The organism is Streptosporangium sp. NPDC006013 (genome assembly GCF_040614275.1).
Taxonomy (GTDB): domain Bacteria; phylum Actinomycetota; class Actinomycetes; order Streptosporangiales; family Streptosporangiaceae; genus Streptosporangium.
This window is the reverse complement of the sequence record NZ_JBEXUE010000003.1, coordinates 1-56,901: the sequence shown is the minus strand read 5'-3', so window position 1 is coordinate 56,901 and position 56,901 is coordinate 1. Positions and strand designations below refer to the sequence as shown.

Annotated in this window: 49 protein-coding genes (1 of these 49 only partly in view); 20 read left to right on the top strand and 29 right to left on the bottom strand. The window is 70.2% G+C overall.

Going from position 1 to position 56,901, the window contains the following annotated elements; all coding sequences use genetic code 11:
- The 3 genes from ABZ260_RS01075 to ABZ260_RS01065 all read left to right on the top strand — a co-directional run.
- Positions 1-658: the 3' portion of an SDR family NAD(P)-dependent oxidoreductase gene (locus ABZ260_RS01075; RefSeq protein WP_355556235.1), read on the top strand. It extends 176 nt beyond the left edge of the window; the window shows 658 of its 834 coding nt (coding positions 177-834); its start codon lies beyond the left edge, outside the window; it ends in the stop codon at positions 656-658.
- A 57-nt stretch (positions 659-715) separates the two neighbouring features.
- A complete protein-coding gene (guaA, locus tag ABZ260_RS01070) occupies positions 716-2,266 on the top strand; it encodes a glutamine-hydrolyzing GMP synthase (RefSeq protein ID WP_355611156.1) in 1,551 nt (516 codons plus the stop codon).
- A 69-nt stretch (positions 2,267-2,335) separates the two neighbouring features.
- Complete coding sequence (locus ABZ260_RS01065; protein WP_355611153.1) at positions 2,336-3,676, top strand: acyltransferase; 1,341 nt, start codon at positions 2,336-2,338, stop codon at positions 3,674-3,676.
- Here ABZ260_RS01065 and ABZ260_RS01060 read toward each other — a convergent pair.
- Entirely contained in the window at positions 3,580-4,398 is an 819-nt protein-coding gene (locus ABZ260_RS01060; RefSeq protein ID WP_355611150.1) for a polysaccharide deacetylase family protein, read from the bottom strand. The two genes, ABZ260_RS01065 and ABZ260_RS01060, sit on opposite strands and share 97 nt — an antisense overlap.
- A 265-nt stretch (positions 4,399-4,663) precedes the next feature.
- Here ABZ260_RS01060 and ABZ260_RS01055 point away from each other — a divergent pair, with 265 nt between their 5' ends.
- Complete coding sequence (locus ABZ260_RS01055; protein WP_355611147.1) at positions 4,664-6,166, top strand: hypothetical protein; 1,503 nt, start codon at positions 4,664-4,666, stop codon at positions 6,164-6,166.
- A gap of 16 nt (positions 6,167-6,182) precedes the next feature.
- Here the strand turns inward: ABZ260_RS01055 and ABZ260_RS01050 are convergent, their stop codons facing one another.
- The 3 genes from ABZ260_RS01050 to ABZ260_RS01040 form a co-directional block, all read right to left on the bottom strand.
- Positions 6,183-7,310 carry a glycosyltransferase gene (locus tag ABZ260_RS01050; protein ID WP_355611144.1) on the bottom strand — a complete coding sequence of 376 codons (1,128 nt, stop codon included), beginning with the start codon at positions 7,308-7,310 and terminating at the stop codon, positions 6,183-6,185.
- Positions 7,307-10,159, bottom strand: coding sequence for a bifunctional glycosyltransferase family 2 protein/CDP-glycerol:glycerophosphate glycerophosphotransferase (locus tag ABZ260_RS01045; protein WP_355611141.1), 2,853 nt, complete (start codon positions 10,157-10,159; stop codon positions 7,307-7,309). Before ABZ260_RS01045 ends, ABZ260_RS01050 begins: the two co-directional genes overlap by 4 nt.
- A gap of 162 nt (positions 10,160-10,321) precedes the next feature.
- On the bottom strand, positions 10,322-11,800 hold the full coding sequence (locus ABZ260_RS01040) for an NAD(P)/FAD-dependent oxidoreductase (RefSeq protein WP_355611138.1): 1,479 nt from the start codon (positions 11,798-11,800) through the stop codon (positions 10,322-10,324).
- 438 nt (positions 11,801-12,238) lie between these two features.
- Here ABZ260_RS01040 and ABZ260_RS01035 point away from each other — a divergent pair, with 438 nt between their 5' ends.
- The 4 genes from ABZ260_RS01035 (at position 12,239) to ABZ260_RS01020 (ending at position 18,900) form a co-directional block, all read left to right on the top strand.
- Positions 12,239-15,649: a bifunctional glycosyltransferase family 2 protein/CDP-glycerol:glycerophosphate glycerophosphotransferase gene (locus tag ABZ260_RS01035; protein WP_355611135.1), complete on the top strand. Its 3,411-nt coding sequence runs from the start codon at positions 12,239-12,241 to the stop codon at positions 15,647-15,649.
- A 228-nt stretch (positions 15,650-15,877) separates the two neighbouring features.
- The gene (locus ABZ260_RS01030) at positions 15,878-16,819 is read left to right on the top strand and encodes a CDP-alcohol phosphatidyltransferase family protein (protein ID WP_355611132.1); all 942 of its coding nucleotides are present in this window, start codon (positions 15,878-15,880) and stop codon (positions 16,817-16,819) included.
- Positions 16,820-16,844: 25 nt separating this feature from the next.
- The gene (locus tag ABZ260_RS01025; protein WP_355611129.1) at positions 16,845-17,855 is read left to right on the top strand and encodes a sulfotransferase; all 1,011 of its coding nucleotides are present in this window, start codon (positions 16,845-16,847) and stop codon (positions 17,853-17,855) included.
- 1 nt (position 17,856) lies between these two features.
- Complete coding sequence (locus ABZ260_RS01020; RefSeq protein WP_355611126.1) at positions 17,857-18,900, top strand: sulfotransferase; 1,044 nt, start codon at positions 17,857-17,859, stop codon at positions 18,898-18,900.
- Here ABZ260_RS01020 and ABZ260_RS01015 read toward each other — a convergent pair.
- The 5 genes from ABZ260_RS01015 to ABZ260_RS00995 form a co-directional block, all read right to left on the bottom strand.
- Positions 18,890-20,047: a glycosyltransferase gene (locus tag ABZ260_RS01015; RefSeq protein ID WP_355611123.1), complete on the bottom strand. Its 1,158-nt coding sequence runs from the start codon at positions 20,045-20,047 to the stop codon at positions 18,890-18,892. The genes ABZ260_RS01020 and ABZ260_RS01015 overlap by 11 nt on opposite strands.
- Positions 20,044-22,866, bottom strand: coding sequence for a CDP-glycerol glycerophosphotransferase family protein (locus tag ABZ260_RS01010; RefSeq protein ID WP_355611120.1), 2,823 nt, complete (start codon positions 22,864-22,866; stop codon positions 20,044-20,046). The genes ABZ260_RS01015 and ABZ260_RS01010 overlap by 4 nt, the downstream gene beginning before the upstream one ends.
- A gap of 177 nt (positions 22,867-23,043) precedes the next feature.
- A complete protein-coding gene (locus tag ABZ260_RS01005) occupies positions 23,044-23,874 on the bottom strand; it encodes a superoxide dismutase (protein WP_355611118.1) in 831 nt (276 codons plus the stop codon).
- 376 nt (positions 23,875-24,250) lie between these two features.
- A complete protein-coding gene (locus ABZ260_RS01000; RefSeq protein WP_355611115.1) occupies positions 24,251-25,138 on the bottom strand; it encodes an SDR family oxidoreductase in 888 nt (295 codons plus the stop codon).
- 2 nt (positions 25,139-25,140) lie between these two features.
- Complete coding sequence (locus ABZ260_RS00995) at positions 25,141-26,394, bottom strand: MFS transporter (RefSeq protein ID WP_355611112.1); 1,254 nt, start codon at positions 26,392-26,394, stop codon at positions 25,141-25,143.
- Between the two features lie 80 nt (positions 26,395-26,474).
- Here ABZ260_RS00995 and ABZ260_RS00990 point away from each other — a divergent pair, with 80 nt between their 5' ends.
- The gene (locus ABZ260_RS00990) at positions 26,475-27,374 is read left to right on the top strand and encodes a LysR substrate-binding domain-containing protein (protein ID WP_355611109.1); all 900 of its coding nucleotides are present in this window, start codon (positions 26,475-26,477) and stop codon (positions 27,372-27,374) included.
- 276 nt (positions 27,375-27,650) lie between these two features.
- On the opposite strand, the gene ABZ260_RS00985 is transcribed toward ABZ260_RS00990, so the two are convergent.
- From ABZ260_RS00985 to ABZ260_RS00965, 5 genes are all read right to left on the bottom strand, one after another.
- A complete protein-coding gene (locus ABZ260_RS00985; protein ID WP_355611106.1) occupies positions 27,651-27,938 on the bottom strand; it encodes a hypothetical protein in 288 nt (95 codons plus the stop codon).
- A 112-nt stretch (positions 27,939-28,050) separates the two neighbouring features.
- Positions 28,051-28,512 carry a type II 3-dehydroquinate dehydratase gene (gene aroQ, locus ABZ260_RS00980; RefSeq protein ID WP_355611103.1) on the bottom strand — a complete coding sequence of 154 codons (462 nt, stop codon included), beginning with the start codon at positions 28,510-28,512 and terminating at the stop codon, positions 28,051-28,053.
- A 99-nt stretch (positions 28,513-28,611) separates the two neighbouring features.
- Positions 28,612-29,373, bottom strand: coding sequence for a hypothetical protein (locus ABZ260_RS00975; protein WP_355611100.1), 762 nt, complete (start codon positions 29,371-29,373; stop codon positions 28,612-28,614).
- The gene (locus ABZ260_RS00970) at positions 29,370-29,738 is read right to left on the bottom strand and encodes a PadR family transcriptional regulator (protein ID WP_350911528.1); all 369 of its coding nucleotides are present in this window, start codon (positions 29,736-29,738) and stop codon (positions 29,370-29,372) included. The genes ABZ260_RS00975 and ABZ260_RS00970 overlap by 4 nt, the downstream gene beginning before the upstream one ends.
- A gap of 14 nt (positions 29,739-29,752) precedes the next feature.
- The gene (locus ABZ260_RS00965) at positions 29,753-30,472 is read right to left on the bottom strand and encodes a type II CAAX endopeptidase family protein (RefSeq protein WP_355611095.1); all 720 of its coding nucleotides are present in this window, start codon (positions 30,470-30,472) and stop codon (positions 29,753-29,755) included.
- A 252-nt stretch (positions 30,473-30,724) separates the two neighbouring features.
- Between ABZ260_RS00965 and ABZ260_RS00960 the strand changes: the two genes are divergently transcribed.
- The 3 genes from ABZ260_RS00960 to ABZ260_RS00950 all read left to right on the top strand — a co-directional run bounded on the left by ABZ260_RS00960 (position 30,725) and on the right by ABZ260_RS00950 (position 35,066).
- Positions 30,725-31,579 (top strand): LLM class flavin-dependent oxidoreductase, encoded by an 855-nt coding sequence (locus tag ABZ260_RS00960; protein ID WP_355611092.1) that lies wholly within the window; start codon positions 30,725-30,727, stop codon positions 31,577-31,579.
- Between the two features lie 164 nt (positions 31,580-31,743).
- On the top strand, positions 31,744-34,197 hold the full coding sequence (locus ABZ260_RS00955) for an FdhF/YdeP family oxidoreductase (protein ID WP_355611089.1): 2,454 nt from the start codon (positions 31,744-31,746) through the stop codon (positions 34,195-34,197).
- A 257-nt stretch (positions 34,198-34,454) separates the two neighbouring features.
- Complete coding sequence (locus ABZ260_RS00950; RefSeq protein WP_355611086.1) at positions 34,455-35,066, top strand: hypothetical protein; 612 nt, start codon at positions 34,455-34,457, stop codon at positions 35,064-35,066.
- Between the two features lie 92 nt (positions 35,067-35,158).
- Here ABZ260_RS00950 and ABZ260_RS00945 read toward each other — a convergent pair whose 3' ends face one another.
- The 3 genes from ABZ260_RS00945 to ABZ260_RS00935 are packed head-to-tail and all read right to left on the bottom strand — an operon-like array spanning position 35,159 to position 36,026.
- Positions 35,159-35,284 carry a DUF397 domain-containing protein gene (locus ABZ260_RS00945; protein WP_355611192.1) on the bottom strand — a complete coding sequence of 42 codons (126 nt, stop codon included), beginning with the start codon at positions 35,282-35,284 and terminating at the stop codon, positions 35,159-35,161.
- A gap of 38 nt (positions 35,285-35,322) precedes the next feature.
- Entirely contained in the window at positions 35,323-35,658 is a 336-nt protein-coding gene (locus tag ABZ260_RS00940) for a helix-turn-helix transcriptional regulator (protein ID WP_355611083.1), read from the bottom strand.
- Positions 35,655-36,026 carry a type II toxin-antitoxin system RelE/ParE family toxin gene (locus ABZ260_RS00935; RefSeq protein WP_355611080.1) on the bottom strand — a complete coding sequence of 124 codons (372 nt, stop codon included), beginning with the start codon at positions 36,024-36,026 and terminating at the stop codon, positions 35,655-35,657. The genes ABZ260_RS00940 and ABZ260_RS00935 overlap by 4 nt, the downstream gene beginning before the upstream one ends.
- Before the next feature lie 226 nt (positions 36,027-36,252).
- Here ABZ260_RS00935 and ABZ260_RS00930 point away from each other — a divergent pair, with 226 nt between their 5' ends.
- Together ABZ260_RS00930 and ABZ260_RS00925 are read left to right on the top strand one after the other, a co-directional pair.
- Entirely contained in the window at positions 36,253-36,789 is a 537-nt protein-coding gene (locus ABZ260_RS00930; RefSeq protein ID WP_355611077.1) for an RNA polymerase sigma factor, read from the top strand.
- Entirely contained in the window at positions 36,789-37,910 is a 1,122-nt protein-coding gene (locus ABZ260_RS00925) for a hypothetical protein (protein ID WP_355611074.1), read from the top strand. Before ABZ260_RS00930 ends, ABZ260_RS00925 begins: the two co-directional genes overlap by 1 nt.
- A gap of 87 nt (positions 37,911-37,997) precedes the next feature.
- Here the strand turns inward: ABZ260_RS00925 and ABZ260_RS00920 are convergent, their stop codons facing one another.
- The 10 genes from ABZ260_RS00920 to ABZ260_RS00875 form a co-directional block, all read right to left on the bottom strand.
- Positions 37,998-38,864, bottom strand: coding sequence for an SRPBCC family protein (locus ABZ260_RS00920; RefSeq protein ID WP_355611071.1), 867 nt, complete (start codon positions 38,862-38,864; stop codon positions 37,998-38,000).
- A gap of 293 nt (positions 38,865-39,157) precedes the next feature.
- Complete coding sequence (locus ABZ260_RS00915) at positions 39,158-40,039, bottom strand: xanthine dehydrogenase family protein subunit M (RefSeq protein ID WP_355611068.1); 882 nt, start codon at positions 40,037-40,039, stop codon at positions 39,158-39,160.
- Positions 40,036-42,450: a xanthine dehydrogenase family protein molybdopterin-binding subunit gene (locus ABZ260_RS00910; protein ID WP_355611065.1), complete on the bottom strand. Its 2,415-nt coding sequence runs from the start codon at positions 42,448-42,450 to the stop codon at positions 40,036-40,038. Before ABZ260_RS00910 ends, ABZ260_RS00915 begins: the two co-directional genes overlap by 4 nt.
- Positions 42,447-42,947, bottom strand: coding sequence for a (2Fe-2S)-binding protein (locus ABZ260_RS00905; RefSeq protein WP_355611062.1), 501 nt, complete (start codon positions 42,945-42,947; stop codon positions 42,447-42,449). Before ABZ260_RS00905 ends, ABZ260_RS00910 begins: the two co-directional genes overlap by 4 nt.
- Positions 42,948-43,039: 92 nt before the next feature.
- Positions 43,040-43,462 (bottom strand): nuclear transport factor 2 family protein, encoded by a 423-nt coding sequence (locus tag ABZ260_RS00900; protein ID WP_350911559.1) that lies wholly within the window; start codon positions 43,460-43,462, stop codon positions 43,040-43,042.
- Between the two features lie 152 nt (positions 43,463-43,614).
- The gene (locus ABZ260_RS00895) at positions 43,615-44,526 is read right to left on the bottom strand and encodes a pyridoxamine 5'-phosphate oxidase family protein (RefSeq protein ID WP_355611059.1); all 912 of its coding nucleotides are present in this window, start codon (positions 44,524-44,526) and stop codon (positions 43,615-43,617) included.
- A gap of 6 nt (positions 44,527-44,532) precedes the next feature.
- Positions 44,533-44,976 (bottom strand): VOC family protein, encoded by a 444-nt coding sequence (locus ABZ260_RS00890; RefSeq protein ID WP_355556316.1) that lies wholly within the window; start codon positions 44,974-44,976, stop codon positions 44,533-44,535.
- Positions 44,977-45,287: 311 nt separating this feature from the next.
- Entirely contained in the window at positions 45,288-45,863 is a 576-nt protein-coding gene (locus ABZ260_RS00885; protein WP_355611056.1) for an ABATE domain-containing protein, read from the bottom strand.
- A gap of 60 nt (positions 45,864-45,923) precedes the next feature.
- Positions 45,924-46,142: a hypothetical protein gene (locus tag ABZ260_RS00880; RefSeq protein ID WP_350911566.1), complete on the bottom strand. Its 219-nt coding sequence runs from the start codon at positions 46,140-46,142 to the stop codon at positions 45,924-45,926.
- Complete coding sequence (locus tag ABZ260_RS00875) at positions 46,132-47,838, bottom strand: PspC domain-containing protein (protein WP_355611052.1); 1,707 nt, start codon at positions 47,836-47,838, stop codon at positions 46,132-46,134. Before ABZ260_RS00875 ends, ABZ260_RS00880 begins: the two co-directional genes overlap by 11 nt.
- Before the next feature lie 142 nt (positions 47,839-47,980).
- Here ABZ260_RS00875 and ABZ260_RS00870 point away from each other — a divergent pair, with 142 nt between their 5' ends.
- The 5 genes from ABZ260_RS00870 to ABZ260_RS00850 all read left to right on the top strand — a co-directional run bounded on the left by ABZ260_RS00870 (position 47,981) and on the right by ABZ260_RS00850 (position 52,795).
- Positions 47,981-49,195, top strand: coding sequence for a PspC domain-containing protein (locus ABZ260_RS00870; RefSeq protein WP_355611048.1), 1,215 nt, complete (start codon positions 47,981-47,983; stop codon positions 49,193-49,195).
- An 85-nt stretch (positions 49,196-49,280) separates the two neighbouring features.
- Positions 49,281-49,919, top strand: a complete 639-nt coding sequence (locus ABZ260_RS00865; RefSeq protein ID WP_350911572.1) for a response regulator transcription factor — start codon at positions 49,281-49,283, stop codon at positions 49,917-49,919.
- A 63-nt stretch (positions 49,920-49,982) separates the two neighbouring features.
- A complete protein-coding gene (locus ABZ260_RS00860; protein ID WP_355611045.1) occupies positions 49,983-51,452 on the top strand; it encodes a glutamate--cysteine ligase in 1,470 nt (489 codons plus the stop codon).
- A 167-nt stretch (positions 51,453-51,619) separates the two neighbouring features.
- Positions 51,620-51,889, top strand: a complete 270-nt coding sequence (locus tag ABZ260_RS00855) for a WhiB family transcriptional regulator (RefSeq protein WP_355611189.1) — start codon at positions 51,620-51,622, stop codon at positions 51,887-51,889.
- 114 nt (positions 51,890-52,003) lie between these two features.
- Entirely contained in the window at positions 52,004-52,795 is a 792-nt protein-coding gene (locus ABZ260_RS00850; protein ID WP_355611042.1) for a CPBP family intramembrane glutamic endopeptidase, read from the top strand.
- Between the two features lie 7 nt (positions 52,796-52,802).
- On the opposite strand, the gene ABZ260_RS00845 is transcribed toward ABZ260_RS00850, so the two are convergent.
- Complete coding sequence (locus ABZ260_RS00845; RefSeq protein ID WP_355611039.1) at positions 52,803-53,600, bottom strand: ABC transporter permease; 798 nt, start codon at positions 53,598-53,600, stop codon at positions 52,803-52,805.
- A gap of 32 nt (positions 53,601-53,632) precedes the next feature.
- Entirely contained in the window at positions 53,633-54,352 is a 720-nt protein-coding gene (locus ABZ260_RS00840) for a PIG-L deacetylase family protein (RefSeq protein ID WP_355611036.1), read from the bottom strand.
- Positions 54,353-54,475: 123 nt separating this feature from the next.
- Here ABZ260_RS00840 and pcrA point away from each other — a divergent pair, with 123 nt between their 5' ends.
- Positions 54,476-56,731, top strand: coding sequence for a DNA helicase PcrA (pcrA, locus tag ABZ260_RS00835; RefSeq protein WP_355611186.1), 2,256 nt, complete (start codon positions 54,476-54,478; stop codon positions 56,729-56,731).
- Positions 56,732-56,901: the final 170 nt, after the last annotated feature.

Here is a 56,901-nt window from a genome sequence, read left to right as displayed (position 1 = left end):
CACCGACGTCTCCGACCAGGCGGCCGTGCAGCACCTCGCCGACCGGACCTTCGGCGAGCTGGGCGCGGTTCACGTACTGTGCAACAACGCGGGGGTCTTCCAGGGTGGCCAGATGTGGACCAGGGAGCCCGAGGACTTCGCCTGGCTGCTCGGGGTGAACCTCTGGGGTGTGCTCCACGGCATCCGGTCCTTCGTCCCCCGTATGATCGCCCAGGACACCGAGGGCCACATCCTCAACACCGTGTCGGTCTCGGGGCTGTTCGCCGCGCCGTTCTCCGGCGCCTACTCGGTCTCGAAGTACGCCGCGTTCGCCGCCTCGCAGTCCCTCGCCCAGGACCTTGCGATGGCCGGCTCCAAACTCCGGGTGACCGCGCTCTGTCCGGGCGGGGTACGGACCGGCATCAACCGCTCGGAACGGGTCAGGCCGGAGAATCTCGCGGTCGCCAGGCCCACCGAGGACGAGGTGGCCTCCGTCAGGATCATCGACGGCCTGGTGGAACGGGGCATCGACCCCGAACAGGTGGCGCTCGCCGCGGTGGCGGCCATCCGCGAGGAGCGTTTCCTGGTCTTCACCCATCCCGGCTATGCGGCGGGCCTGCGCGAGCAGACCGAGGCCCTGCTCGCGGGGACGCTGCCCCCGTTTCCCATCTACGAGTAGCGCGCTGACGGGCGCCGATAGACTGGCAGCACCGCTCTGTTCCTTTTGGGGGTCTTGGTGTCTGAGTTCGACACGGTCCTGGTCGTCGATTTCGGCGCGCAGTACGCGCAGCTGATCGCGCGAAGGGTGCGTGAATGCCACGTCTACTCCGAGGTCGTCCCGTCGACGATGCCGGTGGAGGAGATGATGGCCAAGAAGCCCAAGGCCATCATCCTGTCCGGCGGTCCCTCGTCGGTGTACGCCGAGGGCGCCCCGGCCGCGCCCGGGGGCCTGTTCGACACCGGTGTGCCGACCTTCGGCATCTGCTATGGCTTCCAGGTCATGGCCCAGGAGCTGGGCGGAGAGGTGGCCAGGACCGGCACCGCCGAGTACGGCGGCACCCACCTGGAGGTGAGCGACCAGGGCGTGCTCTTCGCGGGGCTGCCCGCGAAGCAGTCGGTCTGGATGTCCCACGGGGACAGCGTCTCCGCCGCCCCCGAGGGCTTCACGGTCACCGCCGCGACCGCCGAGACGCCCGTCGCCGCCTTCGAGAACCCCGAACTGGGCCTGTACGGCGTCCAGTTCCACCCCGAGGTCCTGCACTCCGAGCACGGCCAGGCGGTGCTGAAGCACTTCCTGGACGCCGCGGGCTGCCGCCCCTCCTGGACGATGCTCAACATCGTCGAGGACGCGGTCGAGGCGATCCGCGCCCAGATCGGCCCCGAGGGCCGCGCCATCTGCGGGCTTTCCGGCGGCGTCGACTCCGCGGTGGCCGCCGCCATGGTCCAGCGGGCCATCGGTGACCGCCTGACCTGCGTCTTCGTCGACCACGGGCTGCTGCGCAAGGGCGAGGCCGAGCAGGTCGAGCGCGACTTCGTGGCCGTCACCGGGGTCAAGCTCCGGGTGGCCGACGCCCAGGAGCGCTTCCTGAAGGCGCTCGAAGGGGTCACCGACCCCGAGGAGAAGCGCAAGATCATCGGGCGCGAGTTCATCAGGGTCTTCGAGGACGAGCAGCGCGCCATCATCGCCGACGGCCCCGTCGACTTCCTCGTCCAGGGCACTCTCTACCCCGACGTGGTCGAGTCGGGCGGCGGCACCGGCACCGCCAACATCAAGTCCCACCACAACGTCGGAGGTCTCCCCGACGATCTTCAGTTCTCGCTGGTGGAGCCGCTCCGCGCGCTGTTCAAGGACGAGGTCCGCCGGGCCGGCGAGGAGCTGGGCCTGCCCGCCGCCATGGTCTGGCGCCAGCCGTTCCCCGGCCCGGGGCTGGGCATCCGCATCGTCGGAGCGGTCAGCCGCGAGCGCCTGGAGATCCTCCGCGAGGCGGACGCCATCGCCCGCGAGGAGCTCTCCCGCGCAGGTCTCGACCGGGAGATCTGGCAGTGCCCGGTCGTGCTGCTCGCCGACGTCCGCTCGGTGGGCGTCCAGGGCGACGGCCGTACCTACGGCCACCCGATCGTGCTGCGCCCGGTCTCCAGCGAGGACGCCATGACCGCCGACTGGTCCCGCGTCCCCTACGACGTGCTCGCCCGCATCTCCACCCGCATCACCAACGAGGTCCGCGAGGTCAACAGGGTGGTGCTGGACGTGACCAGCAAGCCCCCGGGCACCATCGAGTGGGAGTAGGCGCCCGGCGGGGGACGGTTGCCGCCGATGGCGGGGTTTCCCGGGGGGCCGAGGGGTAGGTTGGGGCGGGTGTCCTCTCCAATGATCGGCGCGAGCTCCGCCAAGACCCCCGTTCCCCGCCTGGCGTGGCTCGACGCGCTGCGTGGGATCGGCGCGGTCGCCGTGTTGCTGGAGCACATGCTGCCCTGGTTCATGCCCGCCCTGCGGCCGTACTGGTTCAACCTCGGGATGTACGGCGTCCTGGTGTTCTTCCTGGTCAGCGGGTACATCATCCCGGTTTCGCTGGAGCGGCGCGGTGATGTGCGGGCCTTCTGGATCAGCCGCGTGTTCCGGCTCTACCCGATCTACCTGCTGGTCGCGGTGGGAGTCCTGGTCATGGCGATCTGGATGCCCGTCCGCGAGCAGGTGCCCAGGGACCTGGCCTCGGTGTCCGCGCACGCCACGATGCTGCTGGACGTGGTGCACCTGGGCGGCCTGGCCGACACCATGTGGACGCTCTCGTACGAGATGGTCTTCTACCTGATCGTCACCGCGCTGTTCGTCGGCGGGGTGCACCGCGCGAGCGGTGCCTTCGCCATCGGCTTCGGGGCGGTCGCGGTCGTGGCGGGGCTGGTGTTGACGGGGCCGCCGCTGAAGGGCTCCGGGCCCGCGTACGTGTCCGGCGTGCTGTTCTTCGCGGGCCTGGCCTGCCTGATCGCCGGGCGGTTCACGAAGATCGCCGCATATGTCCTCGGCGCGATGGCCGTGGTGCTGCTGATCTTCTCCGGTTTCGTCCCGTGGCTGGGGGCGGCGATTCTCGCGGTGATGTTCGCCGGGACCGCGATCCGCCGCTGGGAGCACGGGGAGGGAGCCCTCTGGCCGGTGGCGGCCGCGACGGTGCTCGTGGCGCTGGCCCCGGTCTGGTCGGAGCAGGCCGGCTGGTGGTGGGTGCAGCCGGGGCCGTGGTTCGTCACCATGGCGCTGGCCGGGGTGTCGTTCGCGGGCGCGATGGCCCTGCGCGAGCGCCGGCTGCCCAGGTTCCTCGTCTGGCTGGGGCTGGTCAGCTACTCGGTCTACCTGCTGCATCACCCGCTGCTGCGGATCGCGCACGCCGTTGTCGGGGACGTGCGGGCCGCGGGGCCGGTGGTGCAGCTCTCCCTGTCCGCGGCGTTCGTGCTGGTGGTGCTCGGCCTGAGCCTGCTCACCCACCGCTACGTGGAGCTTCCCATGCAGCGGCTGGGCAGGCGGCTGGCTCGGCGGCGGTCCGCGGACGAGATCACCGAGAGGACGCCCTCAGCTGAGATGGCCAAGAGGGCGTCCTCGGGTGAGGCGGCTCAGCTGCCGTCCGCGGGTGACTCCGCCCAGTCGCCCGGGTCGCCGGTGGGCGACTCGGAGGTCAGGTCCTCGTTCTTCTCGGAACCGACGGGGTAGACCTCTCCGGCCTTTGTGGCCTTGGCGCCGCGCAGCGAGGAGACCGCCACCACGTGGTAGCCCTGCTTCTGCAGCGCGGTCAGCAGCTTCGGCATCACCTTGACCGTCTGCTCGACCCAGTCGTGCATGAGGATGACCCCGTCACGCTTGGCGTTCTTGAGCACCTCGTCGTAGATGGCCTTCTCGTTCTTGGTCGCCCAGTCGCGGGAGCCGCCGTTCCACAGGACGATCGGCATGCCCATCTCGGTGGCGATCGCCGTGACCCGCTGGTCGAACTCGCCGTAGGGCGGCCGGATCGTCGTCGGGTACTTCCCGGTGGACTTCTTGACGATGTCCTGGGTCTTGGTCAGCTCCTCGCGGATCTTGTCCTCGGACAGCTCCCGCAGGTGCGGGTGGCTGTAGCTGTGGTTGCCGATGTCGTGGCCCTCGGCGACCATCCGCTTGGCGAACGCGGGGCGGGACTTCACGTACTGACCCTCAAGGAAGAACGTCGCCTTGGAGTTGTACTTCTTGAAGGTGTCGAGCAGCTTGTCGGCGTACTTGCCGGGGCCGTCGTCGAAGGTCAGCGCGATGCACTTGACCTTCGCGCAGTCCACCGGCACGGGCTTGGGGGCGGGCTTGGCCTTGTCCGCCGACTTGGCCGTTGTTCTGGGTTGTTCCGCACTCCACGCGGCGGTCGGGGTGGCGATCATGGCCAGCGCACAGGATGTGGCCAGCAACATTCGGACAGGAGACTTCATGAGGGGATCTCCGGGTCAAATCGACGTCGGTCGAGTGGGCATCCTATCGAGGTGCCTGATGCCTCCCGGGGCTGAAGCGTCACAATGTCCTGTGAAAGCCCATCTGCCCCGGTGACCGCGCCGCAGTGCGCGCCCTACCGCAAACTTGACGTTTCCCCAGGTCATAGCTGTGTATAGCGGCGTGGGCGCGCCCCGCTGCTGCCCGATGATGGGCAACGGCCCCCTGCCGGAAAACGCTGGGGAGAGCATGACGATCGCTACGGTGGGGCCGCCATCGGTCGAGAGGGAGCGGGGCGATGTTCGCGACACCCGCGACCGGCGGTTCACGCTCGCCTGCTACGCGACCGGCCAGCTCGTGCTGCTCGGCTGGTGGCTCGCCTTCCACCCCGGGCTGATGAGCCCGGACTCCGTCACCTACGTCGCGCACGTCACGACGGGCCCCTGGGTGGCCGGCCAGTCGGTCGCCTACGACGCCCTGCTCGGCCTCTCGCTGAGGGTGACCGGCGACCTGTCCCCGGTCACCCTCGCGCAGACGGCGGCGATGGCCGCCGCGCTGGCCCACCTCGCGGGCGCGCTCAGGTCGCTGGGCGTGCGCGGGCGCGGGCTGCTCGTGGTGCTGGGATGCGCGGTGCTGTCACCGCCGCTCGGCGCCTTCACGGTGACGATGTGGAAGGACGTGCCGTTCACGGTGTGCGCGGTGCTGGCCGCGGGCACCGCCGTACGGCTCGCGACCGGGCCCGCCGCGGTACGGCGCGCGGCCGGGAGCGGGACGCGGGGCACGCTCAGGAACAGGGTGCTCAAGGGCGGGTGGACCTGGGATCCGCGGCTGGCCGCCCTCGGTGCCGAACTCGCCGGGCTGGGGTTGTTCCGGAACAACGGCTTCCTCGTCGCGCTGATCGCCGCGATCCTGCTGCTCCCGTTGCTGCCCGCGGCCCGCCGCCCGCTGGCGACGGTGGCCGCGGCGGCGGTGGCGGCGCCGCTGCTGTTGCTGGGCGCCGGCTACCCGGCGATGGGCATCGCGCCGCCGTCCCGCTCGTTCGCCTACCAGACGGTGTTCGGCGATCTCGCCGTGGCGTACGGGGAGCGCCCCCGGCTCTTCGACCGCGAGCAGCGGGCGCTCCTCGCCACGATCGCCCCGCTGCACGCCTGGCGGCGGGGTGCGACCTGCCAGACCATGGCGCGCGTCTTCTTCGACCCCGCCTTCAGCCACTCGCGGGCCGAGCAGCGGATCTCCGACGTGCTGGAACTCTGGCGCGGGCTGCTGGTCCGCGCGCCCGGTGTGATGCTGAGCGCCCGGATCTGCCGTGCCGCGCTCGCCTGGCAGGTCGGTTCGACCTCGGGCGAGCCCGGCGGCGAGCTCTATCGCTTCTCGCTGCGCGATCCCCGGCTCCCCGACGGCTGGGCGGGCACCCCGGCGGCCTCGGCGATGCGGCAGCGGCCGTTCTCCGCCGGTCTGCGGGCCGCCGGGCTGTCCGCGCTGGACGCGAGCACGGTCAGGCAGCTTGAGTGGCTGCTCTGGCGGGCGCCCTTCTGGTGCTACCTCGGCTACGCGGCGGCCGCGCTCGCGTGGCGGCGGACCGGGAGCGGGGCGGCGCTCGCGGGGGCGGCCGTGGTCGCGGGGCAGCAGCTCGCCGTGATCCTCACCAACACCGCGCCGGACTTCCGGTTCATGGTGGCGCCGATCTTCGTCGGTATCCTGTTCGTGCCGCTGCTGCTGCGGGAGGTACGAACCCTGCCGCCCCGGCGATGAGCGAGGAGCGCCCGCGTCAGCGGTCGATCTCGTCGAACAGCGCCTCCCAGCGGTCCAGGACGCGGGGCAGCCGGTAGGCCCTCATCCGTTCCCTGCCCCTGGCCCCCATCCGCCGGCGCAACCCGGCGTCGGACATGAGGCGCTCCAGGGCGGCGGCGAAGCTCCCCGCGTTCCCCGGTTCGGCCAGCACGCCGTTGTCACCGTCCGAGACCAGGGTCCTGACCCCGGCCGAGGCGTCACAGGCCACGGCGGGCAGCCCGCAGGCCGCGCCCTCGGCGAGGACCAGCCCCCATCCCTCGAAGTCGCTGCTCAGGGTGACGATGGAGGCGTCGAGGTACTCGGCCTCGACGTTCTCGACCTGCCCGCGGAAGACGATCCGGCCGCCGAGTCCGGTCTCGGCGGCCTGCGCCTCCAGCGCCGCCCTGAGCGGCCCGTCGCCGATGATGTGCAGCTCCCACGGCTCGGCGACGGCGGGGGCCGCGGCGGCGAAGGCGTCGATCAGCAGGTCGATCCGCTTCACCCTGACCAGCCGTCCCGCCGAGACGATCCGCGGGTTGCGCAGCGCGGCGGCCTGCTCGGGAAAGACGCTGACCGGGTTCAGCATGGTCCCGCAGTTGGCGAGCCGGTGGTTGGTGAAGGACGTGGCGTAGTCGTCGCAGAGAAAGAGCGCCTTGTCGAGGGGCGCGTAGTGCTTCTTGATCAACCGAAGGTTCGGGGAGTCCACGGCCTCGGCGTACGACTGGTGGTACTGGCCGATCTTGGCGATGTGCGGCATGGGCAGGTCGGCGATCCAGTGGGCGGCCCAGGGCGAGGCGATGACCAGGTAGCCACCGTCGATCCGGTCCGTCAGCCGGAGCAGCCGCTGCCTGGCGGTGGCGATCTCCTCCGGGGTCCGCCGCGCCTTCGCCCTGCGCCACGGGAGCGAGCGGGGGGCGGCCTCGGGGGCGGGTGTGTCGTACAGCGTGGCGTGCCGGTAGACCGGGTCGGCGAAGTAGGTCTGCGGCTGCCTGGAGGGGTTGATGCTGACCAGGGTCACCCGGTGCCCGCGGGTGGCGAGGCCCTGGGCCAGGGTGTGGATGACCCGCTGGGAACCGCCCATCGAGTCGCCGTCGGTGCTGAGGAAGATGACGTTTCGCGCTCTCATCGCACGACCTCCGGGAAGAAGGCGTCCACGACCTTGCCGCTCGCCTGCCCGTCGTCGAGGCCGCACCAGCGGTCGCGGAACTCCGCGTAGCGCCGCCCGTACCGCTCGGTGATCTCACCGAGCTCCTCCAGCGCGGCGGCGAGCTCGCCCGGGTCGCGCAGCAGCGGCCCGGGGGCGACCTCGGCCAGGTCGAAGCAGACCCCCCGCTGGGCGGAGGCGTAGCGCTCGTGGTCGTCGACGTAGTAGAGGATCGGCCGGCCGAGGCAGGCATAGTCGAACATGATCGAGGAGTAGTCCGTCACCAGCACGTCGGAGGCCAGCATCAGGTCGTTGACCTCGGGATACGCCGAGGCGTCCCGGGCCAGCCAGCCGAGCGGGTCGGGCACCGTGAAGCGGTCGTAGGGGTGGGCGCGGACGAGGACCACCCAGTCCGGGCGGAGCGTGGCGGCGAGGGCCGGCAGGTCGATCCGGAGTGATTCGCCGCTGAAACGCCCGTTGTCGCGGTACGTGGGCGCGTAGAGGACCACCCGTTTTCCGGCCGGGATCTCGAAGAACTCCCTGACCCGCCGCGCCCGCTCGCGCTGCGCCGGTTCGGCGTGCCGCACCAGCACGTCGGTACGCGGGTAGCCGGCGTGCAACAGCTCGCCCTTGAAGCCGCTGGCCTCGGCGAAGTCCCGGCGGAAGTCGCGGCCCGGGGTGAGCAGCATGTCCCAGCGCGCCACCGCCTCGGTGTACTTCCTGGCCAGGGCGGGCTGCGTCCGGTGGCGGGGCTCGTCCAGCCCCATCTTCTTGAACACCTGGCCGTGCCAGGTCTGCAGGTAGCGGGTGCCCTTGCGCTTGCGGTAGCAGTAGGGGAGGTTGTGGCTGTCCACCCAGTAGCCGGCGCGCGCCAGGGTCCAGGCGTAGCGGAAGGTGTCGCGCTGGACGAGGTCGACGTCCTCGGGAAAGCGCTCGGGGACGCCCGCGTGGGACCAGACCGCGCGCAGGCCGCCCGCGCGCCGCTGCAGCTCCTCGTAGACGTAGCGCGGGTTGCCGGTGTAGCCGCTCCCCTCGGCGGACTCGAAGAGCACCAGGCGGCGGTTGACCGGCACCGTCGCGCTGACCAGCCGGTAGAGGCGACCCAGGTTGCGGGGGGTGGCCAGGTCGGACAGCAGGTGCCGGCAGAGCTCCGCCATGCTCGGCAGGCGTCGCGCGGGCACGTGGCCGAGCCTGCGCGCCACGAGCCGGAACGGGATGTCGGCGGACGCCTCCAGGACCAGGCGGCCCGTGCCCACCGTGCCCACGGAGGTGAACGACAGGCCGGGGGACGCCAGCAAGGGCCTGGCGTTGCGGCGCTCACCCTCGTGGAGCGAGATCGTGACCGCCTGCGGCCTGACGGCGTTGTCCGGCCAGTCCAGCTCGGGCAGGGAGATCGACACCGTCGCCTCCAGGATGCCCGTCCCCTCGGGGATCTGGGTGTCCTCCGCCTCCTCCGGGTCCCACTGCCCTTCCAGCCCGCGCCGCTCCCGCGCGCCCTCCGGCGGCTCGGTCACGACGGGTGCCGGCTCGAAGGGGATCGAGGCGATCGTCTTCTTCCTGCCGCCGATGTGCAGCCAGGCGGTCAGCGAGCGGCCGTCGAGCACCCGGCCGGGGTCGTAGGTCCGCAGGCGCAACCGGACCTCGTCCCTCGACGCCTGCAGGTCGACGAGCTCGTGCCGGAGCAGCGCGCCGGCCAGTGGTTGCTCCGCCAGGTGCAGCTCGGTGACGTCCAGCTCGCTCCTGCCCTGCTCGCTCAGCGGGAGCGTCGCCCCCCAGAACACCCGCCCGCCTTCCGCGGTGACCGCCCGGGGCGGCACCGAGTGCCTGGCCCCCAGCTCGGCGGCGGCGAGCGCCGCCTCGGCGCCGCGCCGCTCGCGGACGAGCTGGAGGCAGACCCGCTCGGCCCGGCTCAGCCGCTCGATCGCCGCGGGTTCGAGCGTGTCCACGTACGGGATGACGAGGTCGGCGAACTCGGCGATCCACGCCGGGTCACGCTGGGGCAGGTCGCCCAGGTAGAGGCGGAGGTCGTGGGAGAGGAAGCGGAAGTCCTTGTCCTCCTTGAGATCGAGGGAATGGGTGGCGGCCAGCACGCGGTCGCTCAGCACGGCGGCCGTGACGCGCTGGCGCACGTTCTCCAGCTCGTGCCGCCGCGACGAGATCGACCTGGTCGCGGGCGTGGCGGCGAGCAGCCAGCGGTAGACGGGCCACGGTACGACGGCGAACAGCTTGCTGCGGCAGAACAGCTCCGTCGACCAGACGATGTCCTCGTGGTGGATGTCCTCGTGGAACCGGATGCCGGTGCCGTCCAGGAAGGTCCGCCGGTACAGCTTGTTGGTGGCCAGGCAGTTGAAGAGGAGTTCGGGTTCGGCGCGGATGTCGTCCACGATCCGGCGCTCCGCGAACAGCCGGGGGTACCAGAGGGTGACGGCGCCACTCGCCTCGTCGACGCGTTCCACGGTGCCCATGACGAAGTCGGCACCGGTCGCCTCCGCCTCCAGCAGCAGGCTCTTGCAGGCGTGCCTGGGCAGCTCGTCGTCACTGTCGAGGAACATCAGGAAGGGTGCGCGGGCGGCGTCCATGCCCGCGTTGCGGGGGGCGCCGCAGCCGCCGCTGTTGGCGGGCAGCCGCACGTAGCGGACCCGGCCGTCCTCCTCGGCGAGCGCCTTGGCCACCGCGGGGGTGTCGTCGCCCGAGCAGTCGTCCACGACGATCACTTCGAGGTTCTTGAGCGTCTGGCCGAGTACGGAGCGCACGGCCCGGGGTAACCGGGGTGCGTCGTTGTAGGTGATGACGATCACGCTGACGTCCGGGACCGTGTAACGCTGTGTCATGATGCGCAACTCCAGGGCGGCTGGGAGGAGAGCCTTGACCCGCAACGGCTCGTGCCCGATGGGCAGCGGCCAGGCAAGGCGTCATGGGATTGCCGGTTTCGGTGTTCCGCCGGTGTCTGTCGGCGTCCGTCGGTGACGGGTGGTGGATGAGCGGCCGTCAGGTCAGGGAGCCGTCGGGCCGAGGAGGACGGGGGCGTCGCGGCCGGTGCCCCTCGCGATCCGGTGGCCCGCGCGCTCCTCGTGGTACTCCGCGTCGACGTTGACCTCCCAGACGTCGTGCCTGGCGCCGTCGACGAGGTTCTCCACGGTCAGCATCGCGGTGAGCATGGAGTGGTCCTGGTTGTTGTACCGGTGCATGCCGTTGCGGCCGACCGGGTGGATCCGCGGCCACTCCACGTCGAGATACTTCCTGAGCACCTCCACGTTGTGGACGTAGTCGGCGTCGTAGACCGGGTAGGCCTTCGGCATCCGCACCACGTAGCCCCGCTGGACCTCACCGGGGGTGACCAGGCCCAGGTGCTCCAGCTCCCGGGTGCCGAACGCGACGAGGTCGTCGTCGGGCATCCGCCACAGGTCGTCGCCCTCGTTGACGAAGTACTCCAGGCCGAGGCAGGTCCGTCCGGCCCGGACCAGGTACGGCGACCAGGAACCGTAGTTCTGCACCCGGCCGAGCCGCACCTCGGGGGAGTGGATGTAGATCCAGTTGTCGGGGAAGGAGAACCGCTCGGGGACGACCAGCGCGACGGTGAGGAAGTCGCGGTACCTCAGCCCCGCGGCCGCCTCGGCGACGATGTCCGGCACGTCGGGTCCGAACGCGTGGATCAGGGTGCTGAGCGGCATCGAGGAGATGAGGTTGTCGCAGTACACCTCGCGGGTGGTGCCCTCGCCCTCGCCCGTGCGGACGGTGAGGGCCAGCCGGCCCCGGTGGCGGCGGACGCGCTCGACCCGGGTGCCGAGGCGCACCGTGGAACCCAGCTCGCGGACCCGGTCGGCGCAGGCCTCCCACATCATGCCCGGCCCCAGCTTGGGGTAGCGGAACTCCTCGATGAGGCTGGTGACCTCCTTGCTGTTCCTTCCGGGCAGCAGCGCGCCGGCGATCGCCCTGCCCAGGGAGAGGTTCCTGATCCGCTGCGCGGCCCAGTCGGCCTGGATGCTCTCCGCGGGGACGCCCCACACCTTCTCGGTGTAGGTCTTGAAGAAGATCCCGTAGAGCCGGCTGCCGAACCTGGCCGTGACCCAGCCCTCGAAGGTGGACTGGTCCGCGGGCGGCCTGATCCGGGCCCAGGCGTAGGAGCCGACACATCGTGCGGATTCGAGGACACCGAGATTGCGCAGGGCGTTGGAGGCCCTGAGCGGGTAGTCGTAGAAACGGCCCCCGTAGTGGATGCGGCTCATCCTCGGGCGGAGCAGGAAGTCCTCCTCGTCGAGGATCTCGTTCCAGAAGTCCGTCACCCGCGACACCTTCGTGAAGAAGCGGTGTCCGCCGATGTCGAAGCGCCAGCCGTCGCGTTCCTCGGTCCGGCTGATCCCGCCGACCACCCGGTCGGCTTCGAAGACCTCGCACGGGTGTCCTCGCCGGGCCAGCTCGTAGGCCGCGGTGAGCCCGGCGGGCCCCGCTCCCACGACGACTGTTGAGTCCATGCGCTTCCCCCCGCGAATGCCGTTTCCTGCGATCTCGCCCGTCTCGGTCACCCGATCGTGGCGGACGGTCCGGGGGGACCGAAGGGTCATTACGACTTACTAGGACGTGTGCATTCCCAGCCTTGACCAGGACATGGTGAAGGCGTTGCCGCACCGCGGGCCGGAGGCGGGGCCGGCCGGGGTGCGAGAGATGGTCAAGTCTCGGTCTGCTCAGTCCATCGCGGTCATATTTTGGGCGCGCCCCATCGGCCGCGAAGCCATGCTGCTGACGTGACGTCCACCTCGCGCGCATGGCCGCCGGGTCTTCCGCCGAGCCCCGCCACGCGCCCGGGACGTCCTCCACGATGAGTGGATCTTCACCTGCGTGGCGTGTCCGGTGTTCGCGCGGACGGACCGGACTGTGAGCTTTCGACTACCGGAGGACCGATCGTGGCCCCAGTGAGCATCATCGTGCCCATCTACGACGTGGAGCCGTACCTTGAGGCGTGTCTGGAGTCGTTGGTCGCGCAGACCTGGAGTGACATCGAGGTCGTCATGGTGGACGACGGTTCTCCCGACTCCAGCGCGGAGATCGCCGAGGCGTTCGCCGCGCGCGACGCGCGGTTCCGGCTGATCCGGCAGGAGAACGCGGGCCTGGGCACCGCGCGCAACACCGGCATAAGGCACGCCACCGGCGAGTTCCTCGCTTTTGTCGACAGTGACGACATGCTCCCGCTGACGGCGATCGAGACGATGGCGTGCAGCCTTCAGGAGAGCGGTTCCGATTTCGCCACCGGCAACGTGCTGCGTTTCAGCGGGCAGGGGGTGCGCCAGTCGGCGATGCACAAGACGATCTTCGCCAACTCCGCCCGGCGAACCCACGTGACCCGTGACGAGATCCTGCTCAAGGACCGGCTGGTCACGAACAAGCTCTGGCGCCGCTCCTTCTGGGACGAGCACGGGCTGAACTTCCCCGAGGGGGTGCTCTGGGAGGACATCGCGGTCTCCCTGCCCGCCCACTTCCTGGCCGGGGCGGTGGATGTGCTCTCCACCCCGGTCTACCTGTGGCGGGAGCGGGAGGGGGAGAGCGTCTCGATCACCCAGAACCGGGGGCACGTCAAGGGGATCGAGGACCGGTTCGCCGCCGTCAACTCCGTGCGCCGCTTCCTGACCGACACCGGCAGGGCCGAGCACCTGCCCGCGTGGGACCGGATGGTCCTCGACAGCGACCTGCCGAACTTCCTGCAGGTGCTCGACCAGGCGGGCGAGGAGTTCCAGCAGCGCTTCCTCGACCTGGCCTGTGCCTACCTCGACCAGGCGGGGCCGAAGGTCCTCTCGCGCATCCCCGCGCAGCGCCGGGCGAAGTGGGCGCTGGTACGACAGCGCCGGATGGACGACCTGGTCCAGCTGCTGGAGTGGGACAGGACGGTCAAGCCGACGGTCCGGGTCGGCGGCGGCGGCATCCGCGGGTACCACCTCAACAGTCCGGTACCCGTCGAGCGGTCCGCCATCCGGATGCGCGAGGAGCTTGACCTGCGGCAGCGGGTGGACGGCCTGGCCTGGAAGGACGACAGGCTGATCGTCGAGGGCAGGGTCTCGCTGCGCTACCTGCGTCCCCGCCGGCGGATCCAGCAGCACGTCTTCGCCTGGCTGGTCCCCGAGGGGGCCGGGCGCAGGATCCGGCTCCCGGTCACGGTCAAACGTGGGCTGTCGCTGGTGGACACGGGCCCGCGCAGGCGCAAGGACTGGTGCGGGTTCCGGCTGGCCGTCGACCCGGCCGGGCTTCCCGCGGGCTCGTCCTGGCATGTCGACCTGTGCGTACTGTCCCGGGGCCTGCTGCGGAGAGGCCGGCTGGCCCAGCCGAGTCCGGCCGCGCGGCGGCTGGAGCTCACCGATGACGAGTCGGGGAGCGTGGCGTGGACGGAGTGGACGCCGGCCGAGGAGTTCAGGCTCAGGGTGGAGCGGCCCGGTGGCCGGGTCACCGGTCACCGGGTGGCCGAGGGCAGGCTGCGGGTCACCGGCCGGTGCGGCGACGACCACGGCGCCGCACCGGTGCTGCGGCTGACCCGGCCACAGGGCGGCCGCGACCGGCGCTACCCGATGGCCACCTCGGACGGCACCTTCGAAGCGGTGATCGACCTCGACGAGGTGCTGTCCGAGCGCTGGCCCGACCTGGACCCGGCGAGCCTGGAGATGAGCGCGCTCAACCCCGGGGCCGAGTGGCACTTCGAGGTCGTCCCGGAGCAGGGCGACGCCCGGCCGCTGATCGTCGAGCGTGACGTGGAGCGCGGCCTGCACCGGCTCCGCGGCCGGGACGTGGTGCTCGACAGGTCGCGGACGGGCGGGCTGGTGCTGCGCGAGCAGCGGCCGACGTTCTACGTGGAGCGGGTGGAGTGGACCGAGCGGGGACACCTGGCGCTGACCGGGGCCGCGATGCGCCCCATCGACGGCCAGGCGTGGCTGGTCCTCACCTCGCGTAACCGGTTCAACGAGCGGCTCTTCCCGATCGTCGGCGGCAGCGTCACGGTGACGCCCGAGGGGACCGCCACGCTCGGCGGGTGGCTACCGCTGCCGGCGGGCACGCACGGTTTCGCGATCCGTACCGACGCGGGCGACATGCGGGTGGAGTTCCGGCTGTCCGCGCCGCTGGAGCACGTCTCCGCCACCCGTACGTTCACCTTCGACACCGACCTGACCTCCGAGGCCGTCTTCACGGTGAGTGACGACCTGCGCGCCTCGGGCAGGCCGAAGCAGCAGCGACTGCTGCGCGAGGACTTCTATCCGGCCAAGTGCCAGGAGGCGCTGCGGCCCGCCGTCCTTTTCGACAGCTACGCCGGCAGGCAGTTCTCCGACAGCCCGAAGGCGATCTACGAGGAGCTGGTGCGGCGGGGCGCCGACCTGGAGTTCATGTGGGTGGTCAGGGACGGGCAGGTGGAGCTGCCCGAGGGGGTGGCGCCGATCCGGCGGTACGGGCGGGAGTTCTACGACGCGCTGGCCCGCTGCCGGTACATCGTCACCAACAGCCACCTGCCCTCCTGGTTCGAGCGCAGGCCGGACCAGACGGTGCTGCAGACCTGGCGCGGCACCCCGCTGAAGCGCATCGGCTTCGACATCGAGAAGGTGCTGTTCGCCAGGCCCGACCATCACGAGCGGCTGGCCAGGACCGTCGCCAGGTGGAGCCATCTGATCTCGCCGAGCCCCTGGTGCACCTCGGTCCTGGACAGCGCCCTGCGGTTCGAGGGGGAGATCCTGGAGATCGGCTCTCCCCGAGCCGACCTGCTCCGCCGCGACGGAGCCGCGGAGATCCGGGAGCGGCTCGGCCTGCCCGAGGGCAGGAAGGTGATTCTGTACGCCCCGACGTGGCGTGACGACAAGTTCTACAGCAGGGGGCGCTACCGGCTCGACCTGCGTCTGGACCTGCAGCGGATGTCCGAGGAACTCGGTGACGACCATGTGCTCATGATCCGTAAGCACCCGAGCGTCACCGACAGGGTGCCCCGGATCGGCAGGGACTTCGTCCTCGATGTCTCGATATATCCGGATATCCAGGAGCTTTACCTGGTCGCGGACATGCTGATCACGGACTACTCGTCGGCGATGTTCGACTTCGCGGTGACCGGCAAGCCGATGCTGTTCTACACCTATGACCTGGAGCGCTACCGCGACGAGGTGCGCGGCTTCAACTTCGACTTCGAGGCCGAGGCCCCGGGCCCGCTGCTGCGCACGACCGAGGAGGTGGTGGAAGCCGTACGGGACGTCGACGAGGTGCGCACCAAGTACCTGAGGCTGTACGACGCCTTCACCGCCAGGTTCTGCCCGCTGGAGGACGGCGGCGCGGCGGCGCGGGCGGTGGACCGGATCTTCCGGTAGCCGCGCCCGCCTCGCGAGAACGGCGGGCCCGGAGCGAAGGCGACTGATGGGCCCGGAGCGAAGGCGGCCGGTGGTTCCGGAGAAAGGCCGGGGAACCCCTCCCCGGCCTTTCATGTCTCCAAAGCAGCCGATCACTGTGGCGCGGGTCGGTCAAGAAGTGGCATGGAGATCTTCTAGTAGTTACAGAGCGTAGATGACAGGAGACGTGGCGTGGCCATGCTGGGACGCATGAGGGCCTATTCGTTGGACGACGTCCACGCGACCCGGAAACGAAAAGACTCCTGGTGGACCGTTTTCCTGGTTGACCCGGTGGCGTGCAGGCTCACCCTGCTCGTCGCCAACCACACGTCCATCACCCCCAACGGGCTCACTCGCTTCTCCCTGATCCTCGGGATGTGCTCGGCGATCTGCTTCGCGGCCGGACGGTTGGTGCCGGGGGCACTGCTGTTCTACCTGAGCTTCATGGTCGACTGCATGGACGGGAAGATCGCCCGGCTCAAGGGGACGGGCACCGCGTTCGGACTCTGGCTCGACTACGTGGGCGACCGGATCAGGGTGGTCTGCTGCGCTGCGGGACTGGCGTCCGGGCAGTACGCGGTGACGGGGGACATCGCCTACATCCTGCTCGGCGCGGGGGTGGCGGTGCTCGACCTGTTCCGTTACGTGAACGCGCCGCAGATGAAGCGCGTGCGCGAGGTGGTCAAGGAGAACCGGCTCGGCCGCCTGGCGGCCGTCGAGTCCGTGGTGGCCACGGGACACGTCAGGCCCGCGGAGGCCGTGGCGGCCGCCGGACACGCCGGGCACGTCAGGCCCGTCGAGGTCGTCATGCCCCGCGAGGCCATCACGCCCCGCGAGCCGATGCGGGTCGTCCCCTTCGAGGGCCGGCGGCCGGGGCCGCGGGGCGGCAAGCGACAGAAGCTGCCCCGCAGGTTCGGCCGCCTGCTGGCCCGCCACCGGGTGCGGAGCCATCTGCTCAGCGGCATCGAGTTCCACGCCGCGGTGTTCGTGGTCGCCCCGCTGGTCGGGAGGGTCGCCCTGGTGCCCCTCGCGGTCGCCTCCGGGGCGCTGCTTCTGCTGAACGAGGTCTTCCTGATCTATCGAATGTGGCTCTTCTCCCGGGTGGTGCCCGCCGCGCCGCTGGTGGAGAAGGTGCCGCGCGTATCTGTTTGACCAAGCTTTACGGGGGTTCGTTGTCATGCAGTCCGACCGCCCGATCTTCGTGATCGGTTGTCCACGTTCAGGCACCACCATGTTGCAGCTGATGCTGCACTCGCATCCACGTATCGCGGTGCCTCCGGAGACACGGTTCGTGGTGCCCGGCTACTACCGCAGGTTCTCCTTCGGGGACCTGCGCGAGGAACGGAACCGGCGCAGGGTCGGCCGGTGGATCGTGAGCGACAAGGACACCAAGTTCAAGGAGCTCAAGCTCGACGGGGACAGGCTGATCGACGACATCGTCGCGGGGCCGCCGACGCTGGGCTCGGCGATGGGCATCACCTTCCGCTCGTACGCCGAGCAGTACGGCAAGAGCCGCTGGGGTGACAAGCGGCCCAGCTACTACCACCACGTGGACCTGTTGACCAGGCTCTTCCCCGACGCCCAGTTCGTGCACCTGATCAGGGACGGCCGCGACTGCGTGGCGTCGCTGAAGGAGATGCCCTGGTACACCAAGGACGTCTTCCACGCGGTGGTCAACTGGAGTGAGGCGATCGACTACGGCCGCCACCACGCCAGGAAGCTCCCCGCCGACAGCTACTACGAGCTGCGCTACGAGGACCTGACCGCCTACCCGGAGACCGAGCTGAGCAAGCTCTGCGAGTTCCTCGGCGAGGACTACGACCCGGCGATGTCCGAGCCATACCACGTCGCCAGGGTGGCGATCCCGCAGCACAAGGTCTGGCACAGCAACACCCACGGCGATGTCACGACCGCCAGGGCGGGTTCGTGGAAGGCCAGGCTGGAGCCCTGGGAGATCTCGGTCTGCGAGACGGTCCTGGCCGAGCGGCTGACCGCCAACGGCTACGAGCTGAGCGGTGCGCCCAAGGCGGGCAAGGCCCACATCCAGGCGTGCGAGAAGGCCGCTGCCAAACGACGCTGGGCGCGCAGGCGCAAGGAGTTCCGCGACCGCGTCAACCGGTTCCGCGAGCCGAGCCCGGTGGCCGCGAGGCTCACCAGCCGGCAGCTCGGCGAGCTGGCGAAGGTCTGACGTGAAGCCCGACCGCCCGATCTTCATCCTGGGCTGTCCCCGTTCGGGGACGACGATGCTGCAGCTGATGCTGCACGCCCACCCGCGCGTCGCCATCCCGCCGGAGACCCGGTTCATGGTCTCCACCTACCAGCGGCGGCTCCAGTTCGGCGACCTCAACGACACGAAGCACCGGCGCGAACTGGCCGAGTGGGTGGTCGACCGGCGCCAGACGCGCTTCCACGAGCTGAACCTGGACCGCGACGAGGTGCTCGGACAGATCGTCGACGGGCCGCCGACGCTCGGCTCCGCGCTGGGCATCGTGCTGCGCGCCTACGCGACCAGGCACGGCAAGGCGCGCTGGGGTGACAAGCGGCCCTCGTACTTCCAGTACACCGACGTGCTGCTCCGGCTCTTTCCCGACGCCCAGTTCGTGCACCTGGTCAGGGACGGCCGCGACTGCGTGGCGTCGCTGAAGGAGATGCCCTGGTACAACGGGAGCGTCTACAGCGCGGTCTCCGCCTGGGCCGAGGCGATCGACTTCGCCAGGCACGGCGCGCCGAGGCTTCCCGAGGGCAGCTACCACGAGCTGCGCTACGAGGACCTGACCGTCGAGCCGGAGGCTCACCTGCGCAGGCTGTGCGAGTTCCTCGGCGAGGACTTCCATCCGGCCATGTGCGACCCGGCCGCGGTGGCCGGCATCGCCGTACCCGTCAGAAAGACCTGGCACGCGCGCACCTACGGCGAGGTGACCACCGCGCGGACCGGCTCCTGGCGCGAGCGGCTCGACCCCGGCGAGGTCTCGCTCTGCGAGAGCGTGCTCGGCGACCGCCTGGAGACCTACGGGTACGAGCTCAGCGGGGCGCCGAGGATCGAGACCTCTCGGCTGGTCTCCTACGAGCGGACCGCGGCCAAGCGGAAGCTGGCCCGGGTCAAGCGGGTCACCTTCGACCGGCTGATGCGGCTCCGCGAGCCGAACCCGCTGGGGGCGCGGCTCACCTCCGCCCAGATCGTGCTGGCGGGAGTGCCGATGCCACGCAACGAGCCGGTGGCGGTCACCGGGTGACCTGCTCGAACAGGGCCTCCCACCGATCCAGCACGCGATCGGGCCGGAACGCCTCGACGTGAGCGCGGGCGGCGGCTCCCAACCGCCGCCGCTCCTCGGCCGAGGCCATCAGCTCGGCCAGCGCGGCGGCGAGCGCGGCCACGTCGGCCGGGGGCACCAGCACCCCGGTCTCCCCGTCCAGTACGAGTGACCTGAGCCCCCCCGACACGTCGAACGCCACCGAGGGCACCCCGTAGGACGCCGCCTCGCCGATCACCAGCGGCAGCCCCTCGTGCTCGCTGGCCAGCGCCAGCACCGACCCGCCCAGATACTCCTCGCCCATCAGGGGCGCGGGCACCGTGCCACGGAAGACCACCCGGTCGCTCACCTCGCATTCCGCGGCGTGCGAGGTGAGCCGCTGCCGCTCGGTCCCCTCACCGATCAGGTGCAGCTCCCAGCCCTCGCCCGCCTCGCGACGGGCCTCGGCGAGGTCCGCCCGCAACTCGGGCTCGCCGGGGGCGGAACGGCCACAGGCCTGGGCGAAGGCCGAGATCAGCCGGTCGAATCGCTTCACGCCCTCCAGCCTGCCGATCCCGAGCACCCGGCGGGCGGTCAGCTCGGCGGTCCCCGACGGCCAGGCGAACAGCGGGTTCGGGATGGACCAGGTGTTGGGCAGCAGCGCGTGCTCGGCGAAGAGCCACGCGTCCTGCTCGCTGAGGAAGACCGCCTTCTCCAGGGTGCCGTAGTGGTCGCGGACCGAGTCGAGGTGCCAGGAGCCCCGCGCGTGCTCGTACGACCCGTGGTACTGCCCGATCGGCAGCAGCCGCTCGGGCAGCAGGGCCCTGATCCGGGCGACCACGCTGGGCGAGGAGAGTACGGCGAACCCCGGCCCCACCTCGCGCAGCAGCCTGCCGAGCTCCCGGTGCTCACGGCGCCGGCCCAGCGGTGACAGCCTGCTCACCGGAGTGCGGTGGATCACGTGGCTGGTGTAACGCGGCCGCTCCACGTAGCGGAACGGGCTCCTGGCGCGGTGCAGTCCGATCACGTGCACCTCGCGGCCCCGTTCGGCGAGCCCCTGAGCCACGGTGTGGGTGACCCGCTGGACGCCGCCCAGGGTGTCGGCGTCCACGCAGGCGAACACGACCGCCCCCGCGCGCCCGCCGCTCACCCTGACCACCTGGGCAGTTGGACCGGCCGCCGCACCCCCGGCAGATGCCCCAGCCCGCCAGGGGGGCGCCGCTCCCGCCCGCCGGGCGCCCGGGGAGCCTGCGCGGGCACCTGGACCGAGGGGAGGTCGAAGAAGGCGTCCACCACCTTCGCCGAGGCGTGGCCCTTCTCCTCCGCGCACCACATCCTGCGGAACGCGATGTACCTGGCGGCGAAGGAGACGGTCACGCCGTCGAGGTCGCGCAGCGCCTCGATCAGCTCCTCGGTGGTGGTCAGGCAGGGGCCGGGAGCGATCGCGGGCAGGTCGTGGTAGACCCCGCGTTCCACCCTGCGGTACTCGTCCCAGTCGTCGATCAGGAACAGCATCGGCCGCCCGGTGATCGCGTAGTCGCACATCAGCGACGAGTAGTCGGTCAGCAGCGCGTCCGAGAGCAGTATCAGGTCGTTGACCTCGGGGTACGACCCGGCCTCGCGGACGAAGTGGCGCAGCTGCTCGGGCACCTCGAACCGCTCGACCGGGTGGGTGCGCAGGACCACCGTCCAGTCGCCGGCCAGGGCCTCGGCCATCGCGGACAGGTCGGCCCTGACCGAATCGCCGGACCCCTTGGCCCGGTCGCGGTAGGTGGGGGCGTACAGCAGCACCCTGGACCAGTGTGGGATCTCCAGCCGCTCCCTCGCCCGCCTGGCCGCCTCCCGGTCACCGTGCACGAGCACGTCGCAGCGGGGCGAGCCGTGGCGCAGCAGCCGCCCCCGGTAGCCGTTGGAGGGCACGAACACCCGCTCGAACTCGGCGCTGGGCGAGACCAGCGCGTCCCAGCGCTCCACCGCGGCCCGCCAGGTCGCCCTCGGCCCGTCGAAGTCGGCGCGCAGGTCGGGCGCGTCGAAGCCGACCGACTTGATGCCCTGGCCGTGCCAGGTCTGCAGGTAGCGCGTGCGCGGCGGCTTGGGATAGGCCAGCGGCATGCCGTGACTGTCGACCCAGTAGCCCGCCCTGGCCATGGTCCAGATGTGCCGCCAGCTCATCCGCCGTACCAGCCTGGCGTCGGGAGGAAAGCCGTGCGCGGTCCCGGCCGCCGACCAGACCACCCGCAACGGCGTGCCCCGCCGCCTGAGCTCCTCGTAGATGTAGCGCGGGTTCCCGGTGTATCCGGCGCCGACGTCGGACTCGAACAGGGCCAGATCCCGGCGGGGCGGCAGTACGGAGATCAGCCCTTTGTAGACGCGGAGCTTCACCTCGGGGCCGTCCATCCTGCGCAGCAGCTTCAGGCCGACCCGCCCCACCCGGGCCAGCTGCCTGAGCGCTCCCCGGCGGCGCCAGCGCAACCGCAGGAACGCGGCGATCCCCTCCGCGCCGACGGTGACCTCGTGCCACGGGACGACGACGACGAACGGCGGACTGGACGAATCGACCAGCAACTGGTCGGAGGTGATCCTCCCGTCGGGGTTGACGATCTCGACCACCGGCTCGTGGCGGCCGTCGCAGCCCAGGCGGCCGGGGCTGAGCGCGGCGAGGTCGATCGTCGCCTCGCTCAGCAGACCGCCGTCGTCCCGCTCGCGCGGCGCCAGCCGTATCCGGTGCCTCCCGGCGCGCAGGAACGCGGTCCAGCCGGGGGTGGCGGCGAGCACCCCGAACGGGTCGTAGGTCCTGATCACCAGCCTGAGCACGGTGCCCTCGCCGGTGACGACCGCCTCGTGGCGCAACCTGGAGGCGCTGTAGGGCAGCTCGGCCATCCGAAGCGAGGTGATCTCCCGCATCTCGTCGGGGACCGTGCCCCAGTAGGTGAGCCCCTCCTCGCGCAGGGCGACCCGCGGCGGTGCCTTCGGCCCGTTCAGCGAAGCGGCGGCCACCAGGAGCTCGTCAGGCCGGTCGGCGAGGATGAAACTACAGCAGACCCTGATGAGCGGGTCGATCGTCTCGAACACCACCGGGTCGAGCTCGGACAGGTAGGGGCGGATCACCGAGACGAACTCCTCGACCCACGCGAGGTCCCGGGCGGGCAGCGGGTTGAGGTAGACCCGCAGGTCCTGGCGGAGGAACCGGCGCTGCCGCTCGTGCACCAGGTCACCGAGGCCGTTGTCGCGCAGGATGTCGTCGCTCAGCCGGGCCGCCCTGATCCTGGAGCGGACGTTGGACATGTCGGTCAGGCTCAGCGAGATCGACAGTCGCGCGTCGCTCTCCGCCGAGGCCCGGTGCCAGAGGTAGACCACCCACGGAACCACGGCGAACCGCCGCGCCGCGCAGTACAGGGCGGTGCTGAAGACGTGGTCCTCGTAGTGCATGTCCTCGGGGAACGGCAACCGCCGCAGCAACTCGGCCCGGTAGAGCTTGTTGGTGCTGAAGGAGTCGAGGAACATCTCCGGCTCCTCGGTGATCCCCTCGACGGTCCTGCGTCTGGCGAACAGGGCCGGGTAGTAGCGCGCGGTCTTCCCGCTCTTCTCGTACAGCCGGGCGATCTGCCCGGTGACGAAGTCTGCACCGGTCCGCTCGATCTCCAGCAGCATGCTCTTGCAGGCGTGCCGGGTCAGCTCGTCGTCGCTGTCCAGGAACATCACGTACGGCGCCCGCGCCGCCGCCACGCCCCTGTTCCGCGGGGTCCCGCACCCCCCGCTGTTGACCGCCCCGCACAGGTAGCGCACCCGCGCGTCCTTCCGCTGCAGCTCCCGGGCGACCTGCTCCGTCTCGTCGGTGCTCGCGTCGTCGGCGATGATCACCTCGACGTTGCGCAACGACTGCCGGAGCACCGACCGCACGGCCCTGGGCAGCCGCGCGGCATCGTTGTAGGTAATCACCACAACACTGCACTCCGGGACATTGATCACGCTCTGAGGTATTCCCGGGAAAATTGGGCAGTTGTCCTACTTGTGCACTGATGACGCTGTTTTTGGTGTTGTGTGAAAGTTTGACAACAGGGCGTCTCCCGCTCCGGCGGCTTCTCACGGGCGTCCGCTAGGCGGGTACGCGCCCGGGTGGAGATCGAGATGATTGCCCCACGTCAGTCAGGGGCGAGGGATGGCTACGGCGGTGTACGGGGTGGTGGAGGTCGGGCTGGTGTCGAAGCGGGCGTTGGGGAGGTACAGCCGGGACCCGAAGGCTGCCACGGTCGCCGGTACGTCGAACCGGCGATCACTCACCCGCCGCACGACGTGGCCGTCGGTCCCCGCCGCGTTCAGCCGCAGGACGGCCACGGCGTTGAGCCGGTTCTGCACCACGTACAACGTTCGGCCGCGCAGCAACAGGCCGTCGCCTTCCCGCAATGACTCGCCGTGCAGGTCCACCCGGCGGGTCGCACCGGACCAGTCGACGCGGAACAGCCCGCCGGTGTTCGACTGCACGACCAACAGGCCCCGGCCGTCCGGAGTCGGCGTGATCCCGTTGGCGTTGAAGCCGTCGCCGTACACCAGGTCCCCGGTGAGCGGGATCCGCTGCGCGGCGGTGGGCAGCCGTCCGTCGCGCAGCGGCAGCTTGTAGAGCACCGGGTTGGTGGAGTCGGTGAACCACGCGGCGCCCTTGGTGAGGATGACGTCGTTGACGAACGCCGGACCGTTGGCCAGCCGGTAGGTGGCCAACACCCGGCCGGTGCGGGAGTCGACGACACGCGCGTCGCCGCCCGTGCCGCCCGCCACGAACAGCCGTCCGCGCTCGTCGATCTTCATTCCGAGGGACGGTGTGCCGGGCCCGCGGCTGATGATCGCCCCGCGTCCGGTACGCAGGTCGGCGCGGTAGATGGAACCGTCGGCCATGGAGCCGATGAAGGCGAACGGGCCGGAGCCGATGGCGATGCCCTCGGGCTGGAAGCCGTCGGGCAACGAGATCGAGGTCGGAGACATCCCAGCCCGCCGGTCCGATGATGCTCCGGCGGAACCGCCTATGGTGATGGCCAGTGTGAGTGCGGCGAGAATCGCACCGAGGCCCCTGATTGATCGCATCATCTGATGCCCTCCTAGTTCTGTGCAGGCCCTATCGAGTGCCATTGCTTCTTGGTGGGGTTGCGGCCGCGGCGGCGGCGTGAAGAAGCTCGTTGAATCTGACTCCGGCTTCTGGACGGCCACCGCTACACGACAGGTCAGTACGCGATGGCGAATCTGGTCTGATGGTGTCGGGGCCGATCGGCCTCATCCAGCCGGGCCACCGCGGTTCCTCGATGGAGATCGCGGAGTGATCCGCGGCGTCAACAACAACCCCGCGCCCGACCAGCGGGTCGCTTCAGTTGTCCTCAGGCGAGGTGAACGCTGCGGCGTGGTCGCGGGCGAAGTCGGCGATGTCGCGCGGGGGGTGGCCGAGAACCGTGGCCACCGTATCGGTGGTGAAGTCGCCCCAGCCTGAGACATACGCCTGCGCGTACTCCTCCAGCATGTCGACGATCCATCGCGGAACGCCGTAGCCGAGCAGCGTCTTGCGCTTGGCGTCGTCGCTGACCGGCAGGTAGGCGATCGGCCTGCCGAGGAGAGCGCGACTCAACGCACCCGCCACCTCGTCGAACGTCAGCGAGCGCGGGCCGGTGAGGGTGTACGTCTCGCCGTGGTGACGGTCGGGGCCATCAAGGAGCACGCGGGCGGCGCACTCGGCGATGTCGCGTACGTCGATCATGCCGACCCGGGCCGAGGCCATGTTCAGCGAGAACGTGCCGGTGGCGGTGATATCGCCCGTCTCGTTCAGCAGGTTCTGCATGAACCAGTGCGGGCGCAGGATCGTCCAGTGCATGCCGCACCGTTCGATCTCCTGGTCGGACAGCGCGTGCAGCCTGCCACTGCGGTTCGGCGCGTCGTGCGCCGCGCCGACCACGGACAGGCGCACGATGCGCTCCACCCCGGCCTGGCGTGCGGCCCACACAGCGTTCATGCTGTTCTCCGAAGCGCGCGGGCTGTTCGGGGTGAGCAGCCACAGGTCGTGCACGCCCTCGAAGGCGGGCGGCAGCGACCGGGCGTCATCGAGGTCACCGACGAAGACCTCGGCCCCCCGCTCCCGCAGGCCGTGCGCCCTGGACTCATCGCGGACGAGAGCGCGAAGGCCGACATCGGCCCCTTCCAGCGCGTTCATCAGTGCGGTGGACACGGTTCCGGTTGCTCCGGTGATCAACACGGTGCGTGACACGTTCACTTTCCCTTGGTAGAGCCGGCTGGTGCCGGGTGAGCCGCGGGCCGCGGGGGTTTCCCGGCAGCCCGGCCGGTGGTGATGCGCTCCAGGGCCCAGAGCACGACGGTGCCTGCCGAGAGGGCGGCGCCCAGGACGCACACGCCGCTCCAGCCGCCGTACACCCAGACCACCGAGGTCAACGCGGAGCCCACCGCGCCGCCGACGAAGAAAGAGGTCATGAACGCGGAGTTGATCCGGTTGCGGGCCTCCGGCCGGAGCGCGTAGATGACGTTCTGGCTGCTGTTGAGCACCGCCTGGTGTGCCAGATCCAGCACGATCACGCCGGCGAGCAGCCACACCAGGGAGTGCGCCCCGGCGGCGATCGCCAGCCAGGACACCGCCAGCAGAACCGTCCCCGCGCCGGTCACGACCTGGACGAGTCCGCGGTCGGCCAGCCGCCCGGCCACCGTGGCGGTCAGCGCACCCGCGACGCCGACCAGACCGAAGAGGCCGATGGCGGACTCCGTCCACTCGTACGGCGACCCCACCAGCAGGAAGGTCAGCGCCGTCCACAGCACGCTGAACGAGGCCAGGCTCAGGGCGCCGATGCCCGCCCGCCACCGCAGCAGCGGTTCGTACCGGAACATCGTCACCGTCGAGCGCAGCAGTTTCGGGTAGGACAGGCGCCCGCCGTCGCCGCCGAGCCGGGGCAGGAAGACCCGCAGCAACACGGCCGTCAGCGCCATCAGGACCGCGTTCACCCAGTAGACCGTCCGCCAGCCGCCCAGCTCCGACAGCGTTCCGGACGCGGTGCGCGCCAGCAACAGGCCGAGCATCAACCCGGTCATCACAGTGCCGACCACCCGGCCACGCTCGGCCGGGGCCGCCAGCGTCGCCGCGAACGGCACCACGACCTGCGCTCCGACCGAGGTCAGCCCGGTCAGGGCCGTGCTGACCAGGAGCACCGTGCCATCGGCCGCGGTGGCCGACACCAGCAGGAACACTGCGGTCGTCGCGTAGAGCGCCACGGCGAGCCGCCGCCGCTCCATCAGGTCGCCGAGCGGCACCAGCAGGATCAGCCCCAGCGCGTACCCGGCCTGCGCGGCCGTCACCGTCAGCGCCGCCAGCGAGGGTCCGAGGCCCAGTTCCCGGCCGATCAGGTCGAGCAGCGGCTGCGCGAAGTAGTTGCCCGCGACCGCCAGCCCGGTCGCCACCGACATGAGCAGGAGCAACCAGTGCGACAGGCCGCCATCACGAGGAGGTGTCGTCGTCATGTACCCCAGCCTCGGGGACGAGCGATCAATGAGTCCAATGCATGCTTGTCATCGCATCAATCGTGAACCACGATTGATGCATGGAGCTTCAGCAGATGCGCTACGTCGTCGCCGTCGCAGAGACGAGCAACTTCACCCGCGCCGCCGAGCAGTGCCTGGTCGTCCAGTCCGCGCTTAGCCATCAGATCGCGCGGCTGGAGCGTGAGCTGGGCGCCAAGCTGTTCGACCGCACCAGCCGCCGCGTCCGGTTGACCCCGGCGGGCGAGGCGTTCCTCCCCGCCGCCCGCCAGGCTCTCGACGCCGCCGAGCGGGCCCGGGCCGAGGCGGCGGCCGCCGCAGGCGAGATCCGCGGCCGGCTCGCCATCGGCGCCATCCCCACCGTCACGGCGGTCGACCTGCCGGTCGCGCTGCGACGATTCCACCTGCGCCACCAGGAGGTGCGGATCAGCCTCCGCTCCGGCGCGAGCGAGGAGTTCGTCGAACGGGTGCGGCAGGGCACGCTGGACATCGCTTTCCTGGGGCTTCCCCCGGGCGTCCGGCCCAAGGGTGTCCGCGGCCGCGAGCTGGCACGCGGCGACCTCGTCGCCGTGGTCGCGCCCGGCCACCCGCTGGCCGGCGAGGAGCGGGTGAAGCTGCGCAGGCTGGCGGACGAACAGTTCGTCGACTTCCCCGCGGGCACCGCCGGGCGGATCCAATCGGACGAGGCCTTCGCGGCGGTCGGGGTGTGGCGCGAGGTCGCCTTCGAAGTGTCGACCCCCGACTTCATGGCTCGCCTGATCCGGCAGGGCCTGGGGATCGGGATGCTGCCGGCGGCCTTCGTGTCCCAGCTTCCCGACCTTCCCGTCGTCCGGCTCAGCGACGCTCCGGCCCGCGTGGAGCACCTCATCTGGAGCCTGCACCAGCCCTCCCCCGCCGCCGCGGCCTTTCTGTCCGCGCTGGGGGTCTCGGCGCTGTCAGCCGAGACGGAGTCCGGCGCGTGAGCGGAGCGCCACTGCCGGGGTCGAGCAGGAACCGAGAAGCGTCCGTGACCGGGCCGCATCTAGCGTGGCCACGACGGACATCAAGCTGACCGACTGGAGCGGCAGTGACTCAGGAGCAGCAGACAGGCAAGCGCAAGCCCGGTACGCCCTGGGCCTTCTCTCGGTGGATGCAGCAGAAGATGAACGCCCGGGTTCACGCCTCCGAGCTGAAGGGTCTTCCGGCCTGATGAAGTTTTGGACCCTTGGGTTCGTTGCGAGGCTGCGGGAACATCGAGCTCACGAACCTGCGGGGGTGATGGGACCCCGCGTAACTGTGGGACCCCCATCCTTCTTCAGGCAGAGCTGGACGCCGAAACCGACCACCGGCGGCAACGCCACATCCGGCGGTGGCGAGGGCAGCAGCGACTGCCGGTAGAGATACCGGCCGCCCGCACCAAGACCCGCCGGCACGACGGCCGCCGCCACCGTGATCGCGAGCAGCCGCCGATGCGCGGCGGCCCAAATCCGCAGCCGCGGCTCTCGTTCCCCGCCGAAGGACAGTTCGTCGCTCTCCCCGTACGCCATGGACCGACTATCGCGATCACGCTCAACGCCGGTCAAGCCACTGCCCTGCGGGCGTTCGGCATCGGGAGGTTCCCATCGACCACTCACCCCCTGTGCGGCAGGGACTACGAGGTCACCCCAGGGACATCCTGTGCAGGGCGTCGATGGCGAGTCGGTAGCCGTCTGTGCCGAGGCCGACGATGGTGCCGCGCGCGACGGGGGAGATGTAGGAGTGGTGGCGGAAGGACTCGCGGCGGTGCACGTTGGAGATGTGCACCTCGACGACCGGTAGCTCGGTGCCCTCGATGGCATCGTGCAGGGCGATCGAGGTATGGGTGTAGGCCCCGGGGTTGAAGACCGCGCCGATGACCTCACCGGCCTTGACTCGCGCCCCGGCCTCGTGGATCCAGTCGATCAGCTGGCCCTCGTGGTTGGACTGACGGAAGACCAGGTCCAGGCCGAGCCGAGTGGCCTCCTCGCGGCACAGTTCCTCGACGTCCGGCAGCGTCATGGTGCCGTAGACCTCGGGTCTGCGGGTGCCGAGCAGGTTCAGGTTCGGGCCGTTGAGCACGTGTACGCCGGTCACGGGGATCATTCTCGCTCATCCGTAGGGCCGGCGGTGCCGGCAGGCCGAGGGGCGATCTCTAGTTTCCACGACACCCCGGCGGCTCGGGCGCCGTACCCGATCTGGTGCTCAGCGATTCCTGTCGCGCCGTCGAGTGACCAGCCACAGCGCGGCCAGCGCGGCCAGCGCGACCACGGCCATTCCGGTGAGCGCACCCAGGATGGTGTCGAGGCTCTCGTCGATGGGGTCGAACTCTACTCCGACGACCTGAAACATCAGCACCAGGGCCCCCGCCGTCAGCGCCAGCAGGCCGGCGATGAAAGCGTAGAACTTCGGGCTGAGGAAGATGTTGCGCCCCGGGGGGCGCGGCGGGGCGGTCAGCTCCGCGGCGGGCCCCAGGCTGGCGGCCTTGGGCCGCTTGAAGTATTCGAAGCACACCCACCTGCCGCACGGCTCCCAGCCGTCGGGGGTGAGCAGGTCGAGCACGCTCTGGCGCCGGCCGGGCGAGACCAGCTCTCTCCGGTACTCCCACTGCTGAGGGTTCTCGGGATCCCGGACGCTGACGAACAGGCCCTTCCCGTCGACCCCGTCGACCTCCCAGCCCTGGGCGCCGTACTCGTTGAGCGTTTTGACGTCGTGGAACAGGTCGGCGGTCCAGCGCCAGGTGCGGGCGTCCGCGGCGGGCGGGGCCGAGGTGACGGCCAGCTCACGGGCCAGCTCGGCCGCCGGGCCGAACTCCTCCTCGGGGTCGCCGCCACCACTCTCGGCGAGGTAGCCGGCGAGGTCGTCCAGCATGGCCCTGACCCGGTCGGCGGGCATGCCCGCCCCGGCCAGAACCACGGCGAGCTCGTCGAAGTAGTCACCTGCGGTCTCGTTGACGTAGTCGTTCATCGAACTCTCCCTTCGGGTGAACTCGTGGGCTCAATGTGGCCCTTGGCCAGTACGGTGCGTACCGATTCGTTGAAGTTCAGCCAGAGCCCGCCCTGCTCGGCGAGTGTTCGCCTGCCCTGTTCGGTGAGCCGGTAGTAGCGGCGGCCGGGCCCGCGCTCGGTCACCCGGAACTCGGCGGTGACCAGCCCCGCCTCCTCCAGCCGGTTGAGCACCGGGTAGAGCGTGCCGCCCTTGATCTGACCGAGGCCGGCCTCGGCGAGGTCTTTGGCGATCTCGTAGCCGTAGTTCTCGCCGGCCGTCAGGCTGGCGAGAACCAGCAGGTCGAGTACGCCCTTGAGCCAGCTCGCACGTCGGTCGCTCGTCATGGTAGCGATCCTACCTAGCCTGCGTGCCCGACTAGCTCACGTCGCGGCTGCGGGGTGAACACCAGGCCGCGAAGATCGATCAGCGCGTGCAACAGGATCGGCATGAGCAGGCTGCCGGTCCTCAGGTAGAGCAAGGTCAGGCCGAAGCCGACCAGGGTGACCGCGAGCATGCCGCGCCAGCCCTGGTAGAGGTGGCCGGCGACGAACACCGCCAGCGCGCCGAAGGCCGCGACCTCCGTGCTCAGGCCGAGCGCGCCCGTGCCGACCGCGATGAGCAGGCCTCGGTAGACGATCTCCTCGGTGATGCCGGCGGTCACCGACAGGCCCGCGGCGTACCAGCGCTCGACCGTGGTGCGCGGCAGCAGGTGGTTGAAGGCCTGCTGGCCGGGGATGGGCTTGCCCTTGGCGGCCAGCCGCCTGAAGACGAGCACGCCGACTGCGGCGGCGACCAGGAAGCCGACGATCGTGCCGAGGGTGTCGTCCAGTGGCTCCGTGATCACCAGGCCGATGTCCGCCGCGTCGAGGTTCGGCTCCACGGCGACGATGAGCAGCGCCACGGCGGCCAGCGTCCACAGCTCGGCGCTCCAGAGTGTGAACATCCGGCGGTAGGCCATGGGGTCCTGGTCGCGAGTGCGGGCCAGCCTGTCGTAGGTGTGCTTGCCGAGCAGGGGGCTGGCGACGGCCAGGTAGCCGACGAGGACGACTGCCAGGACAAGCGTCAAGGGGGGTGGCAAGGGGGACCTCCATAGGTGCTCTGCTATCTAGACCATAGAGCAAGCTAGTTAGATATACAACCTATGTTGCAGTGAAGGGATGCAAGGGGGCGGATCATGGTGAATTCGTGCGTGCGCGGCCCTCATGCCTGCGCACACGCTTTACGCATATAACCGTCTGACCAGGTCTTTTATCGAACAGTGAGTCTGTACGGTGGGTGATTGTCCGGAATCAAGGGATCACACAACGCTGGTCCTGGAGGGGGCGATCCCATGAAAATAGGTTTCGGCCTGCCGGTAAGCGACCCCGTGTGCCTACTCAGCTGGGCCCGGCGTGCCGACGTCGGCCCCTTTTCGACCCTCGGTCTGCTCGACCGCATCGTGTACGACAACCCGGAAGCGATGGTCACTCTGGCGGCCATCGCAGGGGCCACCTCACGGATCCGCGTACAGACCGAAGTGCTGATCCCGCCCTTGCGCGCGACCGCCCTGCTCGCCAAGCAGACCGCGACCCTGGATCGGATTTCCGGTGGTCGCTTCACCCTCGGGGTGGGGATCGGGGCACGCGAGGACGACTACCGGGCCGTGGACGTCCAGGTCCGTGGCCGGGGGAGCCACCTGGATGAGCAGATGGCAGCTCTCCGGCGCGTCTGGGAGGGCGAGCCGTACGCCCAGGGCATCGGACCGATCGGCCCCGCCCCGGCTCGCCGGGGTGGCCCTGAAGTGCTGTTCGGAGGCTTCGTTCCCGCCACCGTCGAGCGCATCGCTCGCTGGGGCGACGGATTCCTCGGTGCTCATCTCACGCCGGAACAGATGGGTCAGTTCTACCGAGCCGTCGAGGCATCGTGGCAGGCCGCCGGGCGTGCCGGTCGTCCTCGGCTGGTGGCCCAGTCCAACGCCGCCCTCGGCCCCGAATCAGTCGTGGACGAGGCGAGACGTGCCCTCGGTGACTATTACCGCTTCATGGGGGACGGCGCGAAGGAGGTGGTCGACGAGATGCTCACCACACCGGAAGCGATCCGGCAGGCCGTCGCCGCGTACGGCGAGATCGGCGCCGACGAGGTCATGCTCTACTGCTGGTCCTCCGACGTGGATCAGATCGACCGTGTCGCCGACATTGTCACCTGACGGGGGCGCGGTAGTAATCGCCGAAGATCCACCAGATATCGCCGATCGGATGTCCGTACGGGGGCCGTGCTGACGGGGTCCTTGGCGGTCCAAGCTTGGGGAAGGCCGGAAGGTTGTTTGGGGCTGGGGTGGGGGCGGGGGCGGTAGACCGGGAATATCGCGGCATGTGCACGCATGTCGGGTTCGACTGCGCCACCCCGGGGGGACCACTCATGGCCGACGACATTCTTGCCTCAGGAGAGAACTTCGGACAGGGGATGCCGGGGGTTCCGGCGCGAGGGCGCGGGCCCAACACCGGCGCGCCCTTCTCCAGGCGTGACTACCGGCACCCGGCGGCGGGCTGGGGCGCGGCGCTCAGCGTCGGGAAGGTGCTGGCCAGGACGAGGGAGCCGATCGAGGGGACACGGGCGATCTTCCGGATGAACCACGAGAACCACGGTTTCGACTGCCCGGGATGCGCGTGGCCGGACGACAGGAAGGGCCTGCGCCTGGACATCTGTGAGAACGGCATCAAGCACGTCACCTGGGAGATGACCCCCAAGCGCGTCGGGCGCCGGTTCTTCGACGAGCACACCGTCACCGAGCTGTCCGGCTGGAGCGACTTCGCGCTGGAGGACCAGGGCAGGCTGACCGAGCCGATGGTCTACGACCCGGACTCCGACAAGTACCGGCCGATCTCCTGGCCGGACGCGTTCGAGCTGGTCGGCTCGACGCTCAGGAGACTGAGCAGCCCGGACCAGGCGTCGTTCTACACCTCCGGGCGGCTGAGCAACGAGGCCACGTTCCTCTACCAGCTCTGGGTCCGCGAGTTCGGCACCAACAACCTGCCGGACTGCTCGAACATGTGCCACGAGGCCAGCGGCCGGGCGCTGAAGGCCGCCCTGGGCACCGGCAAGGGCACCGTTGACCTGGACGACTGGGGCAAGGCCGACGCGATCTTCCTTCTCGCCTCCAACGCGGCCTCCAACGCGCCGCGCATGCTGACCGCGCTGGTCGAGGCGTACCAGCGCGGCGCCCAGATCGTGCACATCAACCCGCTGATCGAGGCGGCGGCCGGAAAGACGATCGTGCCGCACGACCTCCTCTCGATGGGCACCTTCCACGCCACCAGGACCGGCACGCTCAACGTGCAGCCGAGGATCGGCGGCGACCTGGCGCTGCTGCGCGGGGTCGCGAAGGCCGTGTTCGAGGAGGCGAAGATCGACCCGAAGGCCATCGACCACGAGTTCATCGACAACCACACACACGGCTTCGAGGACTACCGGCGGGCGTGCGCCGAGGCCGGCTGGCCGCAACTGGAGCGCCAGTCTGGCGTGGCCGAGGCGAGGATCCGCGAGCTCGCCGACGTCTACCTGCGTTCCAGGCGCACCATCATCAGCTGGTGTCTGGGCATCACCCAGCAGGAACACGGCGTCGACACCGTGCGAGAGATCGCCAACCTGTTGCTGCTCCGGGGCAACGTGGGCCGGGAGGGTGCGGGTCCGTGCCCCATTCGCGGGCACAGCAACGTCCAGGGCAACCGCACCTGCGGGGTCGACTCCCATCCGAGCGAGCGGCTGCTCTCCCGGCTGGCCGAGGTGTGCGGCATCGACCCGCCGCGGGCCTGGGGCCTGGACACCGTCGGCACCATCGAGGCGATGCGCCGCGGCGACGTCAAGGTGTTCGTGAGCATGGGCGGCAACTTCGCGCTGGCCACGCCCGACACCCCGCACACCTTCCAGGCGCTGCGCAACTGCGAGCTGACCGTGCAGGTCAGCACCAAGCTCAACCGCAGCCACCTGGTGCACGGCGAGAAGGCGCTGATCCTGCCCTGCCTCGGCCGTACCGAGAAGGACTGGCAGCGCCGCAGGCTGCAGGGGGTCACGGTCGAGGACTCGATGAGCATGGTGCACCTGTCGATCGGCATGCGGAACCCGGCCTCCCGGCAACTGCTCTCCGAACCGGCGATCATCGCCGGGATGGCGCGGGCGACCCTGCCGGACAGCGCCACGCCCTGGCAGGAGTACGTCGACGACTACGACCGCATCCGCGACACCATGGCCCAGGTCCTCGACGGGTTCGAGGACTTCAACCGCCGGGTCCGGATGCCGCTGGGCTTCCGGATCCGCCAGCCGGCCCGCGAGCGGGTCTTCCTCACCGAGTCCGGGCGAGCGGAGTTCTCCACCGCCCCGGTTCCGAACGTCATACCGGAGGCGGGCCGCCTGACACTGGGGACGGTGCGCTCCCACGACCAGTGGAACACCACCGTCTACTCCGACGACGACCGCTACCGGGGCGTCGAGAACCTGCGCACCCTGGTGCTGATGAACCGCGACGACATGCGGGACCGGGGCCTGGCCGAGGCCGAACTCGTCGACATCACCAGCATCGCCAAGGACGGCAGCAGGCGCAGCGTCTACGGCTACCGGGCCTTCGGCTACGACATCCCGCGCGGCAGCGCGATCGGTTACATGCCCGAGCTGAACGTGCTCTGCGCGCTCAGTGACTTCAGCCCGCAGAGCGGGCAGCCGCTGGCCAAGCACCTCACCGTCGAGATCACCCCGATGGCGGGACGCGCGGTGGATGAGGCCCGGCGCGAGGCGGAGCGGGAGCGGGTGACCGGACGGGGCGGCCGCTGAGCGGGCATCGGCGTGGTGGGTTCGACGCCGCCAGGGATGAGGTCCACGGCATCGCCGCCCACCTGATCGGCCGCCACCCACTCTTCGGCACTGCTCCGGGCCGGATCGACCTGAAACTCCTGAAGACCAGGACCTTCAACTCCGGTAACGTCTCGCACCACTACCGCCCCGTCATTGCCTGATACACCGGCCTGGACATTCACCGGGCCCGTGGGGCGGTTGGATGCTGACAACCCCTGCGTGGGGTGGGGAGGGTCTTGAACGAGGAGTTGGTCGCAAGGCTGATGTCGAGCTTCGGCATGAGATTTCTTGGGCTCAGACGTGGGACGGGAATCCCTGCCCGTATCGCGGGAATGGTGACATCCTGCGGCCCAGATGATGGGCGGCACGACCGGACTGTCGAACTTCATGACTCTGATCGCGTCGCTAAATTCAATGCCGACTGGTACGAAATGGCGACAGAGTTCGGCCTTTTCTCGACGGATGGCCGTTTCCTGGTCTCGCTGAGTCCTGCTGTTGATCCAGTCTTCGACCAGGCTCGCGAGGAAGCCGATGACTGGCAAGACCCCGCATGGTGGGAGTGCGTGTGGGGACTGGTGGAACTGCTGAGCGACTGGGATATCGCAGGTGCCGGGGCGGCATCCCGTGTTCTGGGATCGGGATACGGTTATCCGGGATTTGCCATGTCCGCCCTGGACGGATCGGTCTTTGTCGTGGGAACTCAATGGCAGGACAGCATTGGAGTGGCTGTCGTGCCCACGCCTTATCGCTCGCCGACACTTCGAGAGATGGCCCGCCGGAACATGGGGACACGGACAGCCTCGGAAAACGAAGATCTAATTGCTTTCCTGGGTCGGAGAAAAGGCTGAAGTTTATTCATAAGCCTGGCGGCTTTGCTGTCCGGTCCTAGGCGCCGATAATCGCCCTAGTGCAGGGTTAGTGCCTTTGCTGGGGATAGCTTTTAGAGCTGCCCGGCTTTTACGGCTTCCAGGAAGGCAGCGAACACGGCGCCCTCCAACACGAGAGCCGGGCCGTGGAGATTTTTACTGTCACGTACGCCGATCTGGCCGCCGCTCAAGCGGGCGATCTCTACGCAGGGGTGTGGCTGTGGCTGTGGTGAACCGGTTACGCGGCATGAGTGTCGGTGCCGCGCAGGATGTAGAGATCATCGCCGAACACCGCCGAGATCTGGATCTGTCCGCCAAGTGCCTGTACGTAGCGGGCAATCGTCTCGACAGTGGATACCTCGCCACGCTCGATCTGCGAGACTCGGCTTTTGGTCACGCCCATGCGGTCGGCCACGTCCGTCTGGGACAGTCCCAGGGTCTTCCGCCGCTCGGCCAGCCGATAAGCGTCGATGTAGGCCTGACTGCGCTGTCTCACCTCGGCCACGGCTTCCTCGCCACCGGAGTTCGCCACGATGTCCGTGCGGATGTCACTCCATTTGGGAAAGTTCGTCATCGGTCCTTCTCCTCTGCCTCTCGCTCTTTCAGATACTCCTCGTACAGCTCTTCCGCGCGGGGGATGGTTCTGCGGTACCAGCCCGACCAGTCGCCGGACTTGTCGCCGCCGAGCAGCAGGATGGCCGAACGCCATGGATCGAACACGAACAAGATCCGGATCTCAGAGCGTCCGGCCGAGCCAGGACGGAGCTCCTTCAGGTTATGGATCCGGGACCCTTCGAGCTTGTCGACAAGCGGGCGCCCCAACCCGGGGCCGGCCTCCGCAAGCCTGTCGATGGCGTCGACGACCTGGAGTCGAGAGCGTTCGTCCAGGGCGCGGATCCAGTCGTGGATCTCGTTGGTGACGCGGACCTCCCACTCCTGCATGCCCAGAAGTGTAGCAAATCCTTTACTCCGGCAGCATGTGGTGCGTCACTCGCTTCGCGACTTGCCCTATGCGATGGGTTCGCCCCTGAACGTTCACCAGATCCGTAGCGGCTGCCCGGAGGTTCTTGCTGTTTCCGCCGAAAAGGCCGGCGAGAAATGAGGGAAGGGTGGGGTGGCCGCCGGGCAAGAAGGGGTGTCCTGTCCTTTCGGCAAGGGAGTCCCTTGCATGATCGCTGTTTCTGAGGTGGCCTCGGTGGTCGACCGGGAGCGGTTCGCCGCCGTCTTCGACGCCCACTACGAGGAGATCCGCCGCTACATCGGGCGGCGGCTCGACCTCGATGTCGCCGAGGATCTGGCCGCCGAGACGTTCCTGATCGCCTTCCACCGGCGTGGCCGGTTCGACGCGGCCAGGGGCGGGGTCCGGCCCTGGCTGTACGGCATCGCCACCAACCTGATCGGCCGCCATCGTCGGGCCGAGATCCGCCGCTATCGGGCGCTGGCCAGGACCGGGCCGCCTCCCGACGACGACGGCCATGATCAGCGGGTCGCCGAGCGGGTCACGGCGGGGGTGACGGTCGGCCGGTTGTCAGGGGCGCTGGCCCGGCTGTCCAAGGGTGAGCGGGACGTGGTGCTGCTCATCGCGTACGGCGGGCTGACCTACGAGGAGGTCGCCGAGGCGCTCGGGGTCGCCTACGGCACGGTGGCCTCCCGGCTCAGCCGGGCCAGGACCAGGCTGCGCGACGTGCTGGGAGTGGAGGTCTGATGAAGGAGTTCAAGCTCATCGACGAGGTGATGCCGGATGCGCCGCTCGCCGATCCCGCGAGGACGGCGGAGATCAGAGCCAGGGTGCTGAACGGCGGCCGGCGGCCCCGGCGGAGGTCCACGGCACGCTTCGGAGTGCGGCTCGGGTGGGTGATCACGGCGGTGGCCACGGCGGCGGTCGTCGTGACGGTGACGGTGTTGCCACGGCTGGGGGCGACCACCGTCTCTCCGGTCGTGGGTCCGAGGGCGGATCTGGAGATCGCGGCGGACCTGATGGCAGGGCGGACCGAACCCGAGAGCGGCCGTTACTGGCGGACGGTGACGGAGGTCACCAGTCGCCTGAAGATCGACAAGAGCTACTTCGTGGATGAGCGTGACCGCCGGACCAGGTGGTTGAGCGGCACTGACCTGCCCAAGGTCGCAGAGCGTCGGCTCATCGACATAAAACCTGTGACATCGGCTGATCTGGCCAAATGGAAGCGCGTGGGTTCGCCGGAGCTCTGCGAGAGCGGTGAGGAGTGTGCGAGCGGCTTCCTGCGGCCGGGTCAGACGGAGTATGTGCCGTCTTCGGGGCAGAAAGCGAAATACCTCCGCGGCGGCCTGCTCGGGGCCGACCTGAACATGCTGGAGTTCATGAGGCTGCCGGACGATCCGGTGGCGCTCAGGTCGGAGCTGCTCGGCTCATGGTCCGCCTTCCCGGCCATAACGATACAAGCGGGAGAGAAACCGGCCATGACCAGGGATGAATGGCTCTGGTCGGTGGGCACCGGCATCCTGGATGAGGCACCGATCTCCCCGGCTGTGCGGGCCGCGCTCTATCGCATGCTGGCGGATGTTCCCGGTGCCCGCGTCCTCGCTGACGGGCGGACGGTGACGGTGGCCAGGGCGTTCCAGAACGGTTTCACCGACAGTCACGTGGTGATCGACCGGGCCACGGGAGAACTGTCGGCCATCCGGAGCGTGCTGCTGAAGCCGGATCCGCTACAGAAGGGTGGTCTGACCGACTTCAGAGGGCTGCCGCAGAAGTCGGTCATATTCGAGGTCGTGTTCCTGGCGATGGGCTGGACCGACGAGGCCCCCGTGCTCCCCGAAGGCTGCGAGCGGCGGAGGTGCGTCCGTTAGCGGCTTGCCGCCACGTTCTCGCCGGAGGTCGTTCGACAGGAGGGTGAGGGCGACGTGCGCCTCCCGTCGAACGATCAAACCGGATACTCAGCGGCGGCGTAGGGCGCGGCTGACCAGCCAGGCGATCAGGATGATGCCTGCCAGGGCGGCGACCAGTGGGGCGATGCGTTTGAGCAGCGGCAGGCCCGCCACCTCCAGGAGGTTCATGGCCTCCTCGTCGGGGCTGAGCGAGGTGCGTGAGGTGCCCGCCGGATGGCTCTGGCGGGACCCGGACTTCTCGTCGACGACGAGGCCGGGCGGTGTCGGCACCGCGCTGAGATGCCGCCCGGACGCGCCCGCTCCTGCCCCGCCCAGCTCCTCCAGGCCGGCCGGGGTCGCGGGGCCGGGGCCCGAGGCCGCCGAGACCACCGGAACCTCGTCGTCCGGGCCGGGCTGGGAGGGAGCACTCCAGTCGCCCATGCCCGGCGTCTCGGCAGGCGTCCCGGCGGCGGCTTCCACGCCGGGGCTCTCGCCCAGCAGCAGGGAGAGGTTGGCCGCGAACCTGTCGATCAGCTTCTCGCCGACCTCGGACATCACGCCCCGGCCGAACTGGGCCGGGCGGCCGGTCACGTTGAAGGAGGTGTCGACGGTGACCCTGGTGTTCCGCCCCTCGGGGTGCAGGCGCGCGACGACCGTGGCACCGGCGGTGCCCGAGCCCCTGGCCTCCTTGCCGGAGGCCTTGATGGTCATGGAGTGGGTGTCCTCGTCCACCTTCTCGAAGGAGGCCCGGCCCCGGTAGGTCACCGTGATCGGCCCGACCTTGACCTTCATCCTGCCGGTGAAGGAGTCCTCTTCGACCTGGTCCACGGTGGCACCGGGCAGGCAGGGGCCGATCCGCTCGACGTCGAACAGCACCGGCCACGCCTGCTCGACCGGCACGGGAACCGTGAACTCGTGCTCGAACCGCATCGCCATCGATCCGCTCCTTGTCGGTCGGTCGCTGTTGCGACATTACGACTACACGGGGGCGTATTACCAGTATGCCGCCACGGGGCCGGTTGACCGCCACACGTCGGTACGTGTCGGTCGGCGTCCATTCCTCCCTGCCCCTCCGGGCGGGGATGATGCCTCCGCCCTCCCGCGAGGCGCTCTCGGGCTCCCGTGTGAGGGGGGCTCATCTGCCGCCCTCCCCGCCGTTCATGGCGAGGACACTCGCAGGCCCGTCGGGGGTGAGAACCCGCCGGGTTCTCACCCCGTCACGGCGGGACTCAGCCGCTCGCGGCCCTGACCGCCCTGCGGGTCAGCACCCGGGCCAGATGGCGGCGGTAGTCGGGTCTGGCGTGCAGGTCCGCAGGGGGCGAGGTGCCGTCGTCGGCCTCGGCGCACGCCTCCCCGACGGGGTCGGTGCCGGTGGAGCCCACGGGCGCGAGATCCACCCCGCGCAGCGCCGTCTCCACCGCACTCGCCCGCACCGGGGTGGGACCCATGTTGGTCAGCGCGATCCTGGCCTCCTCGACGGCCCCGCCACTCCGCCGTACGGCCGCCGCGACGCCGACGATCGCCCACGCCTGCGCCGTCCGGTGGAACTTCTCGTAGTGGAAACCCCACCCGGGGCCGAGTACCGGCACCCGGGCGCCGATCAGCACCTCATCGGGTTCGAGCGCGGGCTCCAGGTAGTCGACGAAGAAGTCCGCGGCGGGGATCTCCCGCTCGCCGTCGACGGAGCGGGCGACGAAGACGCAGTCGAGCGCCAGGGCCACGGCCGGCAGGTCCCCCGCCGGATCGGCGTGGGCCATGGAACCGCCGAACGTGCCACGGTGCCGTACCGCGGGGTCGGCCACCGTGGCCGTGGCCAGCGCGAGCAGCGGGACGCGCTCCCTGATCACCCCGGAGCGGAGCACCTCGTCGTGGGTGGTGAGCGCGCCGATGAACACGTGGTCGCCACGGTCGGAGATGCCGCGCAGGCCGGGCAGGCGCCCGAGGTCCACCAGCGCCGACGGGTAGGCCAGCCGCAGCCGCAGCAGCGGTAGCAGCGACTGGCCGCCGGCCAGCACCTTGACGTCGTCGCCGGCGGCCGCGGCCTCGCCGAGCACCTGGCACGCCTCCTCCACCGAGGAGGGCCTGACGTAGTCGAACGACGCGGGGATCATCGGTCTCCTCCCTCGGCGGCCGGTCCCGGCCGACGTGTGGCGTCCGCCTCGGTGACGATCCGCCAGATCCGCTCCGGGGTGCAGGGCATCCGCACGTCGTTCACCCCGTACGGGCGCAGCGCGTCGACGATCGCGTTGACCACGGCGGGGGTGGAGGCGATGGTCCCGGCCTCGCCGACGCCCTTGACGCCCAGCGGGTTGGTCGTCGCCGGGGTCTCGGTGCGGTCGGTGACGAAGTCGGGCAGGTCGGCCGCCGAAGGGATGAGGTAGTCGGCCATCGTGGTGGTGAGCAGGTTGCCCTCGGTGTCGTAGACCGCCTCCTCGAACAGTGCCTGGGCGACGCCCTGGGCGATGCCGCCGTGCACCTGGCCCTCGACGATCAGCGGGTTCACCACCGAGCCCACGTCGTCGACCGCCACGTAGGTCCGGATCTTCGAGGCGCCGGTCTCGGTGTCCACCTCGATCGCGCACAGGTGGGTGCCGTGCGGGAAGGAGAAGTTGTCCGGGTCGAAGGTCGCGTCGGCGTCCAGCACGGGTTCGAAGCCGTCGGGCAGGTCGTGCGCGGCGAAGGTGGCCAGCGCCAGTTCCTGGATGGTCCTGCCCGCCTCGGTGCCCCGGACCTTGAAAGTGCCGTCGGCGAACTCGATGTCGTCGGCGGAGGCCTCAAGCAGGTGCGCGGTGAGCTGTTTGGCACGGTCCTTCACCTTCTCGCAGGCGGCCAGCACGGCGACGCCGCCCACCACCAGGGAGCGGGAGCCGTAGGTGTCCATGCCCCTGTGCGAGACGGACGTGTCGCCGTGCAGCACGGAGACGTCCTCGAACGGCACGCCCAGCGCGTCGGCGACGATCTGGCTCCAGGCCGTCTCGTGTCCCTGGCCGTGCGGCGAGGAGCCGGTGACGACCTCGACCTTGCCGGTGGGCAGCATCCTGACCGAGGCGTGCTCCCAGCCGCCCGCGCCGTAGCTGAGGCTGCCGAGCACCCGCGAGGGCGCCAGCCCGCACATCTCGGTGAACGTCGAGACACCGATGCCGAGCTGGACCGGGTCGCGCCGGTCGCGCCGGTCCGCCTGCTCGGCCCTGAGCTTGTCGTAGCCGAGCAGGGCCAGGGCCCGCTCGGTCGCCGCCTCGTAGTTGCCCGAGTCGTAGGTCAGCCCGCAGATCGTGGTGTACGGGAACTCTGCGTGGGTGATCCAGTTGCGGCGCCGCAGCTCGACGGGGTCCATGCCCAGCTCGTGGGCGAGCTCGTCCATGGCGCGTTCGATCGCGAACGTCGCCTCGGGGCGGCCCGCGCCCCGGTAGGCGTCGGTCGGCATCTTGGTGGTGAAGACGCCGGTGCACTTGAAGTCGTAGGCGTCCATCTTGTAGATGCCGTTGTACATGAACGCGCCGAGCAGTGGCACGCCCGGCGTGACCAGCATCAGGTAGGCGCCCATGTCGGCGAGCAGGTCAACCTTGACGCCCCGCACCCGCCCGTCCCGGTCGGCGGCGACGGAGATCCGCTGGAGCTGGTCGCGGCCGTGGTGCACCGTCAGGTTGCCCTCGGAGCGGGACTCGGTCCACTTCACCGGCCTGCCCAGCCTGCGGGTCAGCAGCAGCGCGAGCACCTCCTCGGCGGTGACCTGGAGCTTGGAACCGAAGCCGCCACCCACGTCGGGGGCGACCACCCGCAGCTTGTGCTCGGGGATGCCCGTCGTCAGCGCGAGCATGACGCGCAGGATGTGCGGGATCTGGGTGGACGAGTAGAGCGTGAAGGTGTCGCCGTCGGTGGTGGCCACGACCGCGCGAGGCTCCATGGCGGTCGGGATGAGCCGCTGCTGCACGTAGGTGCGCTCGATCACCACGGGGGCGTCGCGGAACGCCTCCTCGATGTCGCCCCCGGCGAACTTCCAGGTGAACGCCTGGTTCCCGGCCTCGTGGACCTTGGGGCTCCCCTCGGCGAGCGCCTCGGTCATGTCGAGCACCGCGTCCAGCGGCTCGTAGTCGATCTCGATCGCCTCCAGGGCGTCGGCCGCCCGGTAGCGGTCGGTGGCGACCACGCAGGCCACCGCCTCGCCGACGTAGCGGACCTCGTCCACCGCCATGGGCGGGTGGTCGGGGATGACGATGTCCTCGCTGACCGGCCAGGCGCAGGGCAGGCTGCCCTGCTCGCCGGCGAAGTCACGCCCGCTGTAGACGGCGACCACGCCCGGCTGGCCGCTCGCGGCCGAGGTGTCGACGCGGGTGATCCTGGCGTGGGCCATCGGGCTGCGCAGGAAGGCCACGTACATCATGCCGGGGAGCTGGATGTTGTCGGTCCAGGTGGTCCTGCCGGTGACCAGCCGGGCGTCCTCCTTGCGCCTGCGCGCCCTGCCGACCTCGTGGGCGGCGGACGGGTCGTTCAGCCGGTCGCCCTCGATGAGCTGCTCGGTCATGGCGCCGGTACCTCCTGCCCGGACGTGCTCCGCCGGGACATCTCCGCCGCGCCGCGCCGCACCGCCCTGACGATGTTGCAGTACCCCGTGCAGCGGCACAGGTTGCCCTCCAACCCCTCGCGGACCGCCTGCTCCGACGGGTCGGGGTCGTCCCTGAGCAGGTCGATCGCCGCCATGATCATGCCGGGGGTGCAGTACCCGCACTGCAGGGCGTGCTCTTCGTGAAAGGCCTGCTGCATGGGATGCCACTCGCCTCCCTGGGCCAGGCCCTCAACCGTGACGACATCGCTCCCGTCGGCCTGCACGGCGAGCACGGAACAACTCTTCGCGCTCCTGCCGTCGAGCATCACGGTGCAGGCGCCGCAGTTGCCGGTGTCGCAGCCGATGGGCGTGCCGGTCTTGCCCAGCCGATCTCGTAGCAGATGGACGAGGAGAAGGCGCGGCTCGACCTCCTCCTCGTATGCGATTCCATCGACGTTGACGGTGATTCGGGGCATACGTCCTCCAAAAGCAACCACAGGGGTATAGGAGAAGTGAGAACCGATAAATGAGAACTTACGCCCCAGTTCTCCCCGGTCAACCCTTGGTCTCAGGCCAACGGAAGTTCCTCGGGTTCGCGGTCGCCGAGAATACGGCGGTCCGTTTCGTCGATTCTGAGGTCGTTGATGCTCGCCTCGCGACGCCGCATCAGCCCGTCGTCGGCGAACTCCCACAGCTCGTTTCCGTAGCTGCGCCACCACTGGCCGCCCGCGTCGTGCCACTCGTACTGGAACCGTACGGCGATGCGGTTGCCACCGAACGTCCACAGTTCCTTGCGGAGCCGGTAGTCCTGCTCCCTGGCCCACTTGCGGCTCAGGAACTCCCTGATCTCCGCGCGCCCGGTGAGGAACTCGTCCCGGTTGCGCCAGCGGGAGTCGGGCGTGTAGGCGAGCGAGACCCGCTCGGGGTCGCGCGTGTTCCACGCGTCCTCGGCGGCCTGGACCTTGGCCCTGGCCGTCTCCTCGGTGAACATCACACTTCCTCCATGGGTTCCGCGGCCTCCTCGACCGCGTCGATCAGCGGGTCGTCGGGTCCGGCGACGTACGTCAACCGATCATCGTCCAGGTCGGACGGCGCGGGCGTGACGAACACGCCGCCCGGTCCACGATGACCCCGACGACCCCGTCAAGGGTTCTCCCGCGCCACGTTCGCGGCGCGGGCGGCGTGCGCCGGCGGGTTGTGGCGGGAGTACTCCCCGAGTCGCCAGCGGAGCTGGCTGGCTCCCCGGACCCGGACGATCCGGTCCACCTCGAACCCGACCAGCCGCTGTGCCCCCGGGACGTCGCCCGGCTCCCAGTCGACGTGGGCCCGCCCGGTCAGGTGCAGCGCGTCGCCGTTCTCCCAGTCGAGGAAGAGCAGGCCGCAGTGTTCGTCCAGTTCCAGGTTGCCGAGCGTCATGTACATCAGGTTGCCGGCGTAGTCCGGCCAGACCAGCCGTCGCTCGTCCACCACCCGGACGAACCCCGGGTTGCCGCCCCGGTGCGACAGATCCGCGCCCAGGCCGGGTGCCGAGGTGGCGACGAAGAACGTGTCGGCGCCCTCGATCCACGCCCGGTCGCCGTCGCCGAACACCGTCGCCGAGGAGGAGCCGGTGGCCGGCCCGGTGACCTCCGCGACGATGTCCCGCGTCTGGATGTACTTGGGACAGTTGGCGTACGCCTGCTCGGTGTGGACGACCAGTCGCCCGCCGTCCCGCCGGACCGTGCCGTTGACCCGCATCCTGCGCCTGGTCAGGGGCTCGATCGCGAGCATCCCGATCTCGCCCCCGTCCAGTCCGGCCAGTGGATCGTGCTCACCCGGCAGCGTGTCGATCACCACGGTCCGTTCGTCCGCGGCCCTGGCGAACCCCTCGGGCCCGGTCAGGACCGTCGCCCACGGGAGCCCGTCCCGCCCCGCGGCTCCGATCAGCAGCATCCGCTGCCGTCCCAGGAACTCGGCCGCCACCGCCGGGATCTCCGGCCGGGTCCTGGCCGAGCCCAGTGCCACCGCGCGGACCCCGGTCCTGCGCTGTACCGCGATTTCTCCCCCGTGCTCCATGGTCGTCTAGAAGAAGCCGCAGGTGGGGGCGCCGGTGGTCGGCGCTGGGCGCTCGTCGGCGCCGCTGGGCGCGAAGATCTCCAGCCGGATGCCGTCCGGGTCCTCGAAGAACACGCCCCCCGAGGACGCCCCCTCGCCGTGCGGGACCACGCCGTCGTGGTGGAGCGTGGCCCCGAGTCCCCGGATCACGGTCTCGGCTCGGCGGACCGCCTCGATGTCCGGCACCTGGAAGGACAGGTGGTGCAGGCCCGGCAGCCCGGTGGCGAAGCTGCCCTCGCTCTGCTGCCAGAGGGTGAGCACCAGCTTCCCGTCGAGACCGAGGAAGGCGTAGCGCCGGTCCGGCTGGTCCGACTCGCCGAAGATCTCGAAGCCGAAGACCTTCAGGTAGAAGTCCTTGGACCTGTCGAGGTCGGAGACGTTGAGGCCGACGTGGTCGGTCTGGAAGGTCATTTGATCTCTCCTCCACGTTTTCTAACGGCTCGAACCGTTAGCTCTACTGCCGCAATCTAACGCAAAATCGACATTTGTCACGTTAGAAAAATATGGCGTAAATCACTCTTGGTGCGCGGGGGCGGGCCTGGATGAGGAGAGCAGCCGAGGGGAGAGCCCGCCGAATGGACGCGCGACAGGTGGGAGCGGGTGACCACTGGAGGCGACGTCACCTTGGTGTGCGGTCAGGAAAGTGCGACGTTGCCAGGCGGACGGGCAGACATCACCGGATGCGGCGACATGAGAGGCGGGCCGCCTGGCGCCGGGGTGGGTCAGCCGTTCCGGTGCTGGCGGTAATGGCGGGCGGCTCGGGCCCGGTTGCCGCAGCCGAGTGAGCACCACTCCTGCCGGGCGTGTTCCTTGATGAAATAGAGCACGCAGCGGGGGGCGGGGCAGACGCGGATCTGCTCGCGCCGGGGGCCGGCCAGCAGCTCGATCGCCGACGTCGCGAGGGTGGCCCGGATCCGTTCGGACTCCGTGGCCTCGACGCCCGGGACCGTCCGCGCCCGGGGCGCCTCTCCGGCGGGCCACTCCAGCCGCGGGGCCGAAGGCACGGCCAGTGCCGCGGCGTTGACCAGGTCGAGCGACTCGGCGAAGTCCGGGAGCCGGTGCGCGTCCGCGTCGCTCGCGGCGCCCGGCGCCACGGCCCTGGCGAAGAGCGCCCGTACGGCCTGCCGCAGCTCGACCACTTCGCTCCGCAGTTCCTCGGAGGCGGTGAAATCCGGGGCGATCCCCAGCTCGGCGGCGTGCGCCTGGCCCCACGCGGTCATGCCCTGCACGTCGGAGAGCAGGTCAGTCAGACCGGTTCGCGTCGCGCGAACGGTGCTGACGAACTCCAGGGCTGACATGCTCCGAGCCTAATGCCCGATATGACCTGTTGCTCTGACGTCCGGGCAGCCCCGATCTCCCTAGCTCCGGGTGACCTTGGCCAGGATGGCGACCAGGCCCGCCAAGCCCAGGCCGCTCACCAGGACCGTGAGCATGACCAGCGGCTGGACGGCCGGTCTGCTGATGAAGACGACCCCGATCGCGATGAACAGCATGCCGCTGAGCAGGGCCATCCAGTCGGTGCGGTGTACGCGCCGGGACACGGGCCGCTGTTCGGGCCGGTCGTGCTCAGGCAGCACGGCGCACCTCCACATCCCCGATGCCGACCTTGACGTTCAGCACGATGGTCGCCACGTCGCCCTTGGGGGGCACCTCGGGCTCCAGGATTCTGTCGTGCCGGATGTCGGCACCCCCCTCCACCGTGTGGTCGATCTTGACGTCGCCGAACCTGGTATGGCCCTGCACCTCGACCCTGGCCGTCGCCGGCAGGATCACGCTGATCTCGCCGGCCGAGACCGAGACGTCCACGACGGTCCGCGAACCGGGCGGCAGGGTCAGCTCGCTCAGGTCCAGCACCCCGTCGCCCACCCCCACCGAGTAGCTGCGGGCCATCTCGGACAGGGTGGTGGGCTGCCAGTGATAGCTGCCGAACTTCTTCGGCATGCCGCCCAGCATGGGCCCGGCGACCAAGGCGATCGACAGGATGGTGCCGGTCGCGACCAGCCCGGCCCCCCGGCCGAACCAGGCGGCGGCCAGCAAGCCGGCGCCGATGACGACAAGTGCCGCGCCGCCCGCGACCGTCATGTTGACCGATCCTGAAGCGGACTGGATCGCCACGATGATCCCTCCAACGATCATGGCCAGGAAGATGGTGACGCCCCCGACGAACGATCTGGGCCGCCGCGGCCTGGGCGGCGCTGTCACCGTCGCGCCGTAACCGGATGGTGTGTAAGGGGCGTAGGGGGAGTACGGTTGCTGCCGCTTCCGGGGGTCCAGCGGCTGGTAGGGGCCGTACGGCGAGAAAGGCGCACCGGAGGAGTCGAACGACGGCCTGGCGGGGTGGTACGGCTCCGGTGGGACGTCTCCGCGGGGCGGCGCGGGACGGGGAGGTGCACCCGGGGCAGGCCCGGCGAAGGTCTCGGCGAAGGTCTCGGCGAAGGGGGCGGGGACGGGGTCGGGGACGAAGGGCCTGTCCGGGGCGGGCTCGGTGCGGGTCTCCGGGACGGGGGCCGGGGGCGGCCGCTCCGCCGTGTACGCCGGTTCGGCCCCCGTCTCAGACCCCGTCTCAGTCCCTGCCTCAGTCCCCGTCTCGACCCTCGTCTCAGCCCCCGAGGCGGGCGCGTACCGCTCCGTGACCGTCTCGCCGCCCGGGCGGGCGGCGTACGCCGCGGGGCCCGAGGCCGGCGGCGCGGCGGTGCGGGCGGCCGGATCCTGTTCCCCGACGGGACGCCGGCCGTCGGCGCCGCCCGGCCCGTGGGCGAACGGGTTCGGCCACTGATCGGCCGGGTAGGGCGCCCGGCGCCCACGCAGCCGGTCGGGCAGTGACCTGGCGGCGGCCAGCAGGTCCACCCCGCGGGAGTGGGCGGTGAGCAGGGCGATGGCGAACACCGTGCCGACCACGACCGTGGCGGTGCCGACGCCGTCCGAGGAGATGTTGACGATGAGCCCGAGGGCGAACAGGCCGGCCAGCAGGGTCAGGACCGTCTCGCTGTCGAAGTCGCGCCGGCTCCACTGCTCCACGTAGCCGGGGCCGCCGTTGGCCTCACGCATCAGCAGGAACGCCGCGATGTAGAGCATGATGCCGATCCCCGAGCCGAGCACCAGCACCGCGAAACCCACTCGCAACAGCACTGGGTCGACCCCGGCGTACCGCCCCAGGCCCGCGCAGACGCCGGTCAGCATGCGGCCCTCGTCGCTGCGCCGCAGACCGCGGTCCTCCGTGGGGAAGCCGGGCCGCGAGCCGGACGTGGCGCTCGCCGGATCGGTATCGTTCATGTACTTATCGTGGCCTTTCCTTGGCCCGTGCCGCATCCGGGACACCCCTGAGTCGTCCCGGAGGGGAAATGCCTCTCTCAGGGTCGCTTCAGGGGAACGCCTGATGCGCCGGCATGGTGGTTCGTGTGACGATGCTGACGATATGGCTGACCGAACGACAATTCATGACACGGCGCCGGTGACCTCCGAAGACGCGCCTCTCCCTCGGCTGATGAGGCCGGTGGAGGGGCGGCTGGTGGCCGGGGTGGCCCAGGGGGCCGCCGCCCAGCTCCGGCTCGACCCGGTCGTGCTGCGGCTGGCCTTCGTGCTGCTCACCGTCCTGGACGGGTTCGGAGCCGTGGCGTACGCCGCCCTGTGGATGTTCACCCCGCGCGAGCCGTACGAGGGCAGGGAACCCGCCAGGGACTGGAGCCAGCTCGCCGCGTACACCGCGATCGGGCTGGCGCTGCTGGCCCTGGGCTGGCTCACCGGAACCTCGGGGGGCGGGATCGGGGCCTGGCCGATCGCGGTGGGCGGCATCGGCTCGCTGATCCTGTGGCAGCAGGCGGATCCGGACCGGCGGCAGCGCTGGATGACCACCACCGTCGGACAGGTCCGCCAGAACCGGGTCCGCACCGTCGCCGGGCTGGTGCTCGTCATGGTCGGTGCGATCGGCTTCCTGGTGGCCAACGACGAGCTGGTCGAGGCCCGGTCCGGCATCATGTTCACGCTGGTGGTCGTGGGCGGTGTCGCGCTGATCGCGGCCCCCTGGCTGGCGGCCCTGTGGAAGGAGCTGCAGCGCGAGCGCCGCGAGCGCATCCGGCAGGAGGAGCGCGCCGAGGTGGCCGCCCACGTCCACGACTCGGTGCTGCACACGCTGACCCTCATCCAGCGCAACGCCTCCGATTCGCGCGAGGTGATGAGGCTCGCCCGCTCCCAGGAGCGGGAACTGCGCAACTGGCTCTACCAGCCCCAGCAGGACGCCGACGCGTCGGTGGCCGCGGCCGTGCGGCGGGTGGCGGCCGAGGAGGAGGACGCGCACGGGGTGCCGATCGAGGTCGTCTGCGTGGGCGACTGCCCGCTGACCCCCGAGCTGTCCGCGATGGTGCAGGCCGCGAGGCAGGCCATGGTCAACGCCGCGAAATACTCGGGGTCCGAGGTCATCTCCGTCTACGCCGAGGCTGAGCCGGAGGAGGTCACCATCTTCGTCAGGGATCGAGGGGTCGGGTTCGACATGGAGGACGTGCCCGAGGATCGTATGGGTATCCGCCAGTCGATCGTCGGCAGGATGGAGCGCCACGGGGGCAGCGCCCGGGTGCGGACCGAGCCCGGCGAGGGTACGGAAGTGATGTTGACCATGAAGTTGGAGAAGGTGTGAGCAGCGAGCGAGCCACGACAGAGCGAGCCCTCGGCCGGGCCGCGCGGTGTGACGGCGGACGGACGCGACCGGCGGGAGGGGCCCGATGAGCGCGGTGAAGGTCCTGATCGTCGACGACCACCGGTTGTTCCGCTCCGGCGTCCGGGCCGAGCTGGGCGACTCCATCGAGGTGCTCGGGGAGGCCGAGGACGTGGAGTCCGCGGTCAGGGCGATCGCCGAACTGGGGCCCGACGTGGTCCTCCTCGACGTGCACATGCCCGGTGGCGGTGGCCAGGAGGTGCTGCGCCGGGTCCTCGGCGCGGGCTCCACGGTCCGCTTCCTGGCCCTGTCGGTCTCCGACGCCGCCGAGGACGTCATCGGTGTGATCCGGGGCGGTGCCCGGGGCTATGTGACCAAGAACATCAGCGGGCGCGAGCTCACCGACGCCATCCGCAGGGTGGCCGACGGGGACGCGGTCTTCTCCCCGAGGCTGGCCGGGTTCGTGCTGGACGCGTTCGCCTCCAGTGAGGCTCCGCCGATCGACCCCGAGCTCGACTCGCTGACCCAGCGCGAGCGCGAGGTGCTGCGGTTGATCGCCAGGGGGTACGCCTACAAGGAGATCGCCAAGGAGCTGTTCATCTCGGTGAAGACCGTGGAGACCCATGTCTCGTCGGTGCTGCGCAAGCTCCAGCTCTCCAACCGTCACGAGCTCTCCCGCTGGGCCACGGCGCGGCGCCTGGTCTGACCGGCCGGCCGGTGAACCGGCCACTCCTGTACGAGCAGTGACTTATGTGCGACTCTGCGAAGTATGGGACGCGACGTACCTGCGATGGTGTTCAGTCGCGAGGACCGGCGGCGCTACCGGGACAAGGTCCGCCGGTGCCTTGACGTCTTCGCGCAGATGCTCCATGAGTCCAGGTTCGAGTTCGACCGGCCCAGGGCCGGGCTGGAGATCGAGCTCAACCTCGTGGACGACCGTGGCGAGGTCGCCATGAAGAACGCCGAGGTGCTGGCGGCCATCGCCCAGCCCGACTGGGCCACCGAGCTCGGCCAGTTCAACGTGGAGATCAACGTCCTGCCCGAGTCCCTGGAACAGGAGGGCGCGGTCCGGCTGGAGAAGGTGATCAGGGACCGCCTCAACCACGCCGAGGCGCGGGCCCGTACCGTCGGCGGGCACATGATGATGGTCGGCATCCTGCCCACGCTGCGGGAGAGCGACGTCCACGAGGGCACCCTGTCGGCCAACCCCCGCTACAAACTGCTCAACGAGCAGATCTTCGCAGCCAGGGGCGAGGACATGCACCTGTCGATCGAGGGGGAGGATCTCCTCGAGACCTACGCCGACAGCATCACCCCCGAGGCCGCCTGCACGAGCCTCCAGCTCCATCTCCAGGTCAGCCCGGAGACGTTCGCCGCCAACTGGAACGCCGCCCAGGCCATCGCGGGCCCGCAGGTGGCCATGGCGGCCAATTCGCCGTTCCTGTTCGGCCGCAGGCTCTGGCAGGAGACCAGGATCCCGCTGTTCGAGCAGGCCACCGACACTCGCCCGGTTGAGCTGAAGGTCCAGGGGGTGCGGCCCAGGGTGTGGTTCGGCGAGCGGTGGATCACCTCGGTCTTCGATCTCTTCGAGGAGAACACCCGCTACTTCCCCGCGCTGCTGCCTTTGTGCGACGAGGCCGATCCGCGCGAGGAGCTGATGCGCGGGATCACCCCCCAGCTCGGCGAGCTGACCCTGCACAACGGCACCGTCTACCGGTGGAACCGGCCGGTCTACGCGGTGGTGGACGGCATCCCGCACCTGCGGGTGGAGAACCGGGTGCTGCCCGCGGGCCCCTCGGTGGCCGACATCGTCGCCAACGCGGTGTTCTACTACGGGCTCATGGGCGTCCTGCCCTACGCCGAACGCCCGGTGTGGACGCGCATGTCGTTCGCCGCGGCCAGGGACAACCTGCACGCCGCCGCCCGGTACGGCCTGGACGCCAGGCTCTTCTGGCCGGGACTCGGCGAGGTGACCGCCTCGGAGCTGATCCTGCGCCGCCTGCTGCCGCTCGCCCACGAGGGGCTCGACCTGTGGGGTGTGGCCCCCGCCGTCAGGGACCGGCTGCTGGGGATCGTCGAAGGGCGCTGCCTGACGGGCAGGAACGGGGCGAGCTGGCAGATCGACGCGGTGAACGCGCTCGGCGACCTCGAAAGACACGAGGCACTGCGCCGGATGACCCTGCGGTACATGGCGAACATGCACACCAACGAGCCGGTCCACGGCTGGCCGACCCTCTGATCGCACCGCCCCCGAGGGCGTGGCGAGCCTCGGTGAGAAGGCCGGCGGAGCGTTCTCCCCGATCCGTCGAGATGAGTACGCGTGAATCCGCCGAGAGGTTGATGTCCCGACGCCGCGATCCACCTAGTCTGAGGGCCGAGCCATCAGGGGGTGATGACGTGCGGGCAATGGTCGAGGAGATCGGCTGGGCCGCGCGAGGTGCCTGCCGCACCAGCGATCCCGAGCTGTTCTTTCCGCTGACCCAGTCGGCCGAGCACGAGGCGCGGGCGAAGGCGGTCTGCGAGCGGTGCCCGGTTCTCAAGGAGTGCCGGGCGTACGCGGTCCGGGCGGCCGAGCCCGAGGGGATCTGGGGCGGCCTGACCGTGAAGGAACGCCGCGGCCTGCGCTTCCCGGCTGGCTGGCGCCAGGCCGCCACGGATCCGGCCCCGGTCGCGTAGCCTCGAACCGGATTCGAACGGGATCTCCACGGGCTCGGGCGGAAGGACACCGTCCCAGGGGTCGCGGTCCCCGGCACGCGGGGTGTGGAACCGAGGTCCGAGGGGGCTGAAGGGGTGGAGCGGAAGCCGACGCGGGACACCGGTGCCGGGCTTTCACCGGGGGCGTCGACGGGGGCGGTGGCAGGGGCGGTGGCGGTGCTGGTGGGGGCCAACGTGCTCAACAACCGCCTGGCGCCGAGGCTGGCACCGCTGACCTCGGCCGTGGCCACCGGTGCGCTGCTCGTCCTGGCCCGCCGTGCCGGGATCTCCTGGTCCGAGCTGGGGTTCCACCAGCGCTCGCGGGGCCTGCGGATCGGTGGCGCGCTCGCCGCCGCCGTGGCGGGGACCTACGCCGCGGGCGTGGCGGTCCCGGCCACCCGTCGCCTCTTCCGCGACGAGCGCGCCCTGTCGCTCTCCCGCGCCCGCGCGCTGGAGGAGGCACTGATCCAGGTGCCGGTCGGCACCGTACTGCTGGAGGAGGTCGGCTTCCGCGGGGTGGTGCACGCCCTCGTCGCCCGCTCCCACGGCCACGGCGCGGCGACCGCCGTCTCCTCGATCCTTTTCGGCCTCTGGCACGTTCTCCCCGCCGTGGACATGACGGCCGCCAACCCCGCCCTGAGCCGTCTGGCCTCCGGGGAGGCCGCCGACGGCGGCTCCGGCGCGCCCGGATGGCAGGTGACGCGCGTCGTGGCCGGTTCCGTGGTCGCGACGGGCCTCGCCGGGGTGCTCTTCACCGAGCTGCGCAGGCGGGGCGGCCTGGCCGCGCCCGCGATGTTCCACGTCGCGACCAACTCCCTGGGCTACCTGTTCGCCCGCCTGGCCCCGCCGGACCCCGCGTCCCAAAAGGCTCCCGCCCCGAACCGCTGACCCGCTCCTACTTTCTTCGCCTGCCCGGTCTCCACATCGGTTCACGGGTGCGCGAGCCGGGCGACGGCTCGTGGGCGCCGAAGCGGCCGCGGGCGGCGAGTTCGATCGTGACGACCACGGCCACCGCCTCCGCGGCCAGCAGCGCGACCAGCACGACGAGCTGTACCACTCCGGCCTGGAGCGGATTGGCCCCGCCCAGGAGCATCCCCACGAAGGCGCCGGGCAGCGTGACCAGGCCCACGGTTCTCGTCTGGTCCAGCGCGGGCACCAGGGCCTGCGCCGCGGGCGGCCGGCAGATCTCCAGCGCCGCGTCCCGGTCCGAGAAGCCCAGGGAGAGCGCCGCCTCCACCTCGCCCCGCCGGTGGGCGAGCTCGTCCAGGGCCCGCCGTCCCGCGAGCGCCGTGGCCGTCAGACACCCGCCGAGCAGGATGCCCGCGATCGGGATCAGCGTGATGCCCCGCAGCGGGACGATGCCGCCGCCGAACAGCAGCGCCAGCACCGGCAGGGTCCCGGCCGCGATGGGCACCGCGGCCCACCCGGCGGCGCGGCCCGAGGTGATCCTGCGTCCCGCGGTCAGGCTCGCCACCCCGTACATGATCAGCACGAAGACCGCGACCACGGGTGCCCGTTCGACCGCCCACACGATGACGAGCGAGACCGCGACGAGTTGGACGGCGGCGCGCAGGGAGGCCATGAGTATCCCGGGTGCGTGCCCGAGGTGGCCGAACCAGGCGACGGCGGCGGCCCCGACGGCCAGCAGGACGATGACGGCGGCGGTGGCGGACGACAGGTCGATGGTGTTCAAGGGGCGTGGTGTCCTTGTGGCCTCATGCGAGGTCAGGCGGTGGGGACCCGCTGGAAGGACTCGACGTAGCGGCCCTCGCCGAAGCCCGCCTCGACGGCTCGCTGGGAGAAGCGGTCCCGCAGGAAGCTCTCGAAGTCCTCCAGGTGGCCGACCTGGCTGACGTGGGCGCGCAGCGCGGCCAGCTTGCGGTCGAAGGTGTCGGTGATGTCCACGTGGTGGTCGGCTACCGGGCCGCCGTTCAACCAGACCTCGCGGACGGTCCACGCCTCAAGGCCCTCGTCGAGCAGGAGCGAGGGGAAGGTGTAGGGGTTGCGCGCGTCGGGGTAGACGGCGTCGAGGGCGCAGCCGCCGACCGCGCGGTGGTCGGGGTGGCTGGGGGCGATGAACCGGTGGTTGCGCTCGGGGCAGTGGGTGATCACCAGGTCGGGCTTGACCTGGCGGATGACCCTGGTGATGTCACGCCGCAACTCCAGGCTCTGCACCACCGTCCCGTCGTGGTAGCCGAGGTAGCGCACATCGGTCACGCCGACGGCCTTGGCGGCGTTGGACTGCTCGGCGCGGCGGAGCTCGGCCATGCCGCCGTTGTCCAGCTCGCGGTCGAAGCCACCCGCGTCGCCGTCGGTGACCACGCAGTACGTCACCTCGACGCCCCGGTCGGTGAATCGCGCGATCGAGCCCGCGGCGGCGAAGTCGACGTCGTCGGGGTGTGCGGTGACCGCGAGTACGCGGCTGATCTCGCCTTCGGACAGCATGGGAACCCTTCCGTCTTCTCCGCGTACGTTCGATCGTCACAACCGCAGCGGGGTCCGCCCACATTCCTTTACGACCGTTGGACCCGGTTGTCGGCCAGTCGTTCTAACCTAGGGGACGTGTCGATCCCAGCCTCCTCTCTGACCCACCCGTTGCTCGACGGGCTCAACCCTCAGCAGCGCGAGGCCGTCGTGCACCACGGCAGCCCCCTGCTCATCGTCGCGGGTGCGGGTTCCGGCAAGACCCGGGTGCTGACCCACCGCATCGCCTATCTGCTGGGCGAGCGGGGTGTGCAGCCGCAGGAGATCCTGGCGATCACCTTCACCAACAAGGCCGCCCGGGAGATGAAGGACCGGGTCGACAAGCTCATCGGTCCGCGTTCGGCGGCGATGTGGGTGATGACCTTCCACAGCGCGTGCGTGCGGATCCTGCGCCGTGAGGCCAAGCGCCTGGGCTTCCCCTCGGGCTTCTCCATCTACGACCAGGCCGACTCGCAACGCCTGATGGCGATGGTCTGCCGTGAGATGGACCTCGATCCCAAGCGTTACCCGCCGAGGTCGTTCTCCGCCCAGGTCAGCAATTTCAAGAACGAGCTGATCGACTACGAGACGGCGGCCGCCCAGGCCTCCACCCACCTGGAGCGCAAGCTCGCCGAGGCGTACCGCAACTACCAGCAGAAGCTCACCGAGGCCGGAGCGATGGACTTCGACGACCTCATCATGCTGACGGTGACGCTGTTCCAGATCTTCCCCGACGTGGCCGAGCACTACCGGCTCCGCTGGCGCCACATCATGGTCGACGAGTACCAGGACACCAACCACGCGCAGTACACCCTGATCCGCGAGCTCGCGGGCCGTCCCGAGCTGCGCACCGCCGACGGAGACCTGGTCAGGGAGGGGGGTGTCGCCCCGGCCGAGCTGTGCGTGGTGGGTGACGCCGACCAGTCGATCTATGCCTTCCGCGGCGCGACGATCCGCAACATCCTGGAGTTCGAGCGCGACTACCCGGAGGCCAGGACGATCCTGCTGGAGCAGAACTACCGCTCCACCCAGACGATCCTGTCCGCCGCCAACGCGGTGATCTCGCGCAACGAGAGCCGCAAACCCAAGAACCTCTGGTCCGACCAGGGGGCCGGGGCGAAGATCATCGGCTATGTCGCCGACAACGAGCACGACGAGGCGATGTTCGTCGCCCAGGAGGTCGACAGGCTCACCGACCACGAGGACGTGGTACCCGGCCAGGTAGCCGTGTTCTACCGGACCAACGCCGCCTCCCGGGTGTTCGAGGAGATCTTCATCAGGACCGGCCTGCCGTACAAGGTGGTGGGCGGGGTGCGCTTCTACGAGCGCAAGGAGGTCCGCGACCTGCTGGCCTACCTGCGCTTCCTGTCCAACCCGAACGACGTGGTGTCGCTGCGCCGCATCCTCAACGTGCCCAAGCGCGGCATCGGCGAGCGGGCCGAGGCGATGGTCGAGGCGTTCGCGAGCAGGGAGCGGATCCCCTACTGGGAGGCGCTCCGCCGGGCGGACGATGCGCCGGGCATGGCCACCCGCTCGCTCAAGGCCATCGCCGAGTTCGTCGATCTGATGGACGAGCTGATGGTGAAGGCCGACGACCTGTCGCCCTCACAGCTGGCCCAGGAGGTGCTGGGGAGCACCGGATACCGTCTGGAGCTCACCGCCTCCAACGACCCGCAGGACGAGAGCCGCCTGGAGAACCTGGACGAGATGATCTCGGTCGCCTCCGAGTTCGAGGAGGCCAACCCCGAGGGCACGCTGGTGGAGTTCCTGGAGCAGATCTCCCTGGTCGCCGATGCCGACCAGATCCCGGCGGCCGACGGGGGCCAGGGCGTGGTGACGCTGATGACGCTGCACACCGCCAAGGGACTTGAGTTCCCTGTGGTGTTCCTCACCGGAATGGAGGACGGGGTCTTCCCGCACATGCGCTCGCTCGGCGAGCCGAAGGAGCTGGAGGAGGAGCGCCGTCTGGCCTACGTCGGCATCACCCGCGCCGAGCAGCGCCTCTATGTCTCCCGGGCCGCCGTCCGCAGTTCCTGGGGTTCGCCCGCGTTCAACCCGGCCTCCCGGTTCGTCGCGGAGATCCCGGCCGATCTGGTCGACTGGCGCGGCAACCCGGAGAAGAGCGCCTGGAGCGCCGCCACCCGCCGCGACTCCCGCCCCACCCCGGTCAGGAAGTCCGAGGGCAGGCAGATCCCCAACCTGGCCCCCGGCGACCGGGTCACCCACGACAAGTTCGGCCTGGGCACCGTGGTGTCCGTGGACGGTGTCGCCGAGAAGACCAAGGCCAAGATCGACTTCGGTGGCGGAGTGGGAGAGAAGGTCCTGCTGCTGGCGTACGCGAAGCAACTGGAGAAACTCTGAGATCTCCGGAGCGTCCGGTGGCCCCCTGCCGCCGGTTCCGGACTCGGGGGAAGGGGAAGGGCACGGCGGCCGCCGTGGCCACGGCCTGCCAGATCGCGATCAGCGCGACGATCGCTCCGGCCCGCAGCGCCAGGGCTCGCCAGAGGGTACGGCCGGCGCCCGGCTCGGTT

Excerpts from the sequence above, each read along its gene's own strand:
- ABZ260_RS00915 (WP_355611068.1), bottom strand. The coding sequence starts at position 40,039 with ATGATCCCCGCGTCGTTCGACTACGTCAGGCCCTCCTCGGTGGAGGAG.
- ABZ260_RS00955 (WP_355611089.1), top strand. The coding sequence starts at position 31,744 with ATGTGCACGCATGTCGGGTTCGACTGCGCCACCCCGGGGGGACCACTC.
- ABZ260_RS00890 (WP_355556316.1), bottom strand. The coding sequence starts at position 44,976 with ATGACCTTCCAGACCGACCACGTCGGCCTCAACGTCTCCGACCTCGAC.
- ABZ260_RS00840 (WP_355611036.1), bottom strand. The coding sequence starts at position 54,352 with ATGCTGTCCGAAGGCGAGATCAGCCGCGTACTCGCGGTCACCGCACAC.
- ABZ260_RS00995 (WP_355611112.1), bottom strand. The coding sequence starts at position 26,394 with ATGACGACGACACCTCCTCGTGATGGCGGCCTGTCGCACTGGTTGCTC.
- aroQ (WP_355611103.1), bottom strand. The coding sequence starts at position 28,512 with ATGATCCCCGTGACCGGCGTACACGTGCTCAACGGCCCGAACCTGAAC.
- ABZ260_RS00985 (WP_355611106.1), bottom strand. The coding sequence starts at position 27,938 with ATGGCGTACGGGGAGAGCGACGAACTGTCCTTCGGCGGGGAACGAGAG.
- ABZ260_RS01055 (WP_355611147.1), top strand. The coding sequence starts at position 4,664 with ATGACGATCGCTACGGTGGGGCCGCCATCGGTCGAGAGGGAGCGGGGC.
- ABZ260_RS00905 (WP_355611062.1), bottom strand. The coding sequence starts at position 42,947 with ATGCCCCGAATCACCGTCAACGTCGATGGAATCGCATACGAGGAGGAG.
- ABZ260_RS00970 (WP_350911528.1), bottom strand. The coding sequence starts at position 29,738 with ATGACGAGCGACCGACGTGCGAGCTGGCTCAAGGGCGTACTCGACCTG.
- ABZ260_RS00935 (WP_355611080.1), bottom strand. The coding sequence starts at position 36,026 with ATGCAGGAGTGGGAGGTCCGCGTCACCAACGAGATCCACGACTGGATC.
- ABZ260_RS01050 (WP_355611144.1), bottom strand. The coding sequence starts at position 7,310 with ATGAGAGCGCGAAACGTCATCTTCCTCAGCACCGACGGCGACTCGATG.
- ABZ260_RS01030 (WP_355611132.1), top strand. The coding sequence starts at position 15,878 with ATGAGGGCCTATTCGTTGGACGACGTCCACGCGACCCGGAAACGAAAA.
- ABZ260_RS00855 (WP_355611189.1), top strand. The coding sequence starts at position 51,620 with ATGGTCGAGGAGATCGGCTGGGCCGCGCGAGGTGCCTGCCGCACCAGC.
- ABZ260_RS00910 (WP_355611065.1), bottom strand. The coding sequence starts at position 42,450 with ATGACCGAGCAGCTCATCGAGGGCGACCGGCTGAACGACCCGTCCGCC.
- ABZ260_RS01060 (WP_355611150.1), bottom strand. The coding sequence starts at position 4,398 with ATGTTGCTGGCCACATCCTGTGCGCTGGCCATGATCGCCACCCCGACC.
- ABZ260_RS00895 (WP_355611059.1), bottom strand. The coding sequence starts at position 44,526 with ATGGAGCACGGGGGAGAAATCGCGGTACAGCGCAGGACCGGGGTCCGC.
- ABZ260_RS00925 (WP_355611074.1), top strand. The coding sequence starts at position 36,789 with ATGAAGGAGTTCAAGCTCATCGACGAGGTGATGCCGGATGCGCCGCTC.
- ABZ260_RS00870 (WP_355611048.1), top strand. The coding sequence starts at position 47,981 with ATGGCTGACCGAACGACAATTCATGACACGGCGCCGGTGACCTCCGAA.
- ABZ260_RS01040 (WP_355611138.1), bottom strand. The coding sequence starts at position 11,800 with ATGGACTCAACAGTCGTCGTGGGAGCGGGGCCCGCCGGGCTCACCGCG.
- ABZ260_RS01025 (WP_355611129.1), top strand. The coding sequence starts at position 16,845 with ATGCAGTCCGACCGCCCGATCTTCGTGATCGGTTGTCCACGTTCAGGC.
- ABZ260_RS00885 (WP_355611056.1), bottom strand. The coding sequence starts at position 45,863 with ATGTCAGCCCTGGAGTTCGTCAGCACCGTTCGCGCGACGCGAACCGGT.
- ABZ260_RS00865 (WP_350911572.1), top strand. The coding sequence starts at position 49,281 with ATGAGCGCGGTGAAGGTCCTGATCGTCGACGACCACCGGTTGTTCCGC.
- ABZ260_RS00960 (WP_355611092.1), top strand. The coding sequence starts at position 30,725 with ATGAAAATAGGTTTCGGCCTGCCGGTAAGCGACCCCGTGTGCCTACTC.
- ABZ260_RS00940 (WP_355611083.1), bottom strand. The coding sequence starts at position 35,658 with ATGACGAACTTTCCCAAATGGAGTGACATCCGCACGGACATCGTGGCG.
- ABZ260_RS00990 (WP_355611109.1), top strand. The coding sequence starts at position 26,475 with ATGGAGCTTCAGCAGATGCGCTACGTCGTCGCCGTCGCAGAGACGAGC.
- ABZ260_RS00920 (WP_355611071.1), bottom strand. The coding sequence starts at position 38,864 with ATGGCGATGCGGTTCGAGCACGAGTTCACGGTTCCCGTGCCGGTCGAG.
- ABZ260_RS00875 (WP_355611052.1), bottom strand. The coding sequence starts at position 47,838 with ATGAACGATACCGATCCGGCGAGCGCCACGTCCGGCTCGCGGCCCGGC.
- ABZ260_RS01045 (WP_355611141.1), bottom strand. The coding sequence starts at position 10,159 with ATGACACAGCGTTACACGGTCCCGGACGTCAGCGTGATCGTCATCACC.
- ABZ260_RS00975 (WP_355611100.1), bottom strand. The coding sequence starts at position 29,373 with ATGAACGACTACGTCAACGAGACCGCAGGTGACTACTTCGACGAGCTC.
- ABZ260_RS00930 (WP_355611077.1), top strand. The coding sequence starts at position 36,253 with ATGATCGCTGTTTCTGAGGTGGCCTCGGTGGTCGACCGGGAGCGGTTC.
- ABZ260_RS00900 (WP_350911559.1), bottom strand. The coding sequence starts at position 43,462 with ATGTTCACCGAGGAGACGGCCAGGGCCAAGGTCCAGGCCGCCGAGGAC.
- ABZ260_RS00860 (WP_355611045.1), top strand. The coding sequence starts at position 49,983 with ATGGGACGCGACGTACCTGCGATGGTGTTCAGTCGCGAGGACCGGCGG.
- ABZ260_RS01005 (WP_355611118.1), bottom strand. The coding sequence starts at position 23,874 with ATGTCTCCGACCTCGATCTCGTTGCCCGACGGCTTCCAGCCCGAGGGC.